At 73.4% G+C, this 57,671-nt stretch carries 42 protein-coding genes (1 of these 42 running past the window's edge); 27 read left to right on the top strand and 15 right to left on the bottom strand.

The features are described from left to right. Positions 1-377, bottom strand: the 5' end (the start) of a protein-coding gene (locus ACFW47_RS32685) for a Scr1 family TA system antitoxin-like transcriptional regulator (protein ID WP_386307983.1). 484 nt of this gene lie to the left of the window's left edge; 377 of the gene's 861 nt are visible here — the first part of the coding sequence; the start codon lies at positions 375-377; the stop codon falls past the left edge of the window. A 162-nt stretch (positions 378-539) separates the two neighbouring features. Between ACFW47_RS32685 and ACFW47_RS32680 the strand changes: the two genes are divergently transcribed. Then, positions 540-989, top strand: a complete 450-nt coding sequence (locus tag ACFW47_RS32680; protein WP_386307981.1) for an ATP-binding protein — start codon at positions 540-542, stop codon at positions 987-989. A gap of 46 nt (positions 990-1,035) precedes the next feature. Beyond that, positions 1,036-1,950 carry a HipA family kinase gene (locus tag ACFW47_RS32675; RefSeq protein ID WP_386276313.1) on the top strand — a complete coding sequence of 305 codons (915 nt, stop codon included), beginning with the start codon at positions 1,036-1,038 and terminating at the stop codon, positions 1,948-1,950. Between the two features lie 61 nt (positions 1,951-2,011). Here the strand turns inward: ACFW47_RS32675 and aceB are convergent, their stop codons facing one another. Together aceB and ACFW47_RS32665 are read right to left on the bottom strand one after the other, a co-directional pair. Next, positions 2,012-3,634, bottom strand: a complete 1,623-nt coding sequence (aceB, locus tag ACFW47_RS32670; protein ID WP_383275068.1) for a malate synthase A — start codon at positions 3,632-3,634, stop codon at positions 2,012-2,014. Positions 3,635-3,819: 185 nt separating this feature from the next. Next, on the bottom strand, positions 3,820-4,419 hold the full coding sequence (locus ACFW47_RS32665) for an NTP transferase domain-containing protein (protein WP_386276312.1): 600 nt from the start codon (positions 4,417-4,419) through the stop codon (positions 3,820-3,822). 198 nt (positions 4,420-4,617) lie between these two features. On the opposite strand from ACFW47_RS32665, the gene ACFW47_RS32660 reads away from it, so the two are divergent. Next, positions 4,618-4,932 carry a DUF5955 family protein gene (locus tag ACFW47_RS32660; protein WP_386276311.1) on the top strand — a complete coding sequence of 105 codons (315 nt, stop codon included), beginning with the start codon at positions 4,618-4,620 and terminating at the stop codon, positions 4,930-4,932. Positions 4,933-4,947: 15 nt separating this feature from the next. Here the strand turns inward: ACFW47_RS32660 and allR are convergent, their stop codons facing one another. Beyond that, entirely contained in the window at positions 4,948-5,751 is an 804-nt protein-coding gene (allR, locus tag ACFW47_RS32655) for an allantoin degradation transcriptional regulator AllR (protein WP_386276310.1), read from the bottom strand. Between the two features lie 250 nt (positions 5,752-6,001). Here allR and allB point away from each other — a divergent pair, with 250 nt between their 5' ends. Together allB and alc are read left to right on the top strand one after the other, a co-directional pair. Then, a complete protein-coding gene (gene allB / locus ACFW47_RS32650; protein WP_386307979.1) occupies positions 6,002-7,342 on the top strand; it encodes an allantoinase AllB in 1,341 nt (446 codons plus the stop codon). A gap of 61 nt (positions 7,343-7,403) precedes the next feature. Beyond that, the gene (alc, locus tag ACFW47_RS32645) at positions 7,404-8,534 is read left to right on the top strand and encodes an allantoicase (protein WP_386307978.1); all 1,131 of its coding nucleotides are present in this window, start codon (positions 7,404-7,406) and stop codon (positions 8,532-8,534) included. Positions 8,535-8,968: 434 nt separating this feature from the next. Here alc and ACFW47_RS32640 read toward each other — a convergent pair whose 3' ends face one another. Beyond that, entirely contained in the window at positions 8,969-9,748 is a 780-nt protein-coding gene (locus ACFW47_RS32640) for an SDR family oxidoreductase (protein ID WP_386307977.1), read from the bottom strand. A 169-nt stretch (positions 9,749-9,917) separates the two neighbouring features. Here ACFW47_RS32640 and ACFW47_RS32635 point away from each other — a divergent pair, with 169 nt between their 5' ends. Next, on the top strand, positions 9,918-10,313 hold the full coding sequence (locus tag ACFW47_RS32635; RefSeq protein WP_386307975.1) for a ribonuclease domain-containing protein: 396 nt from the start codon (positions 9,918-9,920) through the stop codon (positions 10,311-10,313). Between the two features lie 33 nt (positions 10,314-10,346). On the opposite strand, the gene ACFW47_RS32630 is transcribed toward ACFW47_RS32635, so the two are convergent. Beyond that, positions 10,347-10,547 carry a hypothetical protein gene (locus ACFW47_RS32630; protein ID WP_383275044.1) on the bottom strand — a complete coding sequence of 67 codons (201 nt, stop codon included), beginning with the start codon at positions 10,545-10,547 and terminating at the stop codon, positions 10,347-10,349. Between the two features lie 178 nt (positions 10,548-10,725). Here ACFW47_RS32630 and ACFW47_RS32625 point away from each other — a divergent pair, with 178 nt between their 5' ends. Then, complete coding sequence (locus tag ACFW47_RS32625) at positions 10,726-11,976, top strand: sensor histidine kinase (RefSeq protein WP_386307974.1); 1,251 nt, start codon at positions 10,726-10,728, stop codon at positions 11,974-11,976. Between the two features lie 94 nt (positions 11,977-12,070). Continuing rightward, positions 12,071-12,742, top strand: coding sequence for a response regulator (locus tag ACFW47_RS32620; RefSeq protein ID WP_386276301.1), 672 nt, complete (start codon positions 12,071-12,073; stop codon positions 12,740-12,742). Positions 12,743-12,815: 73 nt separating this feature from the next. On the opposite strand, the gene ACFW47_RS32615 is transcribed toward ACFW47_RS32620, so the two are convergent. Continuing rightward, entirely contained in the window at positions 12,816-13,838 is a 1,023-nt protein-coding gene (locus tag ACFW47_RS32615) for a Gfo/Idh/MocA family oxidoreductase (protein ID WP_386276300.1), read from the bottom strand. A gap of 130 nt (positions 13,839-13,968) precedes the next feature. On the opposite strand from ACFW47_RS32615, the gene ACFW47_RS32610 reads away from it, so the two are divergent. The 8 genes from ACFW47_RS32610 to ACFW47_RS32575 all read left to right on the top strand — a co-directional run bounded on the left by ACFW47_RS32610 (position 13,969) and on the right by ACFW47_RS32575 (position 24,885). After that, complete coding sequence (locus tag ACFW47_RS32610; RefSeq protein WP_386277179.1) at positions 13,969-14,706, top strand: myo-inositol degradation transcriptional regulator; 738 nt, start codon at positions 13,969-13,971, stop codon at positions 14,704-14,706. Positions 14,707-14,914: 208 nt separating this feature from the next. Continuing rightward, entirely contained in the window at positions 14,915-15,919 is a 1,005-nt protein-coding gene (locus ACFW47_RS32605; protein WP_386276299.1) for a sugar ABC transporter substrate-binding protein, read from the top strand. Then, a complete protein-coding gene (locus ACFW47_RS32600; protein WP_386276298.1) occupies positions 15,916-16,962 on the top strand; it encodes an ABC transporter permease in 1,047 nt (348 codons plus the stop codon). Before ACFW47_RS32605 ends, ACFW47_RS32600 begins: the two co-directional genes overlap by 4 nt. Next, positions 16,959-17,774, top strand: a complete 816-nt coding sequence (locus ACFW47_RS32595; RefSeq protein ID WP_386276297.1) for an ATP-binding cassette domain-containing protein — start codon at positions 16,959-16,961, stop codon at positions 17,772-17,774. Before ACFW47_RS32600 ends, ACFW47_RS32595 begins: the two co-directional genes overlap by 4 nt. Positions 17,775-17,865: 91 nt before the next feature. After that, positions 17,866-19,014 carry an ROK family glucokinase gene (locus ACFW47_RS32590; RefSeq protein ID WP_386276296.1) on the top strand — a complete coding sequence of 383 codons (1,149 nt, stop codon included), beginning with the start codon at positions 17,866-17,868 and terminating at the stop codon, positions 19,012-19,014. Then, positions 19,011-19,592, top strand: coding sequence for a sugar kinase (locus ACFW47_RS32585; protein WP_386276294.1), 582 nt, complete (start codon positions 19,011-19,013; stop codon positions 19,590-19,592). Before ACFW47_RS32590 ends, ACFW47_RS32585 begins: the two co-directional genes overlap by 4 nt. Positions 19,593-19,699: 107 nt before the next feature. Next, positions 19,700-22,672: a DEAD/DEAH box helicase gene (locus tag ACFW47_RS32580; protein WP_386307973.1), complete on the top strand. Its 2,973-nt coding sequence runs from the start codon at positions 19,700-19,702 to the stop codon at positions 22,670-22,672. After that, entirely contained in the window at positions 22,669-24,885 is a 2,217-nt protein-coding gene (locus ACFW47_RS32575; protein WP_386307972.1) for an SWIM zinc finger family protein, read from the top strand. Before ACFW47_RS32580 ends, ACFW47_RS32575 begins: the two co-directional genes overlap by 4 nt. Positions 24,886-24,996: 111 nt before the next feature. On the opposite strand, the gene ACFW47_RS32570 is transcribed toward ACFW47_RS32575, so the two are convergent. From ACFW47_RS32570 to ACFW47_RS32555, 4 genes are read right to left on the bottom strand one after another with little or no spacing between them, the layout of a single operon-like run. Continuing rightward, entirely contained in the window at positions 24,997-25,476 is a 480-nt protein-coding gene (locus ACFW47_RS32570) for a thioesterase family protein (RefSeq protein WP_386276291.1), read from the bottom strand. Then, on the bottom strand, positions 25,473-26,429 hold the full coding sequence (locus ACFW47_RS32565; protein ID WP_386308011.1) for a 3-hydroxyacyl-CoA dehydrogenase NAD-binding domain-containing protein: 957 nt from the start codon (positions 26,427-26,429) through the stop codon (positions 25,473-25,475). The genes ACFW47_RS32570 and ACFW47_RS32565 overlap by 4 nt, the downstream gene beginning before the upstream one ends. 44 nt (positions 26,430-26,473) lie before the next feature. Then, positions 26,474-27,367: a 3-keto-5-aminohexanoate cleavage protein gene (locus tag ACFW47_RS32560; protein WP_386276290.1), complete on the bottom strand. Its 894-nt coding sequence runs from the start codon at positions 27,365-27,367 to the stop codon at positions 26,474-26,476. 54 nt (positions 27,368-27,421) lie between these two features. Then, positions 27,422-28,273, bottom strand: a complete 852-nt coding sequence (locus tag ACFW47_RS32555; RefSeq protein WP_386307970.1) for a TetR family transcriptional regulator C-terminal domain-containing protein — start codon at positions 28,271-28,273, stop codon at positions 27,422-27,424. A gap of 190 nt (positions 28,274-28,463) precedes the next feature. Here ACFW47_RS32555 and ACFW47_RS32550 point away from each other — a divergent pair, with 190 nt between their 5' ends. The 11 genes from ACFW47_RS32550 (at position 28,464) to ACFW47_RS32500 (ending at position 39,913) form a co-directional block, all read left to right on the top strand. After that, positions 28,464-28,841: a hypothetical protein gene (locus ACFW47_RS32550; protein WP_386307968.1), complete on the top strand. Its 378-nt coding sequence runs from the start codon at positions 28,464-28,466 to the stop codon at positions 28,839-28,841. A 95-nt stretch (positions 28,842-28,936) separates the two neighbouring features. Continuing rightward, positions 28,937-29,209 carry a hypothetical protein gene (locus ACFW47_RS32545; RefSeq protein WP_386307967.1) on the top strand — a complete coding sequence of 91 codons (273 nt, stop codon included), beginning with the start codon at positions 28,937-28,939 and terminating at the stop codon, positions 29,207-29,209. A 153-nt stretch (positions 29,210-29,362) separates the two neighbouring features. After that, on the top strand, positions 29,363-29,608 hold the full coding sequence (locus ACFW47_RS32540) for an acyl carrier protein (protein ID WP_107479429.1): 246 nt from the start codon (positions 29,363-29,365) through the stop codon (positions 29,606-29,608). Then, positions 29,605-30,825: a beta-ketoacyl-[acyl-carrier-protein] synthase family protein gene (locus ACFW47_RS32535; RefSeq protein WP_386307965.1), complete on the top strand. Its 1,221-nt coding sequence runs from the start codon at positions 29,605-29,607 to the stop codon at positions 30,823-30,825. Before ACFW47_RS32540 ends, ACFW47_RS32535 begins: the two co-directional genes overlap by 4 nt. A 102-nt stretch (positions 30,826-30,927) precedes the next feature. Continuing rightward, entirely contained in the window at positions 30,928-32,655 is a 1,728-nt protein-coding gene (locus ACFW47_RS32530) for an acyl-CoA dehydrogenase family protein (RefSeq protein WP_386307964.1), read from the top strand. Next, positions 32,652-33,638, top strand: coding sequence for a beta-ketoacyl-ACP synthase III (locus ACFW47_RS32525; protein WP_386276283.1), 987 nt, complete (start codon positions 32,652-32,654; stop codon positions 33,636-33,638). Before ACFW47_RS32530 ends, ACFW47_RS32525 begins: the two co-directional genes overlap by 4 nt. 31 nt (positions 33,639-33,669) lie before the next feature. After that, complete coding sequence (locus ACFW47_RS32520) at positions 33,670-34,887, top strand: FAD-dependent monooxygenase (protein ID WP_386307962.1); 1,218 nt, start codon at positions 33,670-33,672, stop codon at positions 34,885-34,887. Positions 34,888-34,940: 53 nt separating this feature from the next. Further along, a complete protein-coding gene (locus ACFW47_RS32515) occupies positions 34,941-35,744 on the top strand; it encodes a hypothetical protein (RefSeq protein ID WP_386276281.1) in 804 nt (267 codons plus the stop codon). Positions 35,745-35,782: 38 nt separating this feature from the next. Further along, the gene (locus ACFW47_RS32510; protein ID WP_386276280.1) at positions 35,783-36,970 is read left to right on the top strand and encodes an inositol-3-phosphate synthase; all 1,188 of its coding nucleotides are present in this window, start codon (positions 35,783-35,785) and stop codon (positions 36,968-36,970) included. A 57-nt stretch (positions 36,971-37,027) separates the two neighbouring features. Then, a complete protein-coding gene (locus ACFW47_RS32505) occupies positions 37,028-38,029 on the top strand; it encodes a TauD/TfdA family dioxygenase (RefSeq protein ID WP_386276279.1) in 1,002 nt (333 codons plus the stop codon). 39 nt (positions 38,030-38,068) lie between these two features. Beyond that, a complete protein-coding gene (locus ACFW47_RS32500) occupies positions 38,069-39,913 on the top strand; it encodes an ABC transporter ATP-binding protein (RefSeq protein WP_386307960.1) in 1,845 nt (614 codons plus the stop codon). 65 nt (positions 39,914-39,978) lie between these two features. Here ACFW47_RS32500 and hasP read toward each other — a convergent pair whose 3' ends face one another. The 4 genes from hasP to ACFW47_RS32480 all read right to left on the bottom strand — a co-directional run. Continuing rightward, positions 39,979-40,872, bottom strand: a complete 894-nt coding sequence (gene hasP, locus ACFW47_RS32495) for a 3-hydroxyasparagine phosphotransferase (RefSeq protein ID WP_386307958.1) — start codon at positions 40,870-40,872, stop codon at positions 39,979-39,981. Between the two features lie 11 nt (positions 40,873-40,883). After that, on the bottom strand, positions 40,884-41,702 hold the full coding sequence (locus ACFW47_RS32490; protein WP_386307956.1) for an alpha/beta fold hydrolase: 819 nt from the start codon (positions 41,700-41,702) through the stop codon (positions 40,884-40,886). A gap of 4 nt (positions 41,703-41,706) precedes the next feature. Beyond that, positions 41,707-48,915 (bottom strand): amino acid adenylation domain-containing protein, encoded by a 7,209-nt coding sequence (locus ACFW47_RS32485; protein ID WP_386307955.1) that lies wholly within the window; start codon positions 48,913-48,915, stop codon positions 41,707-41,709. Then, on the bottom strand, positions 48,915-57,671 hold an 8,757-nt coding region (locus ACFW47_RS32480), incomplete at its 5' end, for an amino acid adenylation domain-containing protein (RefSeq protein ID WP_386307953.1). The genes ACFW47_RS32485 and ACFW47_RS32480, both read right to left, overlap by 1 nt.

Raw genomic sequence — 57,671 nt, 5'->3', positions numbered from 1 at the left:
TGCAACAGCCCCGGCACCACCCGGCACTCATACGTGTACAGACTCACCGCCTCCGCCTCGAACCGCGCCCACTGCCGGAACCAGCTCGCCAGCCCCGGCTGCCGTGACAGATGCCGTGCCGCACCCCGCAGCGCCCCGAACGCGTCGAGAACCTCCTCCGCGCGCTCCACGAAATCCACCGGCGGAAACCGCCGCCCCTGCTCGATCGACGCCACCGTCGGCACCGAGTACCGCACCTGCGGCGCGAACTCCTCCTGCGTCAGCCCTGCCCGTTTGCGGAACGCCTTGAGGACCTCCCCGAAGGTCCTGAGACTGTCCGACCGCTCCGGTTCCCCGCCCCCGCAAGGCGCATCCGCGCCACCCGCACCGTCCGACATCCAGGGCACCTCCCACACGTACACCCACTCGGGCAAACCCACCGAACGGGCCCATGGTCACGGATGGTTACCCCTACCGTCCACTGTCCGTACCCGTACGCTGACCCTGCGTACCGGTCGCCGAGCTGGTGAGCGGTCGTCGCCGCAGGTGGGATGGGCGGCATGAGAGCAGCTTCCACCCCCCGACTCCCGGTCACCGCGCGTGTGTTCGTGCAGCGGTTCAGCTCCACCCCGCGCGGTGCACGACTGGCCCGGCATCTCGCCCTGCACCGCCTGGACGCGTGGGGCGTCCCCTACGGCTCGCCGGTCTCCGACACGGCCGCGGTGCTGGTCGCGGAGCTGGCGGCGAACGCCGTGACGCACGGGCGGGTGCCGGGGCGGGACATCGAGGTGCGGCTGCGGCTGGACGCGTACACGCTGCGGATCGACGTGTCCGACAGCAGGGGGGAGAGGCGGCCGCGCGGGCCGGAGAGCACGGCCGCGGTGACGCCGGAGGCCGAGCGCGGCCGGGGTCTGCTGCTCGTGGACGCGCTCGCCGACCGGTGGGGCGTGTTCGACCGCGTACCCGTCGGCAAGACGGTCCGCGCGGAGCTGGACCTGCCGCTCCGGTGAGCGGCGGGGCCCCGCCCCGTGTGGCCGGCGTGCATATGCTCGCCCCATGCTCACCGAAGTCACCGCCACCCGCTACATCGAGCCCCTGCGCACCGGCGGCTCCGTCCCCGGCGTCGTGGAGGCCGACGACCTCGGCACCTACGTGCTGAAGTTCACCGGCTCCGCGCAGGGCCGCAAGGCGCTGGTCGCCGAGGTGATCGTGGGTGAGCTGGCCCGGGAGCTGGGGCTGCGGGTGCCGGAGCTGGTGCTCGCGCACTTCGACCCGGCGATCGGCGCCGGCGAACCGCACCAGGAGGTGCGGGACCTGCTGGACGCCAGCGCGGGGCTCAACCTCGGCATGGACTACCTGTCGGGCGGCGCCGACCTCACGCCCGAGCTGGCCGAGGTGTTCCCGGTGGACGCGGCGGAGGCCGGGCGCGTGGTCTGGCTGGACGCGCTCACCGTCAACGTCGACCGCACGGTGCACAGCTCCAACCTGATGGTCTGGCCCACCTCCGGCACGGTGCCCCCGAGGCTGTGGCTGATCGACCACGGCGCGGCGCTGGTCTTCCACCACCGCTGGGGCGCGTCCCCGCCCGAGAAGGCGTACGATTTCCGCCACCACGCCCTCGGCCACTACGCGCCCGATGTCCGGGCCGCCGACGCCGAACTGGCGCCGAAGGTGACGGAGGAGCTATTGCGCGAGGTGGTGGGGCGGGTGCCGGAGGGCTGGCTGACCTGCGAGGCGGGTCTGGACACGCCGGACGAGGTGCGTGCCGCCTACGTCGAGTACCTGCTCACCCGCGCCCGCGCCTCCCGGCAGTGGCTGCCCACCGGGTTCCCGACCCGCGAGGAACTCGCCGCCGAGAACGCCGCCCGCGCGGAGCGCACCCGGCGCGGCCGTCCCGACTGGCTCAAGCGCGTCCCCGACCTGCACGGCAAGCCGCCCGCCGAGCAGGACTGGTCCGTGCACCTGGGCTGAACGCACGACCGCGCCCCCGGTGCTGTGCGGTACCGGGGGCGCGGTCGTGCCGTATGAGGCGTCAGCCCTTCAGCTGCTCGTACGCCGGCAGCGTCAGGAAGTCGGCGTAGTCCTCGTCGAGCGAGACGGTCAGCAGCAGGTCGTGGGCCTGCTGCCAGTTGCCGGCCGCGAAGGCCTCGTCGCCGATCTCGGCGCGGATGTTGGCCAGTTCCTCGGCGGCGACCTTGCGGGCCAGCTCGGCGGTGACCCGCTCGCCGTTGTCGAGGACGACGCCCGCGTTGATCCACTGCCAGATCTGCGAGCGGGAGATCTCGGCGGTGGCCGCGTCCTCCATCAGGTTGAAGATGGCGACGGCGCCCAGGCCGCGCAGCCAGGCCTCGATGTAGCGGATGCCGACCTGGACGGCGTTGACCAGGCCCGCGTACGTCGGCTTGGCGTCGAGGGAGTCGATGGCGATCAGGTCGGCCGCCTTGACGTCGACGTCCTCGCGCAGACGGTCCTTCTGGTTCGGCTTGTCGCCGAGGACCTTGTCGAAGGACTCCATGGCGATCGGGACCAGGTCGGGGTGGGCCACCCAGGAGCCGTCGAAGCCGTCGCCGGCCTCGCGGTCCTTGTCGGCGCGGACCTTCTCGAAGGCCACCTTGTTGACCTCGGCGTCGCGGCGCGAGGGGATGAAGGCAGCCATGCCGCCGATCGCGTGCGCGCCGCGCTTGTGGCAGGTGCGGACGAGGAGTTCGGTGTACGCGCGCATGAACGGGGCGGTCATCGTCACCGCGTTGCGGTCCGGAAGGACGAACTTCTCGCCGCCGTCACGGAAGTTCTTGACGATGGAGAAGAGGTAGTCCCAGCGGCCGGCGTTCAGGCCGGAGGCGTGATCGCGCAGCTCGTAGAGAATCTCCTCCATCTCGTACGCGGCCGTGATCGTCTCGATCAGGACGGTGGCGCGGACGGTGCCCTGCGGGATGCCGACGTAGTCCTGCGCGAAGACGAAGACCTCGTTCCAGAGGCGGGCCTCCAGGTGCGACTCGGTCTTGGGCAGGTAGAAGTACGGGCCCTTGCCGAGGTCCAGCAGGCGCTGGGCGTTGTGGAAGAAGTAGAGGCCGAAGTCGACCAGGGCGCCGGGGACCGGGCGGCCGTCGACCTGGAGGTGGCGCTCGTCGAGGTGCCAGCCGCGGGGGCGCATGACGACCGTCGCCAGCTCCTCGGCCGGGCGCAGCGCGTACGACTTGCCGGTGCGCTCGTCGGTGAAGTCGATGGTGCGGGTGTAGGCGGAGGCCAGGTTGAGCTGGCCCAGGACGACGTTCTCCCAGGTCGGGGCGGAGGCGTCCTCGAAGTCCGCGAGCCAGACCTTCGCGCCCGAGTTCAGGGCGTTGATGGTCATCTTGCGGTCCGTGGGGCCGGTGATCTCGACGCGGCGGTCCTGGAGCGCGTCCGGAGCGGGGGCCACCTTCCAGGAGTCGTCAGCGCGGATCGCGGCGGTCTCCGGGAGGAAGTCGAGCGTGGAGGTGCGGGCGATCTCGGCGCGGCGCTCCGCTCGGCGGGCGAGGAGCTCGTCACGCCGGGGCGTGAACCGCCGGTGCAGCTCGGCCACGAAGGCGAGCGCCGCATCGGTGAGGACCTCCTCCTGCCGGGGCAGGGGCTCGGCGTCGACGATGGCCAGCGTGGACGGCGCTGGTGCGGACATGAGCTGTCACTTCCTTCAGCGGTGGCACCGGGTGCCAGGGGGCGCGTATGGGGGCATAGCGCACTCGCTGTGCGGTCGAGTGCTTCTGGTCAGTGGATAGTAGTTTCCTCATCGTGGAACTTCAATGGTTTGTTGATGTCGAGATTCTCTGAGTCGAGGGACAGTGGCGCCCAGTGCCACACCCCTCACTCAAGGTGGCGCAGGTCGGCCTCGGTGTCGATGTCGTACGGCCGTGAGACGTCCCCGCACTCGACGAGCGTGATCCGCGCCTCGTGTTCCCTCAGATAGGCGCGTGCCCCCCGGTCGCCGGTGGCACTCGCCATGACGCCCGGCCAGTGATCGGCGCCGAGGAGGACGGGGTGGCCGCGCGCGCCCGCGTACGCCGCCGACACGAGGGAGGCTCCGTCCCGGAATCCGCCGCGCACCCGGGCCATCGCCTCGGCGCCGATGCCGGGCTGGTCCACCAGTGAGACCAGGGCGGCCCGCGCTCCCGTCCCGGCGAGGGAGGCGAGTCCGGCGCGCAGCGACGACCCCATGCCCTGCTCCCAGTCCGGGTTCTCCACGACCACGCAGCCGTCGAGCGCCGCCCGCTCGCGTACGGCGTCGGCGCGCGCCCCCAGAACCACGTGCACGCGGGCGCAACCGGCGGCGCGCAATGATGCGATCGCATGTTCGACGAGTGGGTGTCCGCGGTGTTCGAGCAAGGCCTTGGGCCGTCCGCCGAGCCGCCGCCCGCCTCCGGCGGCGAGCAGCAGCCCCGCCACCTGCTCTTCGGTCTCCGTCATGCGTCCTGCATACCTGACGGTCCGCCGAACCCCGCGATCCGAACAGGGATTTCGGAGGCTGAATTTCGGCCCGCGCGGTGGCGCGTTCGGCAGGGGGTGGCGTTTACTGGCCCGCGTCCCCGGCGCCCGACCAGTGTCAGGGGGCGCTCGGCACGTTCACCACTAAGGGGCGCACAACGGGGTGCGAGGGGGAGGGCTGTGTTGCGAAGCTTGGGGCAGGGGCAGGTGACCGTTGGCGACGAGGACGTGAGGGTGGTCGCGTTGCGCACCGCGGTGGCGCGGCTGCGCCGCCAACTCGCCGTGCTGCCCGCCGACTTCCCGGACCGGGCGATCGCCGAGGACGAACTCGCCGACCTCGCCGCGATGACGGCGCACGGTGTGCCGGAGGTGCCGCGGCTGCACCGCTCCCTGCTCCTGATAGCGGGCGCGATCGGCTCCGTCAGCGCCCTGTCGCGGGGGCTGACGGAGGTCCGTCACGCCGTGGAACTCTTCGGGGACCCGCCGCATCGCTGATCGGCGGGTCGCGGACTACGCCGCGGGGTTGCCGTTCGAGGTCAGCAGGGCCTCGGACAGTTCCGCCGCCACCTGCTGGAGCAGCGGCACCATCCGCTCGGTCGCGGCCTCGGTGACCCGGCCGGCCGGACCGGAGATGGAGATCGCGGCGGCGGTGGGGGAGTCGGGCACGGAGACGGCCAGGCAGCGGACTCCGATCTCCTGCTCGTTGTCGTCGATCGCGTAGCCCTGGCGCCGCACCTCCTCCAGTGCCGCGATGAAGCCGTCCGGCGTGGTGATCGTCTTCTCGGTCGCGGCGGGCATGCCGGTGCGACCGAGCAGGGCCCGCACCTCGTCCGCCGGGAAGTCCGCGAGCAGCGCCTTGCCGACGCCGGTGGAGTGCGGCAGGACGCGCCGGCCGACCTCGGTGAACATGCGCATCGAGTGCTTGGACGGCACCTGGGCGACGTACACGATCTCGTCGCCGTCGAGCAGCGCCATGTTCGCCGTCTCGCCGGTCTCCTCGACCAGGCGGGCCAGGTGCGGGCGTGCCCAGGTGCCGAGCAGCCGGGAGGCCGACTCGCCGAGCCGGATCAGGCGCGGACCGAGCGCGTACCGGCGGTTGGGCTGCTGGCGTACGTAGCCGCAGGCCACGAGGGTGCGCATCAGGCGGTGGATGGTCGGCAGCGGCAGGCCGCTGCTCGCGGAGAGCTCGCTGAGGCCGACCTCGCCGCCCGCGTCCGCCATCCGTTCGAGCAGGTCGAAGGCGCGTTCCAGGGACTGGACGCCACCTGTGGCGGACCTGGCGGAGTCGGTGGTGCTGGCGCTGGACGTCGGCACGGCACGTTCCTTTCGGGGCTGGCGGGAGGAAAGAAGCGTACCCGGCAGCCGGTTGACTACCGGCTTGTACGTAGCTACGTTCTGCTTGCTGGAATTCTAATTCCGCTTTGTGGAAACGTCCAGGGTTGAGCCGTGGGCATGCCCGCCCAAAGGGTGCCTCTTGACGGCGCGGAGGCGGGAATGAAGACTCCTTCGACAGGAGGCTTCAACAGAACGTTGAAAAACCAGGCGGCAGAAAGAGGGGTTTCGGGTGTCCGGAGCTGAACTGGTGCTGCGCTCGACGCGCGTCATCACCCCCGAGGGGACACGTGCCGCGTCGATCGCGGTGACCGGGGAGAAGATCACGGCGGTCCTGCCGTACGACGCCCCCGTCCCGGACGGCGCCCGGCTGGAGGACGTGGGCGACCACGTCGTACTGCCCGGACTGGTCGACACCCACGTGCACGTGAACGACCCCGGCCGCACCGAGTGGGAGGGCTTCTGGACCGCCACCCGCGCCGCGGCGGCCGGCGGCATCACCACCCTCGTCGACATGCCGCTGAACTCGATCCCGCCGACCACCACGGTCGACAACCTGCGCACCAAGCGCGAGGTCGCCGCCGACAAGGCCCACATCGACGTCGGCTTCTGGGGCGGCGCGCTGCCCGACAACGTCAAGGACCTGCGTCCGCTGCACGAGGCCGGGGTCTTCGGCTTCAAGGCGTTCCTGTCCCCGTCGGGCGTGGACGAGTTCCCGCACCTCGACCAGGAGCAGCTCGCCCGGTCGCTCGCGGAGATCGCCGCCTTCGACGGCCTGCTGATCGTGCACGCCGAGGACCCGCACCACCTGGCCGCGGCCCCGCAGCAGGGCGGCCCGAAGTACTCCCACTTCCTCGCCAGCCGCCCGCGCGACGCCGAGGACACCGCGATCGCGACCCTGCTGGCGCAGGCCAAGCGGTTCAACGCCCGCGTGCACGTCCTGCACCTCTCCTCCAGCGACGCCCTGCCGCTGATAGCCGAGGCCCGCGCCGACGGCGTCAAGGTGACGGTCGAGACCTGCCCGCACTACCTCACCCTCACGGCCGAGGAAGTTCCGGACGGCGCCAGCGAGTTCAAGTGCTGCCCGCCCATCCGCGAGGCCGCCAACCAGGACCTGCTGTGGCAGGCGCTCGTCGACGGCACCATCGACTGCGTGGTCACCGACCACTCGCCGTCCACCGCCGACCTGAAGACCGGCGACTTCGCCACCGCCTGGGGCGGCATCGCAGGCCTCCAGCTCAGCCTGCCGGCGATGTGGACCAAGGCCCGCGAGCGCGGCCTCGGCCTGGAGGACGTCGTGCGCTGGATGTCCGTGAACACGGCCCGCCAGGTCGGCCTCGACGGGCGCAAGGGCGCCATCGCCGCCGGCCACGACGCCGACTTCGCCGTCCTCGCCCCCGACGAGACCTTCACCGTCGACCCGGCCGCCCTCCAGCACCGCAACCGCGTCACCGCGTACGCGGGCAAGACCCTGCACGGCGTCGTGAAGTCCACCTGGCTGCGCGGAGCGCGCATCGTGGCGGACGGCGCGTTCACCGACCCGAAGGGACAGCTCCTCAACCGGACCCCCTGACAGGCGTCCGGACCTGCCCCAACACACACTCGAACGACCCCGGAAGGAACACCTGATCACCGTGACGGCCCAGCAGAACACCTCGTTGGCCAGCTTCACCGGAGACGCGAACCCCTACGGAGGCGGCGACCCGTACGCGGACTACCGCACCGCCGACCTCCCCGTCACCCAGTACGCCAACCTTGCCGACCGGCAGCTCGGCGCGGGTGTCGTCGCCGCCAACGACGAGTTCTTCGCCCAGCGCGAGAACCTGCTGGTGCCCGAGCGCGCCGAGTTCGACCCCGAGCACTTCGGGCACAAGGGCAAGGTCATGGACGGCTGGGAGACCCGCCGCCGGCGCGGTGTCTCGGCCGAGCACCCCTGGCCCACCGAGGACGACCACGACTGGGCGCTGATCCGCCTCGGCGCCCCCGGCGTGATCCGCGGCATCGTCGTCGACACCGCCCACTTCCGCGGCAACTACCCGCAGGCCGTCTCCGTCGAGGGCACCTCGGTCGCCGGCTCCCCGTCGCCCGAGGAGCTGCTCGCGGACGACGTGAAGTGGACGACCCTCGTCCCGCGCACCGCGGTCGGCGGCCACGCGGCCAACGGGTTCGCCGTCTCCGCCGAGCAGCGCTTCACCCACCTGCGCCTCAAGCAGCACCCCGACGGCGGCATCGCCCGCCTGCGCGTCTACGGCGAGGTCGTGCCCGACCCGGCGTGGCTCGCCGCCCTCGGCACCTTCGACGTGGTCGCCCTGGAGAACGGCGGCCAGGTCGAGGACGCCTCCAACCTCTTCTACTCGCCGGCCACCAACACCATCCAGCCGGGCCGCTCCCGCAAGATGGACGACGGCTGGGAGACCCGCCGCCGCCGCGACCAGGGCAACGACTGGATCAGCTACCGGCTGGTGGACCGCGTCCAGATCCGCGCGATCGAGATCGACACGGCGTACCTGAAGGGCAACTCGGCGGGCTGGGCCTCGGTGTCCGTGAAGGACGGCGAGTCCGGCGAGTGGCGCGAGGTCCTGCCGCGCACCCGCATGCAGCCCGACACCAACCACCGCTTCGTCCTGCCCGAGGCGGCCGTCGGCACCCACGCGCGCGTGGACATCTTCCCCGACGGCGGCATCTCCCGCCTGCGCCTGTTCGGCTCCCTGACCGAGGACGGCGCGGCCCACCTCGCCGCCCGCCACCAGGAGCTGGGCGGCTGACCCGCCCTTTGGACCCGTGGGGCGCGCCCGGCCTGGACAGCACCGGCGCGCCCCACGCGCATGACCACACGACGAACGCCACCGGTCCGGCGCCAACGCCGCGCGCATCAGCGGGCCGGTCCGGTGGCTGATTCCCCGTACCGTCGGCGCGGGGCCGGGTGGCCCGCCGTCCGTGGGGCCGGCCCGGGACCGGGTGACCGTCGCGCGGGTCCTCGGCGTCGGCTGATGGCTGCCGTGCGGTCGGTGTCGAGGTGGCTGCCGTCCCTGCCGCCGGTGTCGGCCGGGTGGCCGTACGGCCCCGGAGGACCGCCCGGGCGAGCGGCCGTAGGAGTCGGCGCGGGCCGGGCGGCGGCCGATCGCGGCGTCAGGCGGGGTGGCCCCCGGCCGCGCCGCCGGTGCCGGGCCGGGACACCGGTCGCCCCGCACCCTCGGCGTCAGGCGGCGTGGCCGCCGTCCACCGCGAACTCCGCCCCGGTGACGTACGCGGCCGACGCCAGGTGGGCGACGGTCGCCGCGACCTCCTCGGCCCTGCCGAAGCGGCCCAGCGCCGTCAGTGCCGCCTGGGCGTCGGCGTAGGGGCCGTCGGCCGGGTTCATGTCGGTGTCGACGGGCCCGGGGTGGACGATGTTCGCGGTGATGCCGCGCCCGCCCAGTTCACGGGCCAGTGCCTTGGTCAGCCCGACCAGCGCCGCCTTGCTCATCGCGTACAGCGTCCCGCCGGGGCCCGGCACCCGCAGGGCCATGCAGCTGCCGACGGTGATGATCCGCCCGCCCTCCGTCATGAGGGCGGCCGCCGCCCGCGCGGTGAGGAAGACGCCCCGCACATTGACGGCCAGCACCCGGTCCACATCGGCGACCGTGAAGCCCTCGACGGGGCCGAGCAGCCCGACGCCCGCGTTGTTGACCAGCACGTCGAGCCGGCCCAGCGCGTCGGCGGCTCGCTCCACCGCCTCCGTCGCCTCCTCCGCGTCGGCACAGTCGGCGCGCAGGGCCACCGCCCGGCGGCCCAGGGCCTCGACGGCCCGGACGACGTCGTCGGCCGCGTCCTTGCGGTTCACATAGGTCAGGGCCACGTCGGCGCCCTCCCGCGCCAGCCGCAGCGCGGTCGCCGCGCCGATACCGCGGCTGCCGCCGGTCACCAGGGCCGCCCGGCCGGCCAGCGGCGCCGGCGCGTGGCGGGAAGGGTTCGGGTTCGTGTTCGCACTTGTGTTCATGGCCCCATCCCACCGGCCCGGCGCGCCTGACGCTGGCGGCGAACGGACACGGACCTGGTGCGGGGACCGCCGCTGCCGTGTGAACACCCCGAAAACACATATGACCTCCCGGGAAACTCCATCACCTTGTCATTGACATGCCACTGTCTACGCGCGTCATCATGAGGTCATGCGATTCCCCCCACGCGTCGCTCGGTTCGGCGCAGCAGCCGCAGTCCTGTCCGCCCTCCTTGTTGGCGGCACCGTCTCCGCGACCACGGCCGGCGCCGCCCCCGCCGCGGTCGGCGACATCTGCTACAGCGATCTGCCCTCCCAGGCCCACGACACGCTCGACCTGATCGCGCAGGGCGGCCCCTACCCGTTCGAGCAGGACGGCACCGTCTTCCAGAACCGGGAGGGCATCCTCCCCGGCCAGTCCACCGGCTACTACCACGAGTACACCGTGATCACGCCGGGCTCGGACACGCGGGGCGCCCGCCGCATCGTCACCGGTGAGGACTACCAGGAGGACTACTACACGGCCGACCACTACGCCTCGTTCGACCTCGTCGACCACGGCTGCTGAGGGCGGCGGCCACCGCTGGTCCGGGGGTACGGCTCACCCGGATCTGTGGCGCTCGGCGGCGGCGAACAGCGCGCCGCCGAGCGCGAGCAGCGCGATGCTCGCGTACACCTCGTAGCCGTCGAGGAAGCCGATCCGCTGCACCAGGCCCCAGTTCCAGTCGGTGAACTCGTGCACCAGGCCCGCAACGCCCTGGATCACGGCCATCAGACCCAGAAACTCCAGCAATTCCTTCATGCCCCGACCCTCGCCCCGCGGTCCCCCCACACACATCGGCCGCGGGGCGAGTCCTGCCCGCTGGAAGGCGACGTCGTGCGTGCCGCGGCGCGTCGAAAGTCGCCGGTTCCGCGACTTTGGTCGACGATCCCGTTCGCCCGGCCGTCCAGACCTCGGCTTCTGCGTAGATTTGTCGACTGTGAACAGTGACAAGCAGGCTACGGCGACCCCGGCGTTCGTCAAGCGGCGCTGGGTGCTGCCGGCGGCGCTGGTCGAGGACCTGTACCCGGAACCGCGGTGCCCGGGTGGCAGGCCCCGGCGCACCGCGCGGGACTGGTTCGTCGACTTCGCCTGCTTCCTTCTGGCGGTCACCATCGGTCTGCTCGCCGCCGACGTGCTGGACGAGGAGCCGAACCTGTCGCCCGCCATGGCCGTCGCCGACCAGGTGATCGGTGCCCTGGCCTGCGCCGCCGTCTGGCTCCGCCGCAGGTGGCCGGTGGGGCTGGCCGCGGCGATGGTGCCCGTCTCGCTGGTCTCGGCCACCGCGGGCGGCGCCGTCCTCGCCTCCCTGTTCACGCTCGCCGTGCACCGTCCCTTCCGGTACGTGGCCTGGATCGGCGGCGCGAGCGTCGCCCTGACGCCCCTGTACTACTGGATGCGCCCGGAGCCCGAGCTGCCCTACCTGGCGTCGCTCCTCATGGCCACACTGCTCGCCGTCACGGTCATCGGTTGGGGCCTGCTCGTCCGTTCCAAGCGCCAGCTCCTGCTCAGCCTGCGCGACCGTGCCCGGCACGCCGAGGCGGAGGCCGGGTTGCGGGCCGAACAGGCCCAGCGGCTCGCCCGCGAGGCGATCGCGCGCGAGATGCACGACGTGCTCGCCCACCGGCTGACGCTGCTCAGCGTGCACGCGGGCGCCCTGGAGTTCCGGCCCGACGCGTCCCGAGAGGAGGTGGCGCGGGCGGCCGGCGTCATCCGGGAGAGCGCGCACGAGGCCCTCCAGGACCTGCGGGAGATCATCGGCGTCCTGCGCGCGGGGGAGTCCGACGACGCGGGCCGCCCCCAGCCGACGCTCGGCGCACTGGACGCGCTGGTCGCCGAATGCCGCCAGGCCGGCATGAAGGTCACCCTCGCGAGCGGCGTTCCCGACCCCGCCGCCGTCCCGGCCTCCGTCGGCCGCACCGCCTACCGCATCGCCCAGGAGGCCCTGACCAACGCGCGCAAGCACGCGCCCGGCACGGAGGTCACCGTCTCGGTCGCCGGAGCACCGGGAGACGGCCTCGCGCTCACCGTGCGCAACACCCCGCCCAAGGGGGTCATCCCCGATGTACCCGGATCCGGGCAAGGACTGATCGGGCTCACCGAGCGTGCCACGCTCGCGGGCGGCACCCTGGAGCACGGCCCGACCCCCGGGGGCGGCTTCGAGGTGCGGGCGCGGCTGCCGTGGGGATGAGCCGGGCAGCCGAGGGCCAAGGGCGTTGTCCACAGCACCCCGAGTCGTCCACAGGACCAAGTCGGCCGCCCGCAGCCATGATTACGTTGGCGCCATGACTGCGATCAGACTGCTCCTCGTCGACGACGACCCGCTGGTGCGGGCCGGACTCTCCTTCATGCTGGGGGGCGCCGAGGACGTGGAGATCGTCGGCGAGGCCGCCGACGGCGGCCAGGTCGCGGAACTCGTCGACCGCACCCGCCCCGACGTCGTCCTCATGGACATCCGCATGCCGGGGGTGGACGGCCTCACGGCCACCGAGCGGCTGCGGGGCCGCCCGGACGCCCCGCAGGTCGTCGTCCTCACCACCTTCCACGCGGACGAGCAGGTGCTGCGGGCCCTGCGGGCCGGCGCCGCCGGCTTCGTGCTGAAGGACACCCCGCCCGCGGAGATCCTCGACGCGGTGCGCAGGGTCGCGGCCGGCGACCCGGTCCTCTCACCCGCGGTGACCCGGCGACTGATGGAGCACGCCGCGGGCGGGTCCGCCGACACCAGACGCACACGCGCGCGTCAACGCCTCGACATCCTCAACGACCGCGAACGCGAGGTCGCCGTCGCGGTCGGCCGGGGGCTGGCCAACGCCGCGATCGCGGCGGAGCTGTTCATGAGCGTGGCCACCGTCAAGACCCACGTCTCCCGCATCCTCGCCAAACTCGACCTCGGCAACCGGGTGCAGATCGCGCTGCTGACGTACGACGCAGGCCTCCTGGACGACTTCGAGGAATAGGGCGAATGCGGCGAATGCGACGAAGGCGGGCGCTGAACGGGCGGGGCGGCCCTCCGGAGTGTGTACGGGCGGCTCACCCCGGTACCGAGGACGCGGCCGCCTCGACCTCCGCCGGCCGCACCGGCCGGCGCTCGCGCCGGGAGAGGTCGCACGCCTCGGCGATCAGCAGCGCCCGCAGCGCCTCGCGCCCGTCGCACGGGTTGGCCCGCTCCCCGCGCACCACCTCCACGAAGGCCGCCAGTTCCGCCTCGTAGGCGGGACCGAAGCGTTCCACGAACCCGGTCCACGGCTTGTCCGCGGCCGGCGGCCCGGTCGGCTCCGTCGAGGCGATCGGCGTACGGTCGTCCAGCCCGACGACGATCTGGTCCAGCTCGCCGGCCAGCTCCATGCGCACGTCGTACCCCGCGCCGTTCAGCCGCGTCGCGGTCACCGTGGCGAGCGTGCCGTCGTCCAGCGTCAGCAGCGCCGCGCCGGTGTCCACGTCGTCGGCCGCCCGGAACATCGGCGGGCCGGCGTCGGACCCGCCGGCGTACACGTCGACGACCTCCCGCCCGGTCACCCAGCGCAGCACGTCGAAGTCGTGGATGAGCGTGTCCCGGTAGAGCCCGCCGGACTGCGGCAGGTACGCGGCCGGCGGCGGCACCTGGTCGCTGGTCAGCGCGCGGACGGTGTGCAGCCGGCCCAGCCGCCCGGACCGCACCGCCTCCCGCGCGCCCGTGTAGCCGGCGTCGAAGCGCCGCTGGAAGCCCATCTGCAGGATCGTCCCGGCGGCCTCCACCTCCGAGATCGCCTGCAGCGTGCCCGGCACGTCCAGCGCGATGGGCTTCTCGCAGAACACCGGCAGCCCCGAGCGCGCCGCCCGGCCGATCAGTTCGGCGTGGGCCGGCGTCGCCGTCGTGATCACCACGGCGTCCACGCCCCACCGGAAGATCTCGTCCACGCCGGGCGCCGCCGTCTCGCCGAGCCGGTGGGCCAGATCCTGGGCCCGCGCCAGGTCGGCGTCGGTGAGGATCAGGGACCCGACGTCCCGGTGGCGGCTGAGCGTGTTGGCGTGAACGGTGCCGATACGGCCCGTACCGATGACCCCGATGCGCATGGAATCAAAGTGGGCTCACAGCCCGCACCCTGTCAATGCGTATGTCCGGACAACCGAACTACACAACTTCCCGTCATCAGCGCACAGAGCTACGCTCGGGCCCGTGCCGAAACCAGAAGTGGACCCGACCGTGTCGCTGGACCTCAGCGTGGACCGCAGCAGCCCCGTGCCGCTGTACTTCCAGCTGTCGCAGCAGCTCGAGGCGGCGATCGAGCACGGCGAGCTGACCCCCGGCAGCCTGCTGGGCAACGAGATCGAGCTCGCCGCACGGCTCGGCCTGTCCCGGCCCACGGTCCGGCAGGCCATCCAGTCGCTGGTCGACAAGGGCCTGCTGGTGCGCCGCCGGGGCGTCGGCACCCAGGTCGTGCACAGCAAGGTCAAGCGCCCGCTGGAACTGAGCAGCCTCTACGACGACCTGGAGGCGGCGGGACAGCGTCCGGCCACGAAAGTCCTGGTCAACACGGTCGTCCCCGCGACCGCCGAGGTCGCCGCCGCGCTCGGCGTCGCCGAGGAGAGCGACGTGCACCGCGTCGAGCGGCTGCGGCTGGCGCACGGGGAGCCGATGGCCTACCTGTGCAACCACCTGCCGCCCGGCCTCGTCGACCTGGACACCGGGCAGCTGGAGGCCACCGGCCTGTACCGGCTGATGCGGGCCGCCGGCATCACCCTGCACAGCGCCCGCCAGTCCATCGGCGCCCGCGCCGCGACCGCGGACGAGGCCGAGCGGCTCGGCGAGCGCGAGGGCGCGCCGCTGCTGACCATGGAGCGCATCACGTTCGACGACACGGGGCGCGCCGTCGAGTTCGGCACCCACACCTACCGGCCGTCCCGATACTCCTTCGAGTTCCAGCTGCTCGTACGCTCCTGACCCGCGCCGTCCGGGAGCCCGCCGGCGCCCAGCGGCTCGCCGTGCGGGTTCGTCGCAATGTCCGGACAATGTGACCGACGTCTGCTCCCCGGCGCCGGGCGCTCGTTCGCCATGTCGGACAATGGGGCGTTTGTGGTTTCCGGAGCCCGGTCGGGCTGCCGCGGGACCCGGCACGCACAGCACGGCACAGCAAGAAGGGCACGGCCTCGTGGCACGGTTTCGGACATGGGTGGGCATCGCGCTGGCAGGGGCACTGTCGCTGTCCCTGGCCGGCTGCAGCAGCACGGGAGGCAAGCGCGCCGAGGACGCCCGCAAGGCCGCGTCGGCCCAGGGGAAGGCCGCGGTCGACACACCCCGCTGGACCTTCGCCATGATCACTCACTCGGGTGACGGCGACACCTTCTGGGACATCGTCCAGAGCGGCGCCGAGCAGGCCGCCGTGAAGGACAACATCAACTTCCTGTACTCCCACGACGACGAGGCGCAGCAGCAGGCGCAGCTCGTGAACGCGGCCATCGACAAGAAGGTCGACGGGATCATCGTCACCCTCGCAAAGCCCGCCGCGATGAAGTCCGCCCTGGACCGCGCACGCAAGGCGAACATCCCGGTGATCACCGTGAACTCCGGCTCGGCGGAGTCCAAGGAGTTCGGCGCCCTCACCCACGTCGGCCAGGACGAGACCATCGCCGGTGAGGCGGTCGGTGAGGAGCTGAACGAGCGGGGACGCGAGAAGGCGATCTGCGTCCTGCACGAGCAGGGCAACGTCGGCCACGAGCAGCGCTGCGACGGCGTGGAGAAGACCTTCGACGGCACGGTCCAGCGGCTCTACGTCAACGGCACCAGCATGCCGGACGTGCAGTCCGCCATCGAGGCCAAGCTCCAGACCGACAAGTCCGTCGACGCCGTCGTCACCCTCGGCGCGCCCTACGCCGACACCGCCGTGAAGGCCAAGCAGGGTGCGGGCAGCAAGGCCGAGATCGACACCTTCGACCTCAACGCGAAGGTGGCCGCCGGACTGGAGGACGGCTCCCTCGGCTTCGCCGTCGACCAGCAGCCCTACCTCCAGGGCTACGAGGCGGTCGACCTGCTGTGGCTGTACAAGTACAACGCCGACGTCCTCGGTGGCGGCCGGCCGGTGCTCACCGGGCCGCAGATCATCACCAAGGACGACGCGGCCGAGCTGGCCGACTACACCAGGCGGGGCACCCGATGAGCGCCGCACAGGTCAAGGACGCCGACACCGACGAAAGGATTCTGCGCGCTTCTCCGCTGCGGAAACTCCTCGGCCGTCCCGAGCTGGGCTCCGTCGTCGGCGCGATCGCGGTCTTCGTCTTCTTCGCCTTCTTCGCCGACAGCTTCCTGCGCGCCACCAGCCTCAGCACGGTGCTCTACGCCGCCTCGACGATCGGCATCATGGCCGTCCCGGTGGCGCTGCTGATGATCGGCGGCGAGTTCGACCTGTCCGCGGGCGTCATGGTCACCTCGTCGGCGCTGGTGTCCTCGATGTTCAGCTACCAGATGACCGCCAACGTCTGGGTCGGCGTCGGCGTCTCCCTGCTGGTCACCCTGGGCATCGGCGCCTTCAACGGCTTCATGCTCACCCGCACCGGGCTGCCCAGCTTCATCATCACGCTGGGTACCTTCCTCATGCTGACCGGCATGAACCTGGGCTTCACCAAGCTCATCGACGGCACCGTCTCCACCAAGACGATCGCCGACATGGAGGGCTTCGACTCCGCCCGCGAGGTCTTCGCCTCCACGGTCACCGTCGGCGGCGTGGGCTTCAAGGTCACCATCCTCTGGTGGCTCGCCCTGGTCGCCGTCGCCAGCTGGATCCTGCTGCGCACCCGTGCCGGCAACTGGATCTTCGCGGTCGGCGGCAACAAGGACGCCGCCCGCGCGGTGGGTGTCCCGGTCACCAAGACCAAGATCGGCCTCTACATGGGCGTCGGCCTCGGCGCCTGGATCGCGGGCCAGCACCTGCTGTTCTCCTATGACGTCGTCCAGTCCGGCGAGGGCGTGGGCAACGAGCTGATCTACATCATCGCGGCCGTCATCGGCGGCTGTCTGATCACCGGCGGCTACGGCAGCGCGGTCGGATCGGCGGTCGGCGCGTTCATCTTCGGCATGACCAGCAAGGGCATCGTCTTCGCCGAGTGGAACCCCGACTGGTTCAAGTTCTTCCTCGGAGCGATGCTGCTCCTCGCGACCCTGCTCAACGCCTGGGTCCGCAAGCGCGCGGAGGCTACCAAGTGACGCAGACCGAAAGCCGCGCGGCGCTCGTCGAGCTGTCCGGCGTCAGCAAGAACTACGGCAACGTCCGCGCCCTCGAAGGGGTGTCCCTGGAGGTCCACGCCGGTGAGATCACCTGCGTGCTGGGCGACAACGGTGCCGGCAAGTCGACGCTCATCAAGATCATCTCCGGTCTGCACCAGCACGACGGCGGCACGCTCGCACTGGACGGTGAGGAGACCCGCCTCTCCTCCCCGCGCGAGGCACTGGACCGCGGCATCGCCACCGTCTACCAGGACCTGGCCGTCGTCCCGCTCATGCCGGTCTGGCGCAACTTCTTCCTCGGCTCCGAGCCGCGCAAGGGTGTGGCGCCCTTCAAGCGCATGGACGTCGACCACATGCGCCGCACCACCCGCGCGGAGCTCCTGCGCATGGGCATCGACCTGCGCGACGTGGACCAGCCCATCGGCACCCTCTCCGGCGGCGAGCGCCAGTGCGTGGCGATCGCCCGCGCGGTGCACTTCGGCGCGAAGGTGCTGGTGCTGGACGAACCGACGGCGGCGCTGGGCGTGAAGCAGTCCGGAGTCGTGCTGAAGTACGTGGCGGCGGCGCGCGACCAGGGCCTGGGTGTCGTCCTCATCACCCACAACCCGCACCACGCGTACTTGGTGGGGGACCGGTTCGTGCTGCTGAAGCGGGGGGCGATGGTGGCCAACCACACCCGTGACGAAGTCAGCCTGGACGAGCTGACGAGGCAGATGGCAGGCGGAACGGAGCTGGACGATCTACGCCACGAGCTGCAGCGCACCCAGGGGCGCGGGGAACTGCGCGAGTAACCACGACGCACCCGCACCCGGCGACGAACCGAGCCCCCCACCCCCTGTCCCATTCGGCACCCGGCACAGCCGTGCGGCACAATCGCACCCGATGAGCACCTACCGCGACTTCACCGCCCCCATCGGCTCCCGCCGCGCCCCGGTCCTGCGCACCGTGGGCACGAGGGAACGCCGCTCGCACCTGACGGCGCCCCGCGTGCCGACGGTCGGCATCGACATCGGCGGCACGAAGGTCATGGCGGGCGTCGTGGACGCCGACGGCAACATCATGGAGATGCTCCGCACGGAGACCCCGGACAAGTCCAAGAGTCCGAAGGTCGTCGAGGACACCATCGTCGAACTGGTCCTGGACCTCTCCGACCGGCACGACGTGCACGCCGTCGGCATCGGCGCGGCCGGCTGGGTCGACGCCGACCGCAACCGCGTCCTGTTCGCCCCCCACCTGTCCTGGCGCAACGAACCGCTGCGCGACCGCATCGCCGGCCGCCTCGCCGTCCCCGTCCTGGTGGACAACGACGCCAACACCGCCGCCTGGGCCGAGTGGCGCTTCGGCGCCGGACGCGGTGAGGACCACCTCGTCATGATCACGCTCGGCACCGGCATCGGCGGCGCGATCCTCGAGGACGGCCAGGTCAAGCGCGGCAAGTACGGCGTCGCCGGTGAGTTCGGGCACATGCAGGTCGTCCCCGGCGGCCACCGCTGCCCGTGCGGCAACCGCGGCTGCTGGGAGCAGTACAGCTCCGGCAACGCCCTGGTCAGGGAGGCCCGCGAGCTGGCCGCCGCCGACTCGCCGGTGGCGTACGGGATCATCGAGCACGTCAAGGGCAGCATCGGCGACATCACCGGCCCGATGATCACCGACCTGGCCCGCGACGGCGACGCCATGTGCGTCGAGCTGCTCCAGGACATCGGCCAGTGGCTCGGCGTCGGCATCGCGAACCTCGCCGCGGCCCTCGACCCGTCCTGCTTCGTGGTCGGCGGCGGGGTCAGCGCCGCCGACGACCTGCTGATCGGACCCGCTCGCGACGCCTTCAAGCGCCAGCTCACCGGCCGCGGCTACCGCCCCGAGGCGCACATCGTCCGCGCCCAGCTCGGGCCCGAGGCGGGCATGGTGGGCGCCGCCGACCTGGCCCGTCTGGTCGCCCGCCGGTTCCGCCGCGCCAAACGGCGCCGGGTGGAGCGCTACGAGCGGTACGAGCGGTACGCGGAGGCCCGCCGCACGGCCCGGGAGTCGCTGTGACGGACTCCCTGCCGCACCAGGCGGGACCCCCGGACGAGCCCGGACCCGGGGGTGAGGACCGCCGGCACATGATCCGCCGCCGGTCGCTCACCCTGCTCATCATCGTGCTCCTCATCGGTATCCCGGCCGGCTACCTCGTGATCTCCGCCAACCAGAGCCGCGACAGCGGGAGGAAGAAGGAGGCGAAGTACGCGGCGACCGGCATGACCCGGGGCTGGCCGTCCAAGCTCCAGCGCCGCGTCTACGAGGTGCCCGTCCCGCTCCCGGCCAACAAGACGGCGTACTACGAGACGAACAACTGGAAGACCAGCCGCCTCTACGTCCAGTTCGAGACGAGCGAGGCAGGTCTCGACGCGTTCCTGGCGGGACTCGGCCTCGACCGGGACGCGCTGAAGAAGGGCAAGATCGCCATCAGCGACCGCGCCCAGCGGGTCACCGGCTGGGACTTCGGCCGGTCCGGCCCCTGGTGGGGCCTGGTCAACGAGCAGCAGAACCCGGCGCCCAGCCAGGACGTCATGGTGAACATGAAGAACCCCGACTATCCGATGGTGTACGTCGTCTCGCGCACGGTGCCCTGACCGGTCCGAGCGTCCGGGTCCCGGCAGCCGCCGGGACCGATTGTCAGACCCCGCCCGTAGAGTCGAAGACATCTGATCCGGTGGACGGGCGGGAGGTGACAGGACGGATGAGCGACGTGGCCGTGGCGGGCACGCCGGTCGCCGGACGAGCCGAGGGGCTCGGGCGGACCGGGCGGCCGGAGGACGCCGTTCCGTTCGTCCCCGTCCGGCTCGCCGCCGTCTTCCTGCCCGCACCGCTCCCGCGGGACGGGCGGATCGCGTTCTGGGACTCCGGCGACGGCTCCGACACCGAGGCGTTCACGTGGTACGGGGCCGGGGACGGGCCCGCCGCCGAAGCGGCCCCCCGGCAGGGTGAGCCGCCGCCCGCCCGGCTCACGGAGCTCACCGTCGTGCGACGGCACGGCGCCGGGGCGCGGCGCAGGACGGCGCCCGCGCTCTCGCTCCCGCTCACCGAGGCCCTCCCCCTGCTGGTGCGGGCCCGGCACGACCCGGCCGCCCACCCCGCCACCGCCTGCTGGGCGGCCGCCGCCCTGCACGCCCTGCGGCTCACCGCGCGCGGCCGTCTGCTGCCCGGCCTGACGCCGACCGGGCACGATGCCTGGCGGGCCGGCCCGCTCGACCCCGACGACGTCGCACACCTGCGGGCGGTCGCCGCGGCCATGCCCCCGGAAGGACACGCGGTCCCGCTGGACGGCCCCGGCCCGATCAGGCTGCCCGAGCCGGAAGCGCTGGTCCGCGCCTTCCTGGACGCGGTCGCCGACACCCTGCCGCGCACCCCTGCCGCGCCCCACGCCTGCGGCCGGCCCTTCGCCGGCCGGGCGGCCCAGCCGATGCCGGGCGCCCACGACTGGGCCGCCGAGGTCGCCGCCGGCATGGACGCGGGCGTGCGGATCTCCCTGCGTCTCGATCTGTCGGCGTACGACCTCTTCGACGGGCACGGTGGCGGCGACGGCGGCGACGGCGGCGCGCGCAACGCCGGGGCGGCGGTCGTGCAGGTGCACAGCCTCGCCGACCCCACCCTCGTCGCCGACGCGGCGGACCTGTGGTCGGGGGCGGCGGACGCGGCGTTCGGTCCCCGCGCGCGCGTGGACGCGGCCCTCGCGGTGCGGCGCGCGGCGCGGGTCTGGCCGCCGCTGGACCGGCTCACCGAGCAGGACGTGCCCGACGTCCTCCCTCTGTCCGAGGAGGAGGTCACCGACCTGCTCGGCGTGGCGGCCGGCCGTCTCTCCGCCGCCGGGGTCGCCGTGCACTGGCCCCGCGACCTCGCCCAGGACCTCACCGCCACCGCCGTGGTCCGGCCCGCGCCCGGCTCGGCGACGGACGGCACCGGCTTCTTCGAGAGCGAGGACCTGCTCCAGTTCCGCTGGCAACTGGCCATCGGCGGCGACCCGCTCACCGAGGCCGAGATGGACGCCCTCGCCGAGGCCCACCGCCCGGTCGTGCGGCTGCGCGACCGCTGGGTCCTGGTCGACCCCGCCCTCGTCCGCCGCGCCCGGGGGCGCGACCTCGGCCTGCTCGACCCGGTCGACGCGCTGTCCGTCGCCCTGACCGGCAGCGCGGAGGCCGACGGCGAGACGGTCGAGGTCGTACCGGTCGGCGCGCTGGCCGCTCTGCGAGACCGCCTCACGGCCGGGGTGAGCCCCGCGGAGCCACCGCCCGGGCTCCACGCCACCCTCCGTGACTACCAGCTGCGCGGCCTGGCCTGGCTCCACCTCATGACATCCCTCGGCCTCGGCGGCTGCCTCGCCGACGACATGGGCCTCGGCAAGACGGTCACCGTCATCGCCCTGCATCTCAAGCGGGACCGCACCTCGCCGACGCTGGTGGTCTGCCCGGCCTCCCTGCTGGGCAACTGGCAGCGGGAGATCAACCGCTTCGCGCCCGGCGTCCCCGTCCGCCGCTTCCACGGACCCGACCGCACCCTGGACGACCTGACCGGTGGTTTCGTCCTCACCACGTACGGCACCATGCGATCGGCGGCGGCGACCCTGGCCGGGCGGCAGTGGGGCATGGTCGTCGCGGACGAGGCGCAGCACGTCAAGAACCCGTACTCCGCGACGGCCAAGGCCCTGCGCACCATCCCGTCCCCCGCCCGCGTGGCGCTCACCGGCACACCGGTGGAGAACAACCTCTCGGAGCTGTGGGCGCTGCTCGACTGGACGACCCCGGGCCTCCTCGGTCCCCTGAAGTCCTTCCGGGCCCGGCACGCCCGCGCGGTGGAGAACGGCGAGGACGAGGAGGCGGTGGACCGCCTCGCCCGTCTGATCCGCCCCTTCCTGCTGCGCCGCAGGAAGTCCGACCCGGGCATCGTCCCGGAGCTGCCGCCGAAGACCGAGACGGACCACCCCGTCCCACTGACCCGCGAACAGGCCGCGCTGTACGAGGCGGTGGTGCGCGAGTCGATGGCCGCCATCGAAGCGGCCGAGGGCATGGGCCGCCGTGGTCTGGTGCTCAAACTCCTCACCGCGCTCAAGCAGATCTGCGACCATCCCGCGCTGTTCCTGAAGGAGGAACACGCGCCGGGCACCTCCGACCACCACCGGCTGACCGCTCGTTCCGGCAAACTCGCCCTCCTGGACGAGCTGCTGGACACGGTGCTCGCGGAGGACGGCTCGGTACTGGTCTTCACCCAGTACGTCGGCATGGCCCGTCTGATCACCTCCCACCTGCTCGCCCGCGCGGTCCCCGTCGACCTGCTGCACGGCGGTACGCCGGTTCCGGAGCGCGAGCGGATGGTGGACCGCTTCCAGAGCGGGGCGACTCCCGTCCTCGTCCTGTCCCTGAAGGCGGCCGGGACCGGTCTCAACCTCACCCGCGCGGGTCACGTCGTGCACTTCGACCGCTGGTGGAACCCGGCCGTCGAGGAGCAGGCCACCGACCGTGCCTACCGCATCGGCCAGACCCAGCCCGTCCAGGTCCACCGACTCATCACCGAGGGCACCGTCGAGGACCGCATCGCCGACATGCTCCGCTCCAAGCGGGCGCTGGCCGACGCGGTGCTGGGCACCGGAGAGGCAGCGCTCACCGAACTGACGGCCCGTGAACTGTCCGACCTGGTGTCCCTGCGGAGGCCGTCATGACCCCCCGCCCCGCCGACGAGGCCCGCCGCGCGCTGCGCGAGGCCCGTGAGCGCGACGAGGAGCCCCGGCCCACCACCGCCGACACGAACACGGATACGAGCACGGGCGCGAACAGGGATACGAACTGGGACCCGAACAGGGACACGGACACCGACGCGGACACCGACGCGGTCGCCGGCACCGGAACGGGCGAGCGCCCGGCGGCCCGCGAGCCGGCCCGGCAGCAGGGCGGGAATTCCCACGCCCAGTCCCAGACCCACCTCCAGCCCGACGCCACGGGAAGCGGGGAGCGCACCGGGCCGCGCCCCGGGGACATCGCACGCGAGGCACTGCGCAACGCCCGCGCCACAGGCGGGACCGCTGGGCCACCCGACGCTGACCCGGACGGCCCGCCGGACCCGCCCGGCAGCCGGAGAACGGAAGCGGGCCGACCCGAAGAGGCGGCCCGGCCCGCCCGGCCGTCCACTGCGGACGCGGCGAGTGCCACCACCCCGGCGGACCGTTCCGACCACGCGGCGGAGAGCCGGCCCGCGGACGCGGCGCGTGAGGCGCTGCGGGCGGCTCGCCGGCAGCCGAGGCCGGACCCGGCGGCCAAGGGGACGGCGACGTCGCGACGGTCGGCCCAACCGGCCCGTGCTCCGCAGCGGACCGGCGGCGCGGACAGCGCCGCCGCCCGTGCCCGTGCCGTACGGGACTTCGCCGCAGGCGCCTTCCGCCTGCCTCCGGAGGCGGACGCCGCGGGGGAGGCCACGCCCCCCTCGCCGTCCGACCCCTCGCCACGACGGCACCCGTCGGCACCGGTCCCGGAGCGCGCCCCGACGGTGCCGGAGGGCCCGCCGCACCGGCCCGCGCACCCGGCCCCGAGCCGGACCCCGCACCGAGAAGTGCACGGTGACGCCCTCCGCACCCCACCCTCCGAGCCGCCCGCGCGGCCCCGCACGCCCCGCTCCATGGCCGCCCCGGACCGGGACGGCGAGCTGCGCCGCACCTTCCCCGCCCTGCCGCCCCGGTCGTCGGCGCAGGACGGCTTCGCCGCGACCTGGTGGGGCAACGCCTGGGTGACCGCTCTGGAGGAGGGCGCCCTGGACACCGCGCGGCTCGCCCGGGGGCGTGGGTACGCCGAGCGGGGCAACGTCGACGCGATCACCGTGACCCCCGGCCTGGTCCTCGCCTACGTGCAAGGCAGCCGTCCCCGGCCGTACCGGGTCCAGGTGCGGCTGCGCACGCTCGGCGACACCGACTGGGAGCGATTCCTGGACGCCGCCGTCGAGCGACCCGGGCACATCGCCGCCCTGCTCGACAAGGAGCTGCCGCACTCCCTGGCCGACTGCGGCGTCCCCCTGCTCCCCGGCCCCGGCGATCTCGCTCCGCAGTGCAGCTGCCCCGACTCCGGGCACCCCTGCAAGCACGCCGCGGCGCTCTGCTACCAGACGGCACGCCTGCTCGACGCCGACCCCTTCGTGCTGCTCCTGCTGCGCGGCCGGGGCGAAAGAACCCTGCTCGACGACCTGTCCCGGAGAAACGCGGCCCGCACCGCACGCGCCGCCCAGGACCGAGGGCCGGCGCCGCTGCCCGGCGTGCGCGCCACCGACGTTCTGGCGGCGCGCACGCCGCCACCGCTCCCGGCGCCGCTGCCTGAGCCCCCGCACCCCGAACAGCCCCCGGCCTACCCCGCGGCCCCGGGCGGTCCGGACCCCTTCGCACTGGACCAGCTGGCCACCGACGCCGCCGCCCGCGCCCACGCCCTGCTCACCACGGGCCGCGACCCGGTCGGCGGGCTGACGCTGTGGCAGGACGCCGTCCGACTCGCCGCGGCCCGCCCCGGCTCCGGCCTCACCGCCGGCACCCGGGCGCTGTACGCGTCCCTCGCCGGAGCCGCCGGCCGGGACACGGCGGAGCTGGCCCGCGCAGTGGCCGCCTGGCGCCAGGGCGGACTCGACGCCCTGGACGTCCTGGAGGAGGCCTGGGACCCGCCGGCCGGCCGCTTCGACCGCGCCCGCCCGCTGCTGCTCGCCGCCGACCTCCCCGCCTTCCGCCCCTGGCGCAACCGCCTCACCCACCCCCAGGGCCACGTCCAGATACGGCTCGGCCGCACCGGGCTGTGGTACGCCTACGAGTCGGAGCCCGGCCGCGACGACTGGTGGCCGCGCGGCACCCCCGACCTCGATCCGGTGGGCGCCCTGACCGGCTTGGGCGCGTCCGGCGACATGTGACCCGCTGCCCGTGGCTCGACCGACGATGCGAGAGGCCCCTCTCGAGCGGGTTGCCGGACGCGTTCGACGCCCGCGTTTCCCCGAGCGGCCAGGGCGTCGAGGTCCTCCCCGTCAGGCCACGGCGCCGATCGAGCGCCCCGCCCACTCAGGAGCCGGTTCGGTCAGCTCCGTGAAGCGGCGCCGGACCGCGTCAGGGAGCTCGGTGGCCCGGCCCGCCTGCTGGTCGACGTGGACCGCGAGCAGCTCCGTCGTCGCCACCGGCGCCGCGTCGGGCGGCGGCTCCGACTCCGGTCCGCAGACCACGTACATCTCGTGCACGAAGCGTGCCTTGCGCGCCGCGGCCCCCAGCACCCGCGTGCGGATGGCCAGACGGGCGCCCTCGGGCACGTCCCGGAGGAAGCGGATGTGGGACTCGACCGTGTAGAGGGAGCAGCCCGTGGACTCGCGGTAGCCGGAGTCCAGGCCCGTCTCGATCATCAGCGCGTCCGTGGCGTGACCGAAGACGAGGACGTAGAAGGCCTCGCTCATGTGGCCGTTGTAGTCGATCCACTCCGGGCGGACCGTGCTGTGGAGCAGAGGGAGCTTCATCATCGCGAGCCCTCCGTACGGTCCAGGCGGCCGGTGGCGCGCAGTACCTCGATGACGCCCCGGTCGCGTTCGGCCACGAGGTCCGCGATGGAGCGGCCGTCCGCCGCCTCGTCGCAGCCCGCCACCACGGCGTCGTACAGATCCTTGTCCAGTTCGGGCGCTTCCAGGCGCGTCCACGGTGACTTCAGGGACGGGCCGAAGTGGTCGAGCATGTGCGCCATGCCGCCCTCGCCGCCCGCGAGCGCGAAGGTCAGCATCGGCCCCATCACCGCCCAGCGCAGCCCGGGACCCTCGGTGATCGACAGGTCGATGTCCCGGACCGTCGCCTCACCGTTCGCGACCATGTGCAGCGCCTCGCGCCACAGGGCCTCCTGGAGACGGTTGGCGATGAAGCCCGGTACCTCGTCGTCCATCGTGATCACGGACTTGCCCGCGGCCTCGTAGAAGCGGGAGGCCCAGGCGACCGCCGTCGCGTCGGTGCGCTCGCCCCCGACGACCTCCACGAGCGGGATGAGATAGGGCGGGTTGAACGGGTGGCCGACGACGAGGCGCGACGGGTCCGCGGCCGCCGTCTGCATGTCGGTCATCGGATACCCGGAGGTGGAGGAGGCGATGACGACGCCGGGTGGTGTCGCCGCGTCCAGGCGGGCCAGCAGGTCGCGCTTGAGGTCGAGTTTCTCGGGCGCGCTCTCCTGGACGAACTCGGCGTCGGCCACGGCCTCTTCGAGGGTGTCGGTCACGGTGAGCCGGTCGGCCGACGCGCCCTCGGCCAGACCGAGCGCGGTGAGCGCCGGCCACGCCGCGTCAACCAGGCGGCGCAGCTTCTGCCCGGCGTCGGGCGCCGGGTCCCAGGCGGTCACGTCGTAGCCGCGCGCCAGGAAGTGGGCGACCCAGCCGCCGCCTATGACTCCCGCGCCGACGCAGGCGACGCGGCGTACGTTCTCCGGCGAGATCATCTCGGATGAGGTCATGAGTGCTGATCCTTCGTCGTCGCTTCGGGCTACTTGCGCGGCTTGAGGCCGAGTGCGGCGCGGGCCTCGTCCGGTGTCGCGACGCGTGCGCCGATCGACTCGGTGATGGTCACGGCCCGCTCGACGAGCTGGGCGTTGGTTGCCTTGTTGCCCTTGCCGAGGTACAGGTTGTCCTCCAGGCCCACGCGGACGTGCCCGCCGAGCAGGATGGACTGCGCGACCCACGGCATCTGCATCCGGCCGAGCGCGAAGCTCGCCCAACGCGCGCCGTCGGGGAGCATGTTGACCATCGACTGGAGCACTCCGGGGTCCGCCGGAGCGCCCCACGGGATGCCCATGCACAGCTGGAACACGGTCGGATCGTCGAGCAGGCCCTCGGCGAGCAGTTGCTTGGCGAACCAGAGCTGACCCGTGTCGAAGATCTCCAGCTCGGGCCGCACACCCAGTTCCTGGATGCGCCGCGCGCCCGCGCGCAGCATGTCGGGCGTCGAGACGTACAGGTTCGAGCCGTCGCCGAAGTTGAGCGAGCCGCAGTCCAGCGTGCAGATGTCGGGCAGCAGGTCCTCGACGTGCGGGAGGCGCTCCAGACCGCTGACGAGGTCGGTGCCGGGGAGGTGGGTCAGCGGGTCGTCCGGGTCGATGACCAGGTCGCCGCCCATGCCGGCGGTGAGGTTGATGACGACGTCGGTGCCGGTCTCCTTGACGCGCTCGACGACCTCCCGGTACAGCTTCGGGTCGCGGGAGGGATCGCCGGTCTGCGGATCGCGTACGTGGATGTGGACGACGGCCGCTCCGGCGGCGGCCGCCTCCACGGCGTTCCTGGCTATCTGCTCCGGGGTGACGGGGACGTGGGGGCTCTTGCGGACGGTGTCACCGGCGCCCGTGAGCGCGCAGGTGATGATGACGTTCTCGGTCATGGGCATGCGGGGGCCTCCCGGAAGGGCAGGGGCGGGTACGGGACTTCGGTGGCCTCTGGCCTACTGAGCCAGGATCGTGTGGTTGACGTGGGCGGTCAGTGCGGCGTGCATCGCGGCCGCGGCCGCGGCGGACGACGGCCCGCTCACCGAGAGGACGTGCGTCGCCAGGCCGTCGATCAGCGCGGTCAGCGTCAGTGCCGCCGCCCGCGGATCGACCCCGGCGCGGAACACGCCCTGTCCGACACCTCGGCGTACGACGTCGGCGACGGTCTCCCGCCACTGCCGGTAGTACTCGGAGTGCAGTCGGCCGACCGTCGTGGAGCGCGCCGCCTCGGCCCACAGGTCGAGCCACACCGCCCACTGGCGGCGCTGCTGCTCGGTGCGCGGCGTCTGCAGCGCGATGAGCTGGCGCAGTTCCTCGGCCGCGTCGTCCGCCTCGGCGAGACGGGCGGCACGCCGCGCGGTGTCCTCGTCCATGCACCAGCGCACGGCCGCCTCCAGCAGCTCCGCGCGGCCGGGGAAGTGGTAGTGGATCGCGGCACTGCTGGTGGCGCAGGCGCGGGCGATGTCGGCGACCCGCACGGCGTGGAAGCCGTGCTCCGCGATCAGCCGGACCGTCTCGCGGACGATCTGCAGCGGCCGCCCGCCCTCGACGCCCGCGGCCGGCGCCGGGTCCTTCTCGCGGGGCCGGGTGCCGAGCAGCCAGCCCGCGTCCACCCTGCCCTCGTCGGCGATCCGTGCCAGCTCCGCGGCCGTGAAGCGGCGGGTACCGCTCAGCGAACGCGAGAGCTTGGACGGATCCATGACGACCCGGCGCGCGAACTCGCGCTGGCTGACACCCGCGGCCGCGATGACCTCGCGTACGCGGCTGGCGGTGGTCGGTGTGCCTTCGAGGGCGTCGTCGGTTTCCACGGGGCACGACCCTAGGCGGGTGTAGCGGAAAACTCAACACGGATGGGTGGTCAATCAGCTGCTGGGCGACGTGATTGAGATGCCTGACTTACGTGTAAGTCAGGCGAGTGACGTCCCTGCGCGGATCCGCCGCACGCCGACGCGATGCCCGGCATCGGGGCCCGCCCCGGACCTCGGTAGGCATCCCCGGATGCCGCAGGACGAGATGGAAGAGGCCAGGGCCGCTCAGCCTCCGACGGGCACACCGGCCGGCCTCGCGACCGCCTTACGCACCTGCCTCGCGCCACTGAGGTCGTGCCAGGCCTTCGACGGCGCGGTCGGGTACGTCCTGCGGGGCACGGGACCGGAGGTCCTGGCCGCCTTGGACGACGTACGGTCCACAACAGCCGGGAAGCTGGTGTCCGCCGGCGGCAACTGGCCGGACGAGTGCGTCGCCGCCGTCGCGGACCTGCCGCCGGGATGGAGCTCCGAGGCCGGCGACGCCGCCCGGCTCGTCGTCTACCGCGACGCACCGGCCGACGTGCTCGCCCGGTTCGGGCACCTGCTGCACGCGATCGCCACCCCCTGACCGGCCGGACGCCACCACCTGGCTCACCACGCTGACGGACAACGTCCTCAAAGCCCCGGGTCCCGGTCCGAGGCGTCCGGCCAGGCACGCACGCGATGGACCCCCGACCTGGTGAGCGAGGTCGCCGGGGCCGGCGGCGCCCCCGGCCGCACGCCCGTGCACACGACCTGACGACGCTGCCGCACATCGACGACGACAGGTACTCGACGCACCGGTACGCGCTCCTGGTCACGGACCCCGACGACTGGGTCCTGCTGGCGCAGTGGGTGGGGTTCCCCATGTCGATCCTGTACTGGACCATCACCCGTCAGGACCTCGCGGCCCGCCGCTTCGACCGGGTCGCCGTCCAGGTGCACGCCAACCCCTGAACACCGCGAACCGCCGGGGACTCCCGGCGTTCCCCGTCCGCCCCTGGACCCTGATAACGGCGCGATAGGACCCCCATATCCGACGCCAGCACAGTGGAGCCCGATCTCGTTTCGAGGTGTCGAATCAACCCTGAGCCCCAGAGGTGAACGCCCATGAGTACGGACCCCAAGTCGGTTGTGCACGGGATTCTGGCCGAGGACCTGGAAGTGGACCCGGCGGAGATCGCGGACGGCGCCCTGCTGCGGGACCTGGAGCTGGACTCGCTGGCCGTGGCCGAGCTGATCGTGCGGATCAAGGAGGAGACCGGCGTGGACCTCGGCGGTGAGGAGACGCGGGTCGCGGATCTCACCGTGGGGGAAGTCGTCTCGCTGGCCGGCGCGGGTCTGGAAGCGGCGTGACCGAGGGGCCCGTCGCCATCACCGGTGCCGGACTGGTGACGCCGGCAGGCACCGACGCCGACTCGACCTGGGAGGCGATGTGTGCCGCCGACTCCCTGGAGAGCGGTGACCCGGAGCCGCTGGCCGGTACCGGAGTCTGGCACAGTCTGCGGGTGCCCGCGCTGCGGCCGGGGCAGCTGACCGGGCGCGGGACCGCCCGTACCGATCCCTTCATCCGGTTCGCCCTGGCGGCGGTGGAGGAGGCGTTGGCCCAGTCGCGGCTCGATCCGGGCAGCTGGGACGGCAGCCGGGTCGGTGTCGTCGTGGGCAGTGCCTTCGGGGGCGTGACCACGCACGACGAGCAGCATCGGCGGATGGAGCGGCAGGGTGCGGGCATGGTCTCGCCGTATCTGCATCCCCGGGCCCTGATCAACATGGCGGCCGGGACCATCGGCGCGCGGTACGGGATCACCGGGCCGGCACACACCGTGGCCGCCGCCTGCGCCTCGGGCGCCTCGGCGTTCGGGCTCGGCAAGACCCTGCTGGACGCCGGTGCGTGCGACACGGTCGTCGCCTGCGGAACGGACGCCGCCGTCACCCCCCTCGTGGTCTCCGGGTTCGCCCGCATGGGCGCGCTGTCGGAGCAGAAGGCGACCGACGCGTCCCGGCCGTTCGCCGCCGACCGCGACGGCTTCGTGATCTCGGAGGGCGCCGCGGCCGTCGTCATGGAGAAGCCGGCCAAGGCGCGCGCCCGGGGCGCGGAGGTGCTGGGGCGGCTGCTGGGCCACGCCGACACCTCCGACGCCCACCACCCGACGGCCCCCCGCCCGGACGGCGCGGGCGCCGCGGCAGCCGTCGAGCAGGCGCTGGCGGCTGCGCGCATGTCGGCGGGGGACGTGACCTCCGTCAACGCGCACGGCACCTCCACCCCGCAGAACGACCGGACGGAGGCCCGGCTCATCGCCCGCCTCTTCCCGCACGGCCCGGCCGTCACCGCGAACAAGGGCCTGCTCGGCCACACCCTCGGCGCGGCCGGCGCCATCGAGGCCGTACTGACCCTGCGCAGCCTGCGCAGCGGCATCCTGCCGCCCATCGCGCACACCGAGCGGGCCGATCCCGGCCTGCCCGAGCTGGACCTGGTCCTCGGCGGCCCCCGCCGGCACGGAGGGAGCGTCGCCGTCAGCACCTCCTTCGGGTTCGGCGGCAGCAACTGCGCCCTGGTGCTGGACGCCGCCTGACCCTCACGTACGCCGCCCCCCCCACAACGCGCGGCCGCACTGCCGGGCCGGCCGGCACCCCGTCGCATCGCCCCGGTCCGAGCGGCCATCCCTGGAGAGTCCATGACGCAACGCGAAGAAGAACTGGCCCGTGTCCTCTCCGGGCCCGAGTTCGCCACCATCCGACCGGACGGCCTGACCCTCCTCGACTACAGCCTGCTGACGCTGCGCCGGGCGCGGCTGCTCAACGGGGCCGGGTTCGCGGCCAACTCCCTCTGGCTGGGGCGTGGTGACAGCGCCCGCTTCCCGGAGTTCCTGCGCACCATGGGCTGGATCGGCGCGTACGACCTGTCCCTGCTCAACGTTCTGGTGTCGCACCAGATCGCCGGTGACGCGCTGCTCAGCCACGCCGGTCCGGAGCAACTGGACTCCTGGGCGGCGGAGATCGACTCGATGGAGCGGATGTACTGCTTCGCAGGCTCCGAACTGCTCGCCGGCTCCGACCTGAAGCAGGTGCGGACCATCGCGGTGTACGACCCGCAGGACCGGTCCCTGGTGCTGAACACCCCCCGGCCGGCCGACAGCAAGGTGTGGACCGGCAACAGCCTGCACACCGGCGACGTGGCCATGGTGCTGAGCCGGCTGGAGGTCGGCGGGCGGGACGAGGGACACCACTGGCTGCGTGTTCCGCTGCGGGCGGACGGTGCGGTGCTGCCCGGCGTGCGCATCGGGCGGGCCGAACCGAAGGGCGGTGTCACCGCCAACCAGACCGGCGTACTGACCTTCACCGACCACCGGCTCCCGCTCTCCGCCCTGATGAACCGCTGGGCGTCGATCGACGGGGAGGGCACCTACCGCTCCCCGCTGCCGCGCCACCGGCGGTTCGAGGAGTGCCTGGCCACCTTCACACACGAGCGGCTCTTTCCCTCGGTGGGCGCGGCGTACGCGCAACTGCTCGCCTGCGCGATCACCACCCGGTTCGCGGCCGTCAAGCAGACCTTCGGCAGGCCGCTGCTCGGCCACGAGCACTACCGCATGCGGCTGTCGGCCGCCGTGGGCCGCTCGCTGGCCGCCCGGCACGCCATGGCGGCGCTGTCGGACCTGGCGGTGGCCCGCAGCGCACACGGCGCGCCGGCCCGCGACCAGGTGCTGCACGCACTGATCTCCTGCGGGAAGTCCGGCTCGACCGGCGACGCCCGGCACACCCTCGCCGAGACCCGGGAGCTGTGCGGCGGGCTCGGCTACCACGACGCGAACCAGATCGCGCCCCTGCTGCACGACTACGAGATCGCCGTCACCTTCGGCGGCGACAACACCGTCCTCGGCTACCAGGCGACCCGGTTCGCCCTGCGCCACCGCGAGGACTTCGACAAGGTGCTCGACGAGGCGGTGGCCGGGGCCGCGCGCCTGGACGCGGCCCGGGTGCTCCGGGCCGTCTGCGACACCCTGCTCGACCGGGTGGAGCGCGACGGAGCGGGCGAGGCCAGCGCGCGGTGGAGCCGTGCCGTCCACCAGACGCTGGCGATCGGCCATTGGGCCCGGCACGCCGCGACCCCGCTGTCCGAGCGGCTGCTCGGGCAGTACGCGGCGGCCTGCGTGCTGGAACACGCGCTGACCGGTCTGCGGGCCGGGATCCTCGGCCAGGACGCGCTCCTCGGCTTCGAGGCGGCCCGCCACGAGGCGGCCGGCGCCTCACTCGACGCCGAGGCGCTGCTGCGGGAACTGGCGGTGCCCGAGGAACTGATCAGCGCGCCCATCGCCCATCCGGACTTCGCCGAACGGCACGCGGCCGCGGCCCACGCCGCAACCGGTCCCGCCCCCGGCGCCGTCCAGGCAGGAGTACGCGCGTGACCGCGACGAACGACCGTGTCGGCGCCGTCGTCACCGGTCTGGGGACCTGCCTGCCGGAGACCGTGGTCACCAACGAGGAGGTCTCCCGGCACCTGGACACCGACCACGCCTGGATCCACAGCCGCACCGGCATCGAACGCCGTCACCGCGTGTCCGCCGGGACCACCACGGGGGACCTCGCCGCGACCGCGGGGGCCGCCGCGCTGAAGTCCGCCGGACGTGACGACTGCGACCTCGTCCTCCTCGCCACCACCACACCGGACCGGCGCTGCCCCGCCACCGCCCCCCGGGTGGCGTCCCGGCTCGGGCTGCGGGCCGCCGCGTTCGACCTGTCCGCCGTCTGCTCCGGCTTCGTGTACGGGCTGTCCGTGGCGGACGCGATGATCACCGCGGGCACCTGTGAGCGGGCTCTGGTCATCGGCGCGGACGTCTACTCCTCGATCGTGGATCCCGGCGACCGGGGCACGGCCGTGGTCTTCGGCGACGGAGCGGGCGCCGTGCTCCTCGAGCGCGGCCGGACCGGCGATCCGGGCGCGGTGCTCCACACAGAACTCGGCAGCGACGGCACCGGCGACGACCTGATCACCATCCCGCCGCAGGGCGAGTACCTCACGATGAGGGGCAGCGACGTCTACGCCCGTGCCGTGACCACCATGACGGAGTCCGCGCGTTCGGCGGCCGCGCGCGCGGGCTGGGACCTGGCGGACGTGGACGCCTTCGTCGGACACCAGGCGAACCTCCGCATCCTCACCTCGGTGGCCAAGCGCCTCGGTCTGCCCCGGGAGCGGGTGGTGTCGAACATCGCGGACGTGGCCAACACGGCGGCCGCCTCCATTCCCCTCGCGCTGGCCGACGCCGCGGCCGGGGGGCGCATCGGCTCCGGGGACCGGTTGCTCCTGACCGCCTTCGGCGGCGGCCTCACCTGGGGTTCCGCCGCCGTCGTCTGGTCGGGCGCCGAACCCGTGCAGGACCAGCGGAGCTGACCGGACCGAGCCCACGAGCAGAAGGGACAACGTGGTGCCGAAGCTGCGGATCGCGGTCGTCGGCGGGGGCATCGGCGGACTCGTCGCCGCCCTCGCCCTCACCCGGAAAGGCCACGAGGTACGCGTCTTCGAGCAGGCGCCGGTACCGAGGGAGACCGGCGTGGGCATGCACCTGGGCCCCAACGGCAGCCGCCTCCTGGAGCGCTGGGGCCTTGGCGAGCGGCTGCGCGCGCTCGGCGTACGGCCCACGGCGATGGAGGTGCGGGACTGGTCGCACGGGGGCACCCTGGTGCGGCAGCCGATGGGGGAGGAGTGGCTGGCCGAGTTCGGGGCGCCGTACTACACGATCCACCGGGCCGACCTGCACACCGTGCTCGCCGAGTCGCTGCCGTCCCGCGTCGTGCGGGCGGGGCACCGGCTCGAACGGTTCACCGAGACCGGGTGCGAGGTCCGGCTGGAGTTCGCCGGCGGCTCCACCGCCGAGGCCGACGTGCTGATCGGCGCGGACGGGGCCCGCTCGCTGGTGCGCCGCACGCTCGCCGGGCCCGACACCGCCGTCTTCTCCGGCCAGAGCGCCTTGCGCGGCATCGTCGCCCGCGATCAGGTGCCCGCCCTGCCCGGCGACACCCTGCTGGTGTGGGCGGGGCCGGACGCCCGCATGCTGGTCTACCCGGTGCGCGGCGGGGAGTTCCTCACCTTCGTGGCCGTCGTGCCCGACCCGCGCCGACGGCTGGAGTCGTGGAGCGCTCGTGGCGAACCGGACGAGCTGGCCGCCCGCTTCGACGGCTGGAACCCCGACGTCAAGTCGCTGGTCGCCGCGGTGCGCGAGACCCGGCGCTGGGCGCTGTACGACCGTGAGCCGCTGGCCCGCTGGAGCAGCGGCGCCGTCACTCTGCTCGGTGACGCCGCCCACCCGATGCTGCCCCACCACGGCCAGGGCGTCAGCCAGGCCGTCGAGGACGCGGCGGTCCTCGCGCACTGCCTGGACGCGCCGGCCCGCGTCGCGTCCTCGTCCGCCGCCCGCCGCGGGCTGATCGCGGACGCGCTGGACGCCTACGACGGCGTCCGCCGTCCGCACACCACCCGCGTCCAGCTCGGCTCCCGCGGCGGCGGCTCGCAGCGGCTGCGGCCCGAGGAGAACGGCGGCGAGTCCACCGGGACGATGTCGTCCCTCGTCCGCGACGTGTCCTGGATCCAGCGGCACGACGCCGAGGCCGGCCTCCCGCCGCTGCCGCCGGCGGCCCACTGAACCCCCTCTCCGAGCTTTCACCCCTGCCCGCGCGAGAGAACCAAGGAGAACCCATGTCGAACGACAACCTCGGCCGGCGACGGCTGATGACCACCACCCTCGGCACCGTCGCGGCCGTCGGCCTCGGCGCCGGCGGCGGCCTCCTGGGCGCCGGTCCGGCGGGTGCCGCCGAGCGGCCGGCCGGTCCGCACCGCGGCCGCGGCGACGACTTCCCCGACGTACCCGGCATGCTCGGTGACCGCCGCGCCAACGAACTCTGGTACATGTTCGACGAGACCACGCTCTACAACGTGGGACCGGAGCTGGAGCAGGCGTTCACCGACATCGAGGCCGCCCTCGGCGACGGCTGGGAGCGGGCCATCTTCGACGCCTGGATGGCGATGGCGGCCACCAGTGACTACCCGCACAACTTCATCGAGTACGTCACCCCCATCAAGGGCCCCCTCGCCGTGCTCTCCAAGGCCCAGCTCGGTGTCTTCGACACCTACTACCGGCCCGGCGGCCGCGGCATCGTCAGCGCCTTCGCGGACTTCGCCCAGGGCGTGCTCTACGACCCCCGCCGGGAGCGCCCGGTGCACACCATGAACGGCAACCCGCCGCCCGGCTACCACATCTGGTTCATCTTCATGCGCTCCATGATGCTGCTGGACATCAACCGCCACCGCTGGGAGCGGATGGCCCCGGTCAACGCGATGGCGTGGGCCCTGCAGACCATCGCCAAGCCCACCCAGATGGAGGTCAAGGAGCCGCTGCCGCGTCAGGTGGTGGTCCGTGAGGCAGTCAAGTGGCTGCCGCGCAGCGTGCGTCAGCTCGACCGCGACTTCCTGTCCTACCCGCTCCCCGAAGGCATGAGCTGACGGACGCCCCGCGCGCGGGGGAGACAGGAGGAGAAACCATGCGTACCGGAATCTGGCTGGTGGGCGCCAGGGGCTCGGTGGCCACGACGACCGTCGTCGGCGCCGCCGCGCTGCGGGCCGGACTGGTGCCGGCCACCGGCTGTGTCAGCACGCTCGAAGCCTTCGACGGCGTGCCGCTGCCCGGCTTCGACGACCTGGTCTTCGGCGGACACGACGTCGTCGGGACGGGCCTGCTCAAACGAGCCGAGCAGCTCGCCGAGGCCGGCGTCGTCCCCCGGGGCCTGCCGGGCGCGCTGACCGCGGAACTGGACGCGGCCGACGCCGAGATCCAAACCGCGCCACCGGAGGCGGACACCGGCGACCAGGCGGCGGCCACCGAGGCGCTCGTCGCCGACCTCACCGGATTCCGGGAACGCCTCGGCCTGGAGCGGGTCGTCGTGGTGAACGTCTCCTCCACGCAGCCGCCCGCCGCGCCGCACCCGGCCCACGCGTCGGCGGCGGCGCTGCGCGAGGCGCTGGCACGTGGTGAACGGCCGCTGCCCGTCAGCTCCCTGTACGCCTACGCGGCGCTGCGGGCCGGATGTGCCTTCGTCGACTTCACTCCGTCGACGGGGGCGCGCCTGCCGGCCCTGGACGAACTCGCCCGGGAACAGGGCCTGCCCTATGCCGGCAGCGACGGCAAGACCGGGGAGACCCTGGTCAAGTCGGTGCTCGCGCCGATGTTCGCCCGCCGGGCCCTGCGGGTGCGCTCCTGGTCCGGTACCAACCTGCTCGGCGGTGGCGACGGCGCGACCCTCGCCGACCCGGAGCGCGTCGTCAGCAAGAGCGCGTCCAAGGGGCTGGTGCTGGAGTCGGAGCTGGGTCATCCCGTGGACGGCGGCGTGCACATCCACCACGTCCCCGACCTGGGGGAGTGGAAGACCGCCTGGGACCACGTGACGTTCGAGGGCTTCCTCGGCGCGCGCATGACCCTCCAGTTCACCTGGCAGGGCTGCGATTCCTCGCTGGCCGCGCCGCTCGTGCTCGACCTGGCCCGGTTCATGGCCCTCGCGCACCGCGGGGGCGTCACCGGGCCGGTGCCGGAGCTGGGTTTCTTCTTCAAGGACCCGGTCGGCAGCACCGAGCACGACCTGGCGGCGCAGTACGCCGACCTGGTCGGCTGGGCGCGCTCGGTGCCCACCGGAACCGGGATTTCCGCTCATGCTCACTCGATACGCGGCCGATAACGACGCCCCATAGCGTCACGAGTGCACACAAAATGACTGCGGACGGAGGCTCAGACAATGGCTGCGAATGCCGCGCGGTCGGCGCCGCGCTACGACGTGACGCTGAACCAGTCGGACGCGGAACTCGTCGAGGAAATAGCCTGGAAACTCGCCACACAGGCGACCGGGCGGCCCGACGACGCCGAATGGGTCGAGGCGGCCAGGAACGCCTGGCACGAATGGCCCGCGACCCTGCGCAAGAAACTCTCCGAGTTCCGCCGGGACTCGGGACCGGACGGCGGCATGCTGCTGCGGGGACTGCCGGTCGACTCCATGGGGCTGCCGCCGACCCCGGCGGTCAACGGCTCCGTGCAGCGCGAACCCTCGCTGGGCGCCGCCGTGCTGCTGACGGTGGCCTGCGGACTGGGCGACCCCGGCGCGTTCCGTCCGGAGAAGAACGGGGCCCTCGTCCAGGACGTCGTCCCCGTTCCGGGGATGGAGGAGTTCCAGGGCAACGCCGGCTCGACCCTGCTGACGTTCCACAACGAGAACGCCTTCCACGACCACCGCCCCGACTTCGTGATGCTGCTGTGCCTGCGGGCCGACCCCACGGGCCGGGCGGGCCTGCGTACCGCCTGCATCCGGCAGGTGCTCCCGCTGCTCTCCGACCGCACCGTGGACGCCCTGTGGGCACCGGAGTTCATCACCGCGCCCCCGCCCTCCTTCAACCTGAGCGGACCCGGCGAGGCCGCCGGCCCCGTCCTCCTCGGCGACCCCTCGGACCCCGACCTCCGGGTGGACCTGGCGGCCACCGAACCCGTCACCGAGCGCGCCGCCGAGGCCCTGCGGGAGCTCCAGGCCCACTTCGACGCCACCGCGACCACCCACCGCCTCGTACCGGGCGAACTGGCGATCGTCGACAACCGCGTCACCGTCCACGGCCGCACCGAGTTCACCCCCCGCTACGACGGCACCGACCGCTGGCTCCAGCGCACCTTCGTGCTGACCGACCTGCGCCGCTCCCGCGCGATGCGCCCGGCCGACGGCTACGTGCTCGGAGACGCGCCACAGCCCGCCTGACCGGCGAAGCCCCAGCAGTGAAACAGGAGTAGGAGTCCGATGACGAGCACGCAGACCAGGGAGCGACCGCCCGCTCCGGACGCCGGGGCGAAGAGCGTGCCGGAACCCGGGCCACCGGCCCCGCCCGCCCGGAAGGTCGGACTGCGCTCCCTGTTCCCGTATCTCCAGGGCTACTGGCCGACGCTGGGGATCGTCGCGGTGCTCTCGCTGGTGGTGACCCTGCTCACCCTCAGCCAGCCGGTGCTCACCCGCGACGTGCTCACCGAAATCGAGGCGGACCGGCCGGTGGGCCGGCTGGTCGCCCTGCTCATCGGCGTCCTCATCGTCGTCGCCGTGCTCGGCGGGGTCCGCGACTACCTGCTCCAGCGGGCCGCCGAGGGGCTGGTCCTGACCGCCCGCCGCCGGCTGGTGGCCCGGCTGCTGCGGCTGCCCATCACCGAGTACGACCGGCGCCGGACCGGCGACATGCTCTCCCGGGTCGGCGCCGACACCACGATGCTGCGCGCGGTGGTCACCTCCGGCCTGTTCGACACCGTGACCAACGTCGTCATGGTCGGCGGCTCCGCGGTCATGATGTGCCTGATCGACCCCACCCTGTTCGCGGCCACCGCCCTCGGCCTGGGCATCGGCGTCCTCGCCGTGGTCGGGCTCTCCCGCAGGGTGCGCGGGGCCTCCCGCGACGCCCAGGACCGCATCGGGGAGATGACGTCCGCCGTGGAGCGCGCCATCTCCGCCGTCCGCACGATCCGCGCCAGCGGCGCCGAGGAACGCGAGGGGCACGCCGTCGACGGCTACGCCCAGGAGGCGTACCGCGCGGGCATGCGCATCGCCCGGCTCCAGGCGATGATCAACCCGATCACGTCGACCACCATCCAGGTGGCCTTCCTCGTGGTCCTCGGCCTGGGCGGCGCCCGGGTGGCCAGCGGCGCCATCCAGGTCGGCGACATGGTCGCGTTCGTCCTGTTCCTGTTCATGCTCTGGTTCCCGCTCGGCCGCGCGCTGACCGCCTACTCCCGGCTCCAGTCCGGACTCGGCGCCCTCCAGCGCATCGAGGAGATGGTGGACCTGCCGCAGGAGACCGACAGCGCCGCCGCCGGGACGCTGACGGTGCGGGAGCGGACCCGGCCCGAACCCGCGGCCGGTGCCGGACGGCCGCCAGCGATCGAGTTCGACCGGGTCAGCTTCGGCTACGACAACGGCGAGACGGTCCTGCGGAACGTGTCCCTCACCGTCCCCCGCGGCACCCGCACCGCCCTGGTCGGTCCCTCCGGAGCGGGCAAGTCCACCCTGCTGTCCCTGGTGGAACGCTTCTACGACGCCACCTCGGGCGTGGTGCGGGTCGGCGGCACGGACGTACGCGACCTGCCGCGCCGAGACCTGCGCCGGCGCCTCGGCTACGTGGAGCAGTCGGCGCCGGTCCTCGCCGGCACCGTCCGCGACAACCTGTCCCTCGCCGCGCCCGACGCCAGCGACGACGACATGCGCGAGGTGCTGCGCTCGGTCAATCTCCTGGGCGTCATCGAGCGGGCGCCGCTCGGCCTGGACACCGAGGTCGGCGAGGGCGGCGTCCTGCTGTCCGGCGGCGAACGGCAGCGGCTCGCCCTGGCCCGCACCTTCCTCGCCGCGCCGCCGATCATGCTGCTCGACGAGGCGACCAGCAACCTCGACGCCCGCAACGAGGCCCTGATGCGGGAGGCCATCGGCACCGTCACCGCCGACCGGACGCTGCTCGTGGTCGCCCACCGGCTCTCCACCGTCGTGGACAGCGACCAGATCGTCGTCCTGGAACACGGCGAGGTCGTCGCCGCGGGCCGCCACGAGGAACTGACCGGCACCAGCCCCCTCTACCGGGAGCTGGCCAGCCACCAGCTGCTCATCCAGTAACCCCCACGCGAAGGGGCCTCCCGGTGACTTCACCGGGAGGCCCCTTCGCGTGTGCCGTGTGCCGGTCAGCCGGCCGTCGCCAGGCACTGCCGGACACGGTGCCGGGTCAGCTCCCAGGCGGCGTCGAGCCGTACCGCCCGGGCCCGCGAGGCGTCGTCGGTGAAACGCTGGTGGGCACGGCGCTCGCGGTACAGCAGCAGCGTCAGGTTCACCAGGAACGGCATCATCCCGTCCCGCTCGTCGGCACGTTCGGCCACCGCCACCTCGATCCGCGCCCGGGCGCCGGGCACGTCCCCGAGCAGCATCCAGAGCTGGGCGAGGTCGAGGCAGGGCAGGTACAGGGCGCTGCTCGCCCAGTCGATCAGCACCTCCCGGCCCCGGCTGCGGACCACGTTGGCGAGCACCAGGTCGCCGTGGCCGAACTCGCGCGGCGGTCCGGACAGTTCCAGGAGCCTGAGGAGCGACGTCCAGTGCTCGTCGTCGAAGACGCCCTGGGCGCGCACGCCGTCCAGCATCCCCCGGTAGTCCACCGACCAGCCCTCGGCCTGCGCGGGCCGCCAGTGCCGCAGGCGCTCCACGGCCGCCAGCACCCCGGCCAGATCCCTGGCGGAGACGGGCGTGACCGGGAACCGGTCCGGCGCCAGCACCTCCCCGGCGAGCCGCTCCATGACCAGCACGGCGCGCTCCTTGTCGGAGGCGAACCGCCGCGGCACGGGCACCGGCGGGGGCACCGCGTCGAACAGGTCGTACGTGTCGATCTCGCGCAGGCACTGGCGCCGCCAGTCGGGTGTGCGCACCTTGGCCAGCGCCTCCACGCCGTCCAGGGTGCCCCCGACCACCAGGGAGGTGCGGCTGCGGTAGACGACCTCACCGGGGGCGAAGCCGGGGCACACCTCCAGAGCCAGCCCGACGAGGTGCCGGTCGGCGGGCGTCAGGGCGGCCTCTGACTCGGTCTTCAACGCGTTCTCCTTCACCGGCGCAGGAATTCGACGAGACTCTTGTTCACCGCGTCCGGTGACTCGAGGTATCCGTAGTGCCCGCAGTCGGGCACCAGCTCGTACTCGGCGCCGGGGATCGCGTCGGCGACCTCCCGGCCCAGGTGGGGCGGGGCGATCAGGTCGTCCTGGAAGGCGATGACCCGGGTGGCGGCCCGGATGCCGCGGTAGGCCTCGCGCCGGTCGGGCATCACGCCCACCCCGAGCTGGGCCCGGTGCCCCGCCCCGGAGACCCGGGTCAGCTCCAGCACGTCGAGCCAGTCGCGGGCCTGCCGGTCGTCGTCGAGGGTGCGGGGCGAGAGGTTCTGCATGGCCTGGACGACCGCCTCGTAGGCGGCGGGCAGCCGGACCCCCTGGTCGTACAGTTCCATCTCCGCCCGGCACAGCGCGTCGCGCAGGGCGTCCGGGCGGGCCCGGGTCGCCATCAGCACCAGCCGGTCGACGAGGTCGGGCCGGGTCAGTGCCAGCTCCTGGGCGATGTGAGCGCCCATGGAGATGCCCGCCACCTGGCAGGGGCCGAGGCGCAGTTCCTCGATGAGGGCCGCGGTGTCGGCGACCAGGTCGTCGATGCCGAAGCCCTCGGGGCACTCCTCGCTGGGGGCGATGCCCCGGTTGTCGAAGCTGATCACCCGGAAGCCGGCGGCGACCAGGGCGGGCACCTGGTGCAGGTGCCAGGCCCGGCCGCTGCCGCCCGAGCCCATGACGAGCAGCACGGCGGGCGCCGAGCGCTCACCCCCGGGCGGCGCGCTGTCGTAGTAGTTGATCCTGATGTCGTTGACGGTGATGACAGGCATGGCGTCAGGCGACCTCGGACGAGGGGCTCATGGCGGTGACTCCTTCGGTCGGAGGGGGTGCGGGATGCGCGGGACCGGCCTCCCGGTCCAGGCGTTCGGCCAGGGCGCGGCCGACGACGGCGAGGGCGGCGTCGGACTGCACGAGCCCGAGGTGGTCGGCGTCGACGCCGACCCGTTCGATCCGGCCCGTCACATGCGGGCGCCAGGACTCGGCGCCGCGGCGGGCCAGCTTGCCGGCGTCCGCCCGTTCGGCCGCGAGCACCAGCACGTCGCCGTCGTAGGTGCCGGGGGTGTGACCGCGCATCAGGCCGGCGTTGTTCATGAAGACCTGGAGGACGGCGGCCAGTTCGTCCTCGTCGAGGCGGCCCATCGGGTCGCCGGCGGCGTTCAGGAACGCCCGGTAGCGGGCGGAGGGGAAGCGGCCGCCGGTGAGTTCCTCCTCGGTGACGGCGAACCCGGCGTCGCGCAGGTTGTGCGCGAACACCTCGGCCAGCGGGGTCTCCACGCCCGCGCCCGCCTGGCGCGGATAGGCGTCCAGGAAGGCCAGCAGCTCCACCTCCTGTCCACGGGCGCGCAGCTCGCCCGCCATGGCGAAGGCCACGTTGCCGCCGAGCGACCAGCCGAGCAGCCGGTACGGCCCCTCGGGCTGCGCTTCCTGGATCAGGTCCGTGTACTCGGCGGCCATCTCCTCCAGCGTGGCGGGCAGCGGGCCGTCGCCGTCGAGGCCGGCGGCCTGGAGGCCGTAGACCGGGATGTCGGCCGGCAGGTGGCGCACCAGGCCCGAGTAGCACCAGCTCATGCCGGAACCGGGGTGGACGCAGAAGACCGGACGTCCGGTGCCGGCGGCGCGCAGCGGGAGCAGGCGCTCCATCGGCTCCCGGCCGCCGCGCGCCGCGAGCCGCACCGCCAGGTCGGCGACGGTCGGCGCGGCGAACAGGTCGCGCACGCCCAGCTCCTCGCCCAGCTCGGCGCGGACCCGCTCCACGAGCCGGATGGCGAGCAGCGAGTGGCCGCCCAGGTCGAAGAAGCCGTCGTCGAGACCGACCAGGTCCAGGCCGAGGACCTCGGCGAAGAGCCGGCACAGGGTCTCCTCGCGCGGGGTGCGCGGGGAGCGGCCCTCGACGGTGCGGTACTCGGGCGCCGGCAGGGCGCGGTGGTCGAGCTTGCCGTTCGAGGTGAGCGGCAGTGCGTCCAGGACGACGAGGGCGGCGGGCACCATGTACTCGGGCAGCGAGGCACGCAGCCGCTGCCGCAGCGCGGCGGTGTCCACGGCGGCCCCCGCGTCCGGCACGACGTAACCGACGAGACGGCGGTCGCCGGGCGTGTCCTCGCGGACCAGCACCGCCGCCTGCGCCACGCCGGGCTGACGGGCCGTCACCGCCTCGATCTCGGCGGGCTCGACGCGCATACCGCGCAGCTTGACCTGGCTGTCGGTGCGGCCCAGGTACTCCAGGTCGCCGTCCGCGGTGTGCCGGACCAGGTCGCCGGTGCGGTACATCACGCTGCCCGCCGGACCGTACGGGCTCGCCACGAAGCGGCCCGCGGTCAGCGACGGCCGGCCGAGGTAGCCGCGGGCCAGGCCGGGGCCGCGCACGTACAGCTCACCGGGCACGCCCGGCGGCACCGGCTGGAGGGCGGCGTCCAGGACGTAGCCGGCGGTGTCGGCGACGGGGGTGCCGATCGGCGGGACGACCGCGCCCGCCAGCGGGGCGCTCATGGTCGCGCAGACCGTGGTCTCCGTCGGCCCGTACGAGTTGCGCATCAGGCGCCCGGCGGACCAGCGTCCGACCAGTTCGGGCGGGCAGGTCTCGGCGGCGACGACCAGCGTCGTCCCGGCGGGCAGCGCCCCCTCGGGGATCAGCTGGAGCACCGCGGGCGTGATCGCCGCGTGGGTGACCCGGTGGCGCACCGCCAGCTCGGCGAGGGCGGGCCCGGGGACGGTGCCGGGTTCGGCGACGACCAGGGCGGAGCCGGTCAGCAGGCCCATCGCCAGCTCCCAGAACCCGCCGTCGAAGGCGGGCGACAGGTGGTGCAGGACGCGGCTGCCGGGTACGACGCCCAGCTGCGAGGTGAAAATGTCCAGCAGGGCGGGCAGCCCGGTGTGCGTCACGGTGACGCCCTTGGGGCGGCCGGTGGTGCCGGAGGTGTAGATGACGTAGGCGGGGTGGCACGGCAGCAGCGGCGCCAGGCGGTCGGCGTCGCCCAGGTTCCCCGGGTCCCGGTCCGCCGCGGGTTCCTCGTCCAGCAGTATCCGGGGCACGTCCGTGTCCGGGAGGCCCGCGGCGACCTCGGCCGTGGTCAGGAGCGCGACCGGCGCCGCGTCGTCCAGGGTGCCGGCGATGCGTTCCGCCGGGTGGGCCGGGTCCAGCGGCAGGTAGGCGGCGCCGGTCTTGGCCACCGCGAGGACGGCGACGGGCAGTTCGACGGAGCGGGGCAGGGCCAGCGCGACCAGCCGCTCGGGGCCCGCGCCCCGCGCCACCAGCAGCCGCGCCAGCCGGTTGGCGCGCGCGTTCAGCCGGGCGTAGGTCAGGGACTCGTCGCCGAGGACCACCGCCTCGGCGTCGGGGCGCTCCCGCACGTGCCGCTCGAACAGGTCCGGCAGGGTGGCCGGGGCGAGGCCCTTCGCGGTGGCGTTCCACTCCTCGACGACCCGGTGCCGCTCGCGCGGGCCGAGGACGTCGATGCGGCTCAACGGCCGGTCGGGGTGGGCGGCCGCGTCGGCGAGCACCCGCACGAAGCGGTCCACCAGCGCTTGCGCGGTGCCGTGGTCGAACAGATCGGTCCGGAAGTCGAGGACGCCCGACACGCCGTCGGGGGTGTTGTCCGCGGCCCGGCGCTCCGTCACCGAGAACCCGAGGTCGACCTTGGCCGCCGTCGCCGCCGAGCCGCCCACCCCGCTCACGGTCAGCCCGCCCGGCAGCGCCGGCGCGCCCTCGCCGTCCGCCCGCCGCGGGGCGGTGCTGCGCAGCGCCAGTACCACCTGGAAGAGGGGGTGGTGGGCGAGGGAGCGGGTGGGGTTGAGGGCTTCGACGAGGCGTTCGAAGGGGAGGTCCTGGTGGGCGTAGGCGGTGAGGTCGGTGTCGCGTACGCGGGTGAGGAGGTCGCGGAAGGTGGGGTTGCCGCTGGTGTCGGTGCGCAGGACGAGGGTGTTGACGAAGAAGCCGATGAGGTGGTCGGTGGCGTCGTCGGTGCGTCCGGCGATGGGGGTGCCGATGGGGATGTCCTCGCCGGCGCCGTGCCGGGTGAGCAGGGTGGCCAGCGCCGCCTGGAGCACCATGAACGTGGTGGTGTTGGTCGACCGCGCCAGGTCGGTGAGGCGGGTGTGCAGCTCGGCGGGGACGGTGAAGGTGACCCGGTCGCCGGTGTGGTCGGCGGTGGCGGGGCGGGGCCGGTCGGTGGGCAGGTCCAGTTGCTCGGGCAGGTCGGCCAGCTGCCGCTTCCAGTAGTCGAGCTGCCGCCCCGCCAGGCTGTCCGCGTCGGTCTCGTCGCCGAGGACCTCCTGCTGCCAGAGCGCGTAGTCGGCGTACTGGACGGGGAGCGCCTGCCAAGCGGGCGCGTCGCCGGCGCGACGGGCGGTGTAGGCGGCGGTGAGGTCCTGGGCGAGCGGGGTGCGGGACCAGGCGTCGCTGGCGATGTGGTGGACCAGCAGCAACAGGACGTGCTCCTGCTCCGACAGCCGCAGCAGCCGCGCCCGTACGGGGATGTCCGCACCCAGGTCGAACGAGTGCCGGGCCGCGCGCGCGAGGTCGGCCTCGTACTCGGACTCCGTGGACTCGGCCGTCTCGAAGACCAGCCGGACCTCCTCGGGGCGGTGCACCACCTGCCGGGCCCCGCGCTCGTCCTCGGCGAACGTCGTCCGCAGGCTCTCGTGCCGCCCGATCACGTCCAGCAGCGCCTCGCGCAGCGCCTCCGGGCGCAGCGGGCCGGAGAGCCTGAGCGCGGTCGGGATGTTGTAGGTCGGGCTCGGCCCTTCCAGCAGGTGCAGGAACCACAAACGCTGCTGGGCGTACGAGAGCGGGAGGCGCTCGGGACGGGGACGCGCCGTCAGCGCGGTGCGCGCCCGGCCGGCGTGGTCGAGCGTCCCGGCGAGCGCGGCCGGTGTCGGCGCCTCGAAGAACTGCCGGATGGACAGCTCGGCGCCCAGCGTGGTGCGGATCCGGCTGACCAGGCGGGTGGCGAGCAGGGAGTGCCCGCCGAGGTCGAAGAAGTCGTCGTCGACGCCCACGCTCGGCAGCGACAGGACCTCCGCGTACAGGTCGCAGAGGATCTCCTCGCGCGGGGTGCGCGGGGCCCGGCCCGCGCTCCGGCCGGTGTACGTGGGCGCGGGCAGCGCCGCACGGTCCAGCTTGCCGTTCGGACTCAGTGGCAGGGCGTCCAGCGTGACGAACGCCGACGGCATCATGAAGTCGGGCAGTGAGCGGGCCAGTCCGGCGTTGACGGCGGCCTCGTCCCAGCGGTCGCCGTCCGGTACGACGTACGCGACGAGGCGCTGGTCGCCCGGCTGGTCCTCGCGCAGGACGACCGCGGCCTGGCGCACACCGGGACCGGCCATGACGGCGGCCTCGAGCTCGCCCAGCTCGATGCGGTAGCCGCGCAGCTTGACCTGCCGGTCCGCGCGGCCGGCGAAGACCAGCTCGCCCGCCTCGGTCCAGTGCGCGAGGTCACCCGTGCGGTACATGCGGCTGCCCGGCGCGCCGAACGGGTCGGCCGGGAACCGCTCGGCGGTCAGGCCGCCCCGGCCCAGGTAGCCGCGCGCCAGCTGCACGCCCGCCAGGTACACCTCGCCGTCGAGGCCCGGCGCGACCGGCCGCAGTGCCGCGTCGAGGACGTACACCCGCACCCCCTCGTGCGGGGTGCCGATCGGCACCGGGCCCGGCGGCACCGGGCGGCCCGGGTCGATCCAGTGCTCCAGGCAGTGGCCGGTGGCCTCGGTGGGCCCGTAGACGTTCACCACCGTCACGTCCGGCATGGTCGCGCGCCAGGGTGCCAGGACCTCGCCGCGCAGCTCCTCGCCGCCCAGCGTGATCGTCCCCGACGGTGAGACGTCCTCGGGCATGGTGGTGAGCAGGGCCAGGTGGGATGGGGTGCCCTTCATGAACGTGGCCCGGCGGAAACCGGGTTCGCTCACGGCGGTCTCGGCGAGGGTGCGCAGGTCCGTCAGCCGGACGCAGCCGCCGCTGATCAGCGGGGCGTGCAGGGAGCCGACGCTCTGGTCGAAGGAGGCCGAGGCCTGCATCACGGACAGCCCCGAGACGTCCGGCGCCTGCGAGGACCGGCAGTGCCGGACGAACGCCGACAGCGCCCGGTGCTCGATCACGACGCCCTTGGGGCGGCCCGTCGTGCCGGACGTGTAGATGATGTACGCCGGATGCCCCGGCAGCAGGGGGCCCGAGCGGTCGGCGTCGGTGAGGCCGCTCCCGGAGTGCCGGGCCAGCGACCTGCCGGTGCCGGGATCGTCCATGACGAACGTCAGCGGTCCGCCGCTCTCCTCGCGGATCCGGGCGTCCACGTCGGAGGTGGTGAGGACGAGCGCCGGATCGGAGTCCTCGATCATGTAGCGGACGCGGTCCGGCGGGTACTCCGGGTCGATCGGCACGTAGGCGCCGCCCGCCTTGAGCACGGCCAGCATGCCGACGACCAGTTCGGTGCGGCGCGGCACCGCGACGGCCACGGGCCGTTCCGGGCCGACGCCCAGCTCGACCAGGCGGCGGGCCAGCCGGTTGGCCGCCGCGTCCAGCTCGGCGTAGGTCAGCCGGCCGTCGGGGGCGATCAGCGCCGTCTTGGCCGGGGTGCGCGCCACCTGCTCCTCGAACAGGTCGGTGAACCGCTCAGCGGGCCGCACGTCGTCCGAGCCGCTCCACTTCTCCAGGACGGTGCCGCGCACCTCCGGGTCGAGGAGCGTGACCGCGCCGACCCGGGTCTCCGGGCTGTCCAGGATCGTGCGCAGCGCCCGGCGGAACGCGGCGACCACCGCCCGGACCCGCCGCGCGTCGAAGACCTGCGGCAGATAGCCCAGCGAGAACCGCAGGGTCTCCCGGGGCAGAGCCAGCAGGCCCAGCGGATAGTGCATCTGGTCCTTCGAGTGGACCTTGAGCACTGTGGGGAGGTCGCCGTCCGCGGTGGCGCCCGGCGGCCGGCCGCGGCTGGAGTTCAGCGGGTAGTTCTCGAACACCATGGCCGTGTCGAACAGTTCGCCCGAGCCCGCCCAGCGCTGGATCTCCGCGAGCCCCACCCACTGGTGGTCGATCAGCCGCGCCTGCTCGCTCTGCGTCCGGCGCAGGAACTCCGCCAGCGACTCGGCGGGCCGCAGCCGCACCCGCAGCGGCAGGGTGTTCATGAAGAGACCGACCATCGTGTCGACACCGGGCAGCTCCGGCGGACGGCCGCTGACCGTCACGCCGAACACCACGTCGTCCCGGCCCGTCAGGTGCGACAGCACCAGACCCCAGGCACCCTGGATCACCGTGTTCACCGTCAGCCCGTGCGACCGGGCGAAGCGGGTCAGGGCGGCGCTCGCCGCCTCGTCCTCGGAGAAGTCGATCCGCTCGGGCGCCGCGGTGAGCGCTCCCCGGTCCGGCGCCACGATGCTCGGGGTGTCGAACCCGGTGAACGCGTCCGTCCACGCCTGCCGGGCCGCGTCCCGGTCCCGGCCGCCGAGCCAGCCCAGGTAGTCGCGGTAGGGACGCACCCGGGGCAGGGCGGTGGCGTCGCCGTGCACCGTGTACAGCGTCATCAGCTCGCGCAGCAGGATCGGCATCGACCAGCCGTCCAGCAGAATGTGATGGAGCGTCATCAGCAGACGGTGGCGTCCCGGGGCGAGCCGGACCAGGGTGAAGCGGATCAGCGGCGGCCGGGACAGGTCGAAACGCGTCCAGCGGTCCCGCTCGGCGATCCGCTCCGCCGCGGCCTCGCGCTCCTCCTCGGCCACGGCCGCCAGATCCTCCTCGCCCCACGGCAGGTCGGCGCGGCGGGGGATGAGCTGCACCGGGCGCTTGAGGCCCTCGTGCCGGAACGCGGCACGCAGGTTGGCGTGCCGCTCCAGCAGCGCCTGCCCGGCCCGGCGCAGCCGCTCCGGGTCCGTGTTCCCCTCCAGCTCGATGAAGACCTGGACGTTGTAGGCGTCCAGTTCCTCGTCGTCGAAGAGGTTGTGGAACAGCATCCCCTCCTGGAGCGGGGACAGCGGCAGGATGTCTTCCAAGCCGGACTTGGCCATCAGAGGGAGCCCCATTCGCTCTCGAGTCGGGTGATGTCGTCCTCGCTGAGCGAGGTGAGGGAGACGTCCGAGGGGGTCAGACCGCTCGCCTCGGGCCGGCCCGCGTGCTCGACCAGCGCCTTCAGGGCCCGGAACCAGCCCTCTGCCAGGCGCCGCACCTCGCCCTCGGAGAGCACGGCGTCCGCGTACGTCCAGACGCTGTGCAGCCTGGGCCCCTCGTCGGTGTCGTGGGCGCCCGCGACCAGCTCGACGGGGTGCGCGAGCGGCGTGTCCGGGTGCTGGCCCGCCACGCCCCGCCCGAGCACGCTCCACGCCTGCGGCCCGGCGCCGGGGCCGGCGTCCCGCCCGCCGGTGTACCGGCCCAGGTAGTTGAAGCCGAACGCAGGCACCGGCAGCGCGGCGAACCGGTCCCGGGTGCGCGGGTTGAGGTGACGGAGCAGGCCGTAGCCGACGCCGTCGCGCGGTACGGCGCGCAGTTGCTCCTTGACGCGCTTCAGGGCCCGGCCCGCGGCGGCACCGCCGTCCCACACCTGTGGCCACTCCCACTCGTCGACCTCCGGGCGCAGCGGCACCGGGTGCATCGACGTGAACCAGCCGGTGGTGCGGGTGAGGTCGGCGCCCGGCACCAGGTGCTCGTGGCGGCCGTGACTCTCCAGGTCCACCGTGACCGGCGCGCCCGCGCCGCCGCCCCGGGCGCGCCGCCAGTCGGCGACGGCCAGGCCGAACGCCGTCAGCAGCAGGTCGTTGATCTCGGCGCGGAACACCCCGGGGACCCAGGTGAGGAGCGCGTCGGTGGTCTCCGCGTCCAGGTCGAGGACGACCTGACCGGAGCGGCCGTGGGTGTCGCGCGCCGGGTCCAGTGCCGGGTCCGTCGGCTCGGCGGCCGGGCGGACCGCGTCCAGCCAGTGGTCCGTCTCCGCCTCGGTGACGGCCGTGCCGGCGAGGTCGCGCAGCGCACCGGCCCACTCACGCCAGTGGGTGCCGGCCGGGCTGAGCGGGCTGCCCTCGTAGGCGGCGGCCAGGTCCGGCACGAGCAGCCGCCAGCTGACGGCGTCCACGGCCAGGTGGTGGGCGACCAGGACCAGCAGCCCCGGCCGGCCGGGACCGCGGTCGATCCGGCAGGCGCGCAGCATCCGGCCGTCGGCCGGGTCCAGCCGGTCGCGTTCGGCGACGGCCGCCTCGGCCACCAGGGCACGCAGCGCGTCGTCGTCGGCGTCCGGCGCCCGCAGGTACGTGACGAGGTCCGCGGCGTCCACCGTGCCGGGCTCGGGGACGGTCATGGTCCAGTCCCCGGCGACCCGCAACCGCAGCGAGTCGTGCCGGTCGACGACGGCCCCGAGGGCGGCCACCAGCCGTTCCTCGTCGAGGTCCGCCGGCACGGACACCACCACCGACTGGTTGAACGGGGCGGTGGGGCCGCCCAGTCCCGCGAACCAGCCCATGATCGGCGTGGCCGGCACCGGCCCGCTCGCCGGCACCTCCTCGCGCCGCCCGGCGTCCGGCTCCGGCTCCTCCGCCCCGTCCAGCGCCTCGGCGATGTGGGCGACGCTCTGGTGCTCGAAGACGTCCCGCACGGAGAGCGTGAGGCCCTTCGCGCGGGCCCGGCTGACGAGCTGGATGGAGAGGATGCTGTCGCCGCCGAGGTCGAAGAAGCCGTCGTCGACGCCGACGGACTCCAGGCCCAGCGCCTCCGCGAACAGCGCGCACAGCAGCTCCTCGCGCGCCGTCGTCGGCGCCCGGCCGGTGCCGGCGGCGACGTAGTCCGGCGCGGGCAGCCGCCCCCGGTCCAGTTTGCCGTTCGCCGTCAGCGGCAGCTCGGCCAGCCGGACGAACGCCGACGGCACCATGTAGTCGGGCAGCGACTCGCGCAGCCACTCCCGCAGCTCCCCGTCCGAGGGCACGGGTCCGGCGTCGGCCACCAGGTAGGCGACCAGCCGCCGGTCGCCCGGCCGGTCCTCGCGTACGACCGCCACCGCCTCCGGCACCGCGGGGTGCCGCGACAGGGCCGACTCGACCTCGCCCAGCTCCACCCGGAAACCGCGGATCTTCACCTGGTCGTCGACGCGGCTGATGAACTCCAGGTCGCCGTGCCGGTTCCAGCGCACGATGTCACCGGTGCGGTACATCCGCTCGCCCGGCCCCCCGAAGGGGTCGGCGACGAACCGGGACGCGCTCTGACCGGGGCGGTTCAGATAGCCGCGCGCCAGCTGCACCCCGGACACGTACAGCTCGCCCGGCACCCCGGCCGGCACGGGCTGCAGGTACGGGTCGAGGACCAGCATCCGGGTGTTCGGGAACGGGCGGCCGATGGTCAGCACACCGTCCGCGAGGTCGTCCGGCGTCTCGACCCGCCACGTGGTGCAGCCGACGATCGTCTCGGTCGGGCCGTACTCGTTGAGGACCCGGGCCCCCGGGTGCGCGGCCAGCAGCGACCGCACCGCGCGGCCGGTCAGCGACTCGCCGCCCAGGACCAGCTCCCCGTCCGGCACGCACACCCCGGGCAGCCCGGTGATCAGCGGCAGATGGCTGGGCGTCGCCTTCAGGAACGTCATCTGCGGCAGGTCCGCGGGCACCTCGCCGTCCAGCGCCCGCTCGTGCAGCTCCTCCAGGTCCGCGAGGTGCACACAGCCGCCGTTCAGCAGCGGCGCGAACAGCCCGGTCACGGTGAGGTCGAAGGAGAGCGGCGAGTGCAGCAGGGCGTTGCCCGCCACGCCCGGGTACAGCTCCGCCGACACCGCCAGGTAGTTGAGCACCGGCTGGTGCTCGACGAGCACCCCCTTCGGCCGGCCCGTCGAGCCCGACGTGTAGATGATGTACGCCGCGTTCCACGGCGACAGCGGCTGCGTCCGGTCCTCGTCCGTCAGGTCGTGCGCGGGCTGCGCGGCGAGCCGGGCCGTCACGTCCGGGTCGTCGAGGAGCAGCCGGGGCAGCTCGTCCGGGAACACCCCGTCCGGGACCGCCGACGTGGTCAGCGCACACACCGGCGCCGCGTCCTCGGTCATCGTCGCGATCCGCTCGCGAGGGCTGCCCGGGTCGACCGGCAGGTACGCCGCGCCCGTCTTCAGCACCGCGAGCACCGCCACCCCCATCTCCACCGACGGCGGCAACGAGATCGCCACCACCTGCTCCGGACCCGCCCCGGACTCCGCGAGGAGGTGGGCGAGCCGGTTGGCGCGGGAGTTCAGCTCGGCGTACGTCAGCGTCGTCCCGTCCGCCGAGAACGCCGGGTCCCTCGGGGTCCTCGCCACCTGCTCCTCGAACAGCTCCGGCAGGGTCCCCTCACGCTGCGGACGCGCCGTGTCGTTCCACTCCTGGAGCAACTGCCGCCGCTCGGCCGGGTCCAGCAGGCCGATCCCGCCGATCGGCAGGTCCGGGTCGGCCGTGACCGAGCCCAGTACTCCGAGCAGCCGGGAGATCAGCGACTCCGCGGTCTCCCGGTCGAACAGCTCCGTGCGGTACTCCAGCGAACCCCGCATGCCCGCGGGACCGCCCGACGCGTCGTGCCGCTCGCCGAAGGTCAGCGACAGGTCGAACTTCGCCACCCCGGTGCCGGCCGTCATCCGGGTCGCGTTCACCAGCGCGTCACCGTCACCGGACGCGGCCCGCGGAGCGTTCCGGTCCGCCGTGTTGTTGAACGTGATCATCACCTGGTACAGCGGGTGATGGGCCAGACTGCGCGCCGGGTTGACCGCCTCCACCAGCCGCTCGAACGGCACCTCCTGGTGCGCGTACGCCGCCAGGTCGCCCTCCCGGACGCGGCCGAGCAGTTCCCGGAAGGTGGGATTGCCGCCGGTGTCCGTGCGCAGCACCAGCGTGTTCACGAAGAACCCGACGAGATCCTCGGTGGCCGCGTCGTTGCGCCCGGCGACCGCCGTGCCGATCGGGATGTCCTCTCCCGCCCCGAGCCGCGTCAGCAGCGCCGCGAACGCCGCCTGCGTCACCATGAACAGGCTGGAGTGCGTGGCGCGCGCCAGCTCCGTCAGCCGCGCGTGCAGCGCCGCCGGCACCGTGAACGCGACGCGGTCGCCGGTGTAGCCGGCGGTCGCCGGCCGGGGCCGGTCGGTGGGCAGCTCCAACTGCTCGGGCAGCCCGGCCAGCGCCTCCTTCCAGTACGCCAGCTGCCGCCCCGCCACGCTCTCGGGGTCGGACTCGTCGCCCAGAACCTCGCGCTGCCACAGCGCGTAGTCCGCGTACTGCACCGGCAGCGGCTCCCAGCCCGGCGCGTCACCCGCGCGGCGGGCCGCGTACGCGGCCGTCAGGTCCCGGGCCAGCGGCGCCATGGACCAGCCGTCGCTGGCGATGTGGTGGACGAGCAGCAGCAGGACGTGGTCCGTCTCCGAGACCCGGAACAGCCGCGCCAGGAACGGGATGTCGGCGGTCAGGTCGAAGACGTGCCGGGCCGCGTCCGCCACCCGCTCCTCGACTTCCTCGGCGGTGACGTCGACGACGTCCAGGCGGTGGGCGGACGGGTCGGCGGGCAGCACGGTCTGCCACGACCCGTCGTCGTCCGCCGCGAACACGGTCCGCAGACTCTCGTGCCGCTCCAGCACGTCACCGACCGCCCGCCCCAGCGCCGCCCGGTCCACCGGACCGGACAGCCGCAGCGCCGTGGGCACGTTGTACGTCGCCGAGGGCCCCTCGAACTGGTGCAGGAACCACAGCCGCTGCTGCGCCGGCGACAGCGGCACCCGCTCCGGGCGTTCCCGGGCCACCAGCGGCGTCCGCGCGCCCGCCGCCCCGTCCAGTACTCCGGAGAGCCCCGCGATGGTCGGCGTCTCGAAGAACTGCCGCACGGACAGCTCGACGCCCAGCGCCGTCCTGATCCGGCTCACCAGCCGGCTGGCGAGCAGCGAGTGCCCGCCCAGGTCGAAGAAGCCGTCGTCGATGCCGACCCGGTCGACACCCAGCACATCGGCGAAGAGCGCGCAGAGGATCTCCTCGCGCGGGCCGCGCGGCCCCCGGCCCGCCGGCTCACCGTCGTACTCCGGCGCGGGCAGTGACTTGCGGTCCAGCTTCCTGTTCGGCGTCAACGGCAGCGCGTCGAGCGCCACGAACGCCGTCGGCACCATGAACTCCGGCAGCCGTCCCCGCAGCCGCTCCCGCAGCTCCCGCACGTCCGGCGCCGGGCCCGCCGGGACGACGTACGCGACCAGCCGCCGGTCACCCGGGCGGTCCTCGCGTATCGTCACCGCCGTCTCGGCGACCGACGGGTGCCGGACCAGCTCGGCCTCGATCTCCCCGAGTTCGATGCGGAAGCCGCGCAGCTTGACCTGCTGGTCCACCCGGCTCAGGTACCGCAGCGCTCCGTCCCTGCGCCGGCACACCAGGTCCCCGGTGCGGTACATCCGCGTCCCGGCCGGTCCGTACGGGTCGGCGGTGAACCGCTCCGACGTCAGCGAGGGACGCCGGTGGTAGCCCTGCGCCAACTGCTCCCCGGCCAGGTACAACTCACCGGGCACGCCCACCGGGACCGGCCGCAGCGCCGCGTCCAGCACGTACGCCGACGTGTTGGCGAGCGGGACGCCGATGACCGGCCCGGACTCGGCGACGTCGGCGGCGGTGGCCCAGATCGTCACCTCGGTCGGACCGTAGAGGTTCGTCACGGAACGGGCCCGCTCCGTCAGCGTGCGCGCCAGCTCGGGCGGCAGCGCCTCCCCGCCCACCAGGACGCGCACATTGGCCAGCTCGTCCGCGGCCACGGCCGTGACGCCCTGCCACAGGCTCGGCGTCGCCTGGACCATGGTGACTCCAGACGCGGTCACGGCACGCAGCAGCGCGTGCGGGTCCTTCGCGGTCTCCTCGTCCGCGAGTACCAGCACCGCCCCGTGCAGCAGCGGCAGGAAGATCTCCAGACCCGCGATGTCGAAGCCCACCGTGGTGACGGCGAGCAGCCGGTCGCCGTCGGTGGGAGCGAACCGCCGGCCCATGTCCGCGAGGAAGTTCCCGAGCGCCGTGCGCGGCACCACCACGCCCTTGGGGCGTCCCGTGGATCCCGAGGTGTAGATCGCGTACGCCGGGTGCGCGCCGAGGGCCGGACCCCGCAGCTCGTTGGCGCCGAGGTCACCGCTCGCGTACCCCGCCAGCTCCGCCTCCGCGACCGGCTCGGTCAGCGTGAGGGCGGGCCCCGCGTCCTCCAGCATGTACTCGACGCGGTCGGCCGGATAGTGCGGGTCGACCGGCAGATACGCCGCCCCCGACTTCAGCACCGCCAGCAGCGTGACGACCAGCTCGGCCGACCGCGGCAGCGCCACGGCGACGAAGCGGCCCGGAGCCGCGCCCCGCGCGACGAGGTGCCGGGCCAGCCGGTTGGCCCGTGCGTTCAGCTGCCCGTACGACAGCCGCGTGTCACCGAACTCCACGGCCGTCGCGTCCGGCGACCGCCGCGCCTGCCGCTCGAACAGCCCGACCACCGAATCGGCGGGCGGCTCCGCGGCGGTGTCGTTCCACTCCTCCAGGACCAGCCGCCGCTCGGCCGCGTCCATGATCTCCAACTGCCCGACGGGCCGCCCCGGGTGGGCGACCGCCGCCGCCAGCAGCCGCACCAGGCGATCGGCCAGGTCCCGGACGGTCTCCCGGTCGAAGAGCGCCGTGCTGTACGTGACACCGCCGCTCATGCCCTCGCAGACGTTGCCGTCGCCGAAGTGCTCGGCCAGCGCGAACGACAGGTCGAAGCGCGCCGAGACCGACTCCGACGCCACCACCTCGGCCGCGAGATCGGCGAACCGTTCCGCCTTCGCCCCCTGCGTGTTGTGCAGGGTGAGCATCGTCTGGAAGAGGGGGTGGTGGGCGAGGGAGCGGGTGGGGTTGAGGGCTTCGACGAGGCGTTCGAAGGGGAGGTCCTGGTGGGCGTAGGCGGTGAGGTCGGTGTCGCGTACGCGGGTGAGGAGGTCGCGGAAGGTGGGGTTGCCGCTGGTGTCGGTGCGCAGGACGAGGGTGTTGACGAAGAAGCCGATGAGGTGGTCGGTGGCGTCGTCGGTGCGTCCGGCGATGGGGGTGCCGATGGGGATGTCCTCGCCGGCGCCGTGCCGGGTGAGCAGGGTGGCCAGCGCCGCCTGGAGCACCATGAACGTGGTGGTGTTGGTCGACCGCGCCAGGTCGGTGAGGCGGGTGTGCAGCTCGGCGGGGACGGTGAAGGTGACCCGGTCGCCGGTGTGGTCGGCGGTGGCGGGGCGGGGCCGGTCGGTGGGCAGGTCCAGTTGCTCGGGCAGGTCGGCCAGCTGCCGCTTCCAGTAGTCGAGCTGCCGCCCCGCCAGGCTGTCCGCGTCGGTCTCGTCGCCGAGGACCTCCTGCTGCCAGAGCGCGTAGTCGGCGTACTGGACGGGGAGCGCCTGCCAAGCGGGCGCGTCGCCGGCGCGACGGGCGGTGTAGGCGGCGGTGAGGTCCTGGGCGAGCGGGGTGCGGGACCAGGCGTCGCTGGCGATGTGGTGGACCAGCAGCAACAGGACGTGCTCCTGCTCCGACACCCGGAAGAGCCGCATCCGCACGGGCAGGTCTGCCGTCAGGTCGAAGGGGTACGACGCGGCCTCCGCCACCCGGTCCGCGACCTCCTCCTCGGACACGTCGACGACCGTGAAGGGCGTCGCGGCGACCTCCGCGGGCAGCACGATCTGGTACGCGCCCTGCTCGTCCTCGGTGAAGACCGTGCGCAGGCTCTCGTGCCGGGCGATCAGATCCCCGGTCGCAGCGCGCAGGGCGTCGTGGTCGAGGACGCCGGTGAGACGGAGGGTGGTGGGGATGTTGTAGGTCGCCGAAGGGCCTTCGAGCTGGTGGAGGAACCAGAGGCGCTGCTGGGCGTACGACAGCGGGACGCGCTCGGGACGCGGCTTCGCGGTGAGTGCGGTGCGGACGGTGCCGGAGGTGTCGAGGGCGTCGGCGAGTCCCGCCACGGTCGGCGTCTCGAACAGCTGCCGGATCGGCAGCTCGACACCGAGGGTGCTGCGGACGCGGCTGACGAGGCGGGTGGCGAGGAGGGAGTGTCCGCCGAGGTCGAAGAAGTTGTCGTCGATCGTCACGTCACCCACGCCGAGGATCTCGGCGTACAGGCCGCAGAGGATTTCTTCGCGGGGGGTGCGGGGGGTTCGTCCGGTGGTGGTTGTGGGGGTGTAGGTGGGTGTGGGGAGGGCTTTGCGGTCGAGTTTGCCGTTGGGGGTGAGGGGGAGGGCGTCGAGGGTGACGTAGGCGGTGGGGCGCATGTAGTCGGGAAGGGCGTGGGCGACTGCGTCCCGGAGGGTGGTCTCGTCGTATTCGTCTGTGGTGACGATGTAGGCGACGAGTCGTTGGTCGCCGGGGGTGTCTTCGCGGAGTTGGACGGTGGTTTGGGTGATGCCGGGCTGGGTGGTGAGGGTGGTTTCGATTTCGCCGAGTTCGATGCGGTGGCCGCGGAGTTTGATCTGGTGGTCGGCGCGGCCGTCGTAGGTGAGGTGGCCGTGGTGGTTCCAGTGGGCGAGGTCGCCGGTGCGGTAGAGCCGGGTGCCGGGGTCGCCGAAGGGGTTGGCCACGAACCGCTCGGAAGTCAGGGCGGGGCGGGCGTGGTAGCCGCGGGCGAGTTGTTCTCCGGCGAGGTAGAGCTCTCCTGTGACGCCGGGGGGTACGGGGCGTAGGGCGGAGTCGAGTACGTAGGCCTGGGTGTTGGCGAAGGGCCGTCCGATGGGGACGGGGCCGTCTTCGGTGCCGTCGAGGTGGTGGTCGGTGATGTTGACGGTGGATTCGGTGGGTCCGTAGGCGTTGATGACCTGCACGTCGGGGTGCTGGGTTCG

The sequence above is a fragment of the Streptomyces sp. NPDC058796 genome (genome assembly GCF_042745235.1).
Lineage (GTDB): Bacteria > Actinomycetota > Actinomycetes > Streptomycetales > Streptomycetaceae > Streptomyces.
This window is presented reverse-complemented; position numbering and strand designations above follow the sequence as displayed.

Coding starts and splice junctions, on each gene's coding strand:
- ACFW47_RS32560 (WP_386276290.1), bottom strand. CDS start 27,367: ATGCCCATGACCGAGAACGTCATCATCACCTGCGCGCTCACGGGCGCC.
- ACFW47_RS32490 (WP_386307956.1), bottom strand. CDS start 41,702: ATGCCTGTCATCACCGTCAACGACATCAGGATCAACTACTACGACAGC.
- ACFW47_RS32530 (WP_386307964.1), top strand. CDS start 30,928: ATGACGCAACGCGAAGAAGAACTGGCCCGTGTCCTCTCCGGGCCCGAG.
- aceB (WP_383275068.1), bottom strand. CDS start 3,634: ATGTCCGCACCAGCGCCGTCCACGCTGGCCATCGTCGACGCCGAGCCC.
- ACFW47_RS32635 (WP_386307975.1), top strand. CDS start 9,918: ATGCGATTCCCCCCACGCGTCGCTCGGTTCGGCGCAGCAGCCGCAGTC.
- ACFW47_RS32500 (WP_386307960.1), top strand. CDS start 38,069: ATGACGAGCACGCAGACCAGGGAGCGACCGCCCGCTCCGGACGCCGGG.
- ACFW47_RS32680 (WP_386307981.1), top strand. CDS start 540: ATGAGAGCAGCTTCCACCCCCCGACTCCCGGTCACCGCGCGTGTGTTC.
- ACFW47_RS32505 (WP_386276279.1), top strand. CDS start 37,028: ATGGCTGCGAATGCCGCGCGGTCGGCGCCGCGCTACGACGTGACGCTG.
- ACFW47_RS32615 (WP_386276300.1), bottom strand. CDS start 13,838: ATGCGCATCGGGGTCATCGGTACGGGCCGTATCGGCACCGTTCACGCC.
- ACFW47_RS32570 (WP_386276291.1), bottom strand. CDS start 25,476: ATGATGAAGCTCCCTCTGCTCCACAGCACGGTCCGCCCGGAGTGGATC.
- ACFW47_RS32665 (WP_386276312.1), bottom strand. CDS start 4,419: ATGACGGAGACCGAAGAGCAGGTGGCGGGGCTGCTGCTCGCCGCCGGA.
- ACFW47_RS32580 (WP_386307973.1), top strand. CDS start 19,700: ATGAGCGACGTGGCCGTGGCGGGCACGCCGGTCGCCGGACGAGCCGAG.
- ACFW47_RS32545 (WP_386307967.1), top strand. CDS start 28,937: ATGGACCCCCGACCTGGTGAGCGAGGTCGCCGGGGCCGGCGGCGCCCC.
- ACFW47_RS32620 (WP_386276301.1), top strand. CDS start 12,071: ATGACTGCGATCAGACTGCTCCTCGTCGACGACGACCCGCTGGTGCGG.
- ACFW47_RS32590 (WP_386276296.1), top strand. CDS start 17,866: ATGAGCACCTACCGCGACTTCACCGCCCCCATCGGCTCCCGCCGCGCC.
- ACFW47_RS32675 (WP_386276313.1), top strand. CDS start 1,036: ATGCTCACCGAAGTCACCGCCACCCGCTACATCGAGCCCCTGCGCACC.
- ACFW47_RS32640 (WP_386307977.1), bottom strand. CDS start 9,748: ATGAACACAAGTGCGAACACGAACCCGAACCCTTCCCGCCACGCGCCG.
- ACFW47_RS32510 (WP_386276280.1), top strand. CDS start 35,783: ATGCGTACCGGAATCTGGCTGGTGGGCGCCAGGGGCTCGGTGGCCACG.
- ACFW47_RS32575 (WP_386307972.1), top strand. CDS start 22,669: ATGACCCCCCGCCCCGCCGACGAGGCCCGCCGCGCGCTGCGCGAGGCC.
- ACFW47_RS32515 (WP_386276281.1), top strand. CDS start 34,941: ATGTCGAACGACAACCTCGGCCGGCGACGGCTGATGACCACCACCCTC.
- ACFW47_RS32600 (WP_386276298.1), top strand. CDS start 15,916: ATGAGCGCCGCACAGGTCAAGGACGCCGACACCGACGAAAGGATTCTG.
- ACFW47_RS32485 (WP_386307955.1), bottom strand. CDS start 48,915: ATGGCCAAGTCCGGCTTGGAAGACATCCTGCCGCTGTCCCCGCTCCAG.
- ACFW47_RS32630 (WP_383275044.1), bottom strand. CDS start 10,547: ATGAAGGAATTGCTGGAGTTTCTGGGTCTGATGGCCGTGATCCAGGGC.
- ACFW47_RS32565 (WP_386308011.1), bottom strand. CDS start 26,429: ATGATCTCGCCGGAGAACGTACGCCGCGTCGCCTGCGTCGGCGCGGGA.
- ACFW47_RS32550 (WP_386307968.1), top strand. CDS start 28,464: ATGCCGCAGGACGAGATGGAAGAGGCCAGGGCCGCTCAGCCTCCGACG.
- ACFW47_RS32540 (WP_107479429.1), top strand. CDS start 29,363: ATGAGTACGGACCCCAAGTCGGTTGTGCACGGGATTCTGGCCGAGGAC.